At 42.9% G+C, this 57,671-nt stretch carries 54 protein-coding genes, 1 tRNA gene and 1 other annotated feature (1 of these 56 running past the window's edge); of the genes, 29 read left to right on the top strand and 26 right to left on the bottom strand.

Going from position 1 to position 57,671, the window contains the following annotated elements:
• The 6 genes from infB to radA all read right to left on the bottom strand — a co-directional run.
• Positions 1 to 1,026, bottom strand: partial view of a translation initiation factor IF-2 gene (gene infB / locus PN457_RS05190; RefSeq protein WP_271731774.1) — the beginning only. The gene continues 2,139 nt to the left of window position 1, outside the view; the window shows 1,026 of its 3,165 coding nt (coding positions 1-1,026); its start codon is at positions 1,024 to 1,026; the stop codon falls past the left edge of the window.
• 418 nt (positions 1,027 to 1,444) lie between these two features.
• Positions 1,445 to 1,714 (bottom strand): YlxR family protein, encoded by a 270-nt coding sequence (locus PN457_RS05185; RefSeq protein WP_271731773.1) that lies wholly within the window; start codon positions 1,712 to 1,714, stop codon positions 1,445 to 1,447.
• Between the two features lie 150 nt (positions 1,715 to 1,864).
• Positions 1,865 to 3,142, bottom strand: a complete 1,278-nt coding sequence (nusA, locus tag PN457_RS05180; protein ID WP_271731772.1) for a transcription termination factor NusA — start codon at positions 3,140 to 3,142, stop codon at positions 1,865 to 1,867.
• Positions 3,143 to 3,395: 253 nt separating this feature from the next.
• Positions 3,396 to 3,857, bottom strand: coding sequence for a ribosome maturation factor RimP (gene rimP, locus PN457_RS05175; RefSeq protein ID WP_271731771.1), 462 nt, complete (start codon positions 3,855 to 3,857; stop codon positions 3,396 to 3,398).
• A 213-nt stretch (positions 3,858 to 4,070) separates the two neighbouring features.
• On the bottom strand, positions 4,071 to 5,504 hold the full coding sequence (locus PN457_RS05170; RefSeq protein ID WP_271731770.1) for a hypothetical protein: 1,434 nt from the start codon (positions 5,502 to 5,504) through the stop codon (positions 4,071 to 4,073).
• A gap of 202 nt (positions 5,505 to 5,706) precedes the next feature.
• Positions 5,707 to 7,233: a DNA repair protein RadA gene (radA, locus tag PN457_RS05165; protein ID WP_271731769.1), complete on the bottom strand. Its 1,527-nt coding sequence runs from the start codon at positions 7,231 to 7,233 to the stop codon at positions 5,707 to 5,709.
• A 170-nt stretch (positions 7,234 to 7,403) separates the two neighbouring features.
• On the opposite strand from radA, the gene rpaB reads away from it, so the two are divergent.
• The 3 genes from rpaB (at position 7,404) to PN457_RS05150 (ending at position 9,385) form a co-directional block, all read left to right on the top strand.
• The gene (gene rpaB / locus PN457_RS05160; RefSeq protein WP_200989741.1) at positions 7,404 to 8,132 is read left to right on the top strand and encodes a response regulator transcription factor RpaB; all 729 of its coding nucleotides are present in this window, start codon (positions 7,404 to 7,406) and stop codon (positions 8,130 to 8,132) included.
• Positions 8,133 to 8,200: 68 nt separating this feature from the next.
• Positions 8,201 to 8,863: a cofactor assembly of complex C subunit B gene (locus PN457_RS05155; RefSeq protein WP_271731768.1), complete on the top strand. Its 663-nt coding sequence runs from the start codon at positions 8,201 to 8,203 to the stop codon at positions 8,861 to 8,863.
• A 6-nt stretch (positions 8,864 to 8,869) separates the two neighbouring features.
• Positions 8,870 to 9,385 carry a DUF456 domain-containing protein gene (locus tag PN457_RS05150; protein ID WP_271731767.1) on the top strand — a complete coding sequence of 172 codons (516 nt, stop codon included), beginning with the start codon at positions 8,870 to 8,872 and terminating at the stop codon, positions 9,383 to 9,385.
• A 5-nt stretch (positions 9,386 to 9,390) separates the two neighbouring features.
• Here the strand turns inward: PN457_RS05150 and nblB are convergent, their stop codons facing one another.
• From nblB to dpsA, 7 genes are all read right to left on the bottom strand, one after another.
• Positions 9,391 to 10,062, bottom strand: coding sequence for a phycobilisome degradation protein NblB (gene nblB, locus PN457_RS05145; protein ID WP_271731765.1), 672 nt, complete (start codon positions 10,060 to 10,062; stop codon positions 9,391 to 9,393).
• 45 nt (positions 10,063 to 10,107) lie between these two features.
• A complete protein-coding gene (locus PN457_RS05140; RefSeq protein ID WP_271731764.1) occupies positions 10,108 to 10,566 on the bottom strand; it encodes a CBS domain-containing protein in 459 nt (152 codons plus the stop codon).
• A gap of 120 nt (positions 10,567 to 10,686) precedes the next feature.
• Positions 10,687 to 11,109: an 8-oxo-dGTP diphosphatase MutT gene (gene mutT / locus PN457_RS05135; RefSeq protein WP_271731763.1), complete on the bottom strand. Its 423-nt coding sequence runs from the start codon at positions 11,107 to 11,109 to the stop codon at positions 10,687 to 10,689.
• 165 nt (positions 11,110 to 11,274) lie between these two features.
• Positions 11,275 to 11,622, bottom strand: coding sequence for a DUF760 domain-containing protein (locus tag PN457_RS05130; protein WP_271731762.1), 348 nt, complete (start codon positions 11,620 to 11,622; stop codon positions 11,275 to 11,277).
• A gap of 227 nt (positions 11,623 to 11,849) precedes the next feature.
• On the bottom strand, positions 11,850 to 12,806 hold the full coding sequence (locus tag PN457_RS05125) for an RNA polymerase sigma factor, RpoD/SigA family (RefSeq protein ID WP_271731761.1): 957 nt from the start codon (positions 12,804 to 12,806) through the stop codon (positions 11,850 to 11,852).
• 732 nt (positions 12,807 to 13,538) lie between these two features.
• Positions 13,539 to 16,814 carry a carbamoyl-phosphate synthase large subunit gene (carB, locus tag PN457_RS05120; RefSeq protein ID WP_271731760.1) on the bottom strand — a complete coding sequence of 1,092 codons (3,276 nt, stop codon included), beginning with the start codon at positions 16,812 to 16,814 and terminating at the stop codon, positions 13,539 to 13,541.
• A gap of 711 nt (positions 16,815 to 17,525) precedes the next feature.
• Entirely contained in the window at positions 17,526 to 18,080 is a 555-nt protein-coding gene (gene dpsA, locus PN457_RS05115; protein WP_271731759.1) for a DNA starvation/stress protection protein DpsA, read from the bottom strand.
• A 616-nt stretch (positions 18,081 to 18,696) separates the two neighbouring features.
• Here dpsA and PN457_RS05110 point away from each other — a divergent pair.
• The 3 genes from PN457_RS05110 to PN457_RS05100 are packed head-to-tail and all read left to right on the top strand — an operon-like array spanning position 18,697 to position 19,849.
• Positions 18,697 to 18,960, top strand: coding sequence for an Asr1405/Asl0597 family protein (locus tag PN457_RS05110; RefSeq protein WP_271731758.1), 264 nt, complete (start codon positions 18,697 to 18,699; stop codon positions 18,958 to 18,960).
• 56 nt (positions 18,961 to 19,016) lie between these two features.
• Positions 19,017 to 19,673, top strand: coding sequence for a (2Fe-2S) ferredoxin domain-containing protein (locus tag PN457_RS05105; RefSeq protein ID WP_271731757.1), 657 nt, complete (start codon positions 19,017 to 19,019; stop codon positions 19,671 to 19,673).
• A 44-nt stretch (positions 19,674 to 19,717) separates the two neighbouring features.
• Positions 19,718 to 19,849, top strand: coding sequence for a hypothetical protein (locus tag PN457_RS05100; protein ID WP_271731756.1), 132 nt, complete (start codon positions 19,718 to 19,720; stop codon positions 19,847 to 19,849).
• Between the two features lies 1 nt (position 19,850).
• On the opposite strand, the gene PN457_RS05095 is transcribed toward PN457_RS05100, so the two are convergent.
• Complete coding sequence (locus tag PN457_RS05095; protein ID WP_271731755.1) at positions 19,851 to 20,975, bottom strand: Rid family detoxifying hydrolase; 1,125 nt, start codon at positions 20,973 to 20,975, stop codon at positions 19,851 to 19,853.
• Positions 20,976 to 21,051: 76 nt separating this feature from the next.
• Positions 21,052 to 21,489: an NUDIX hydrolase gene (locus PN457_RS05090; RefSeq protein ID WP_271731754.1), complete on the bottom strand. Its 438-nt coding sequence runs from the start codon at positions 21,487 to 21,489 to the stop codon at positions 21,052 to 21,054.
• A 44-nt stretch (positions 21,490 to 21,533) separates the two neighbouring features.
• Between PN457_RS05090 and malQ the strand changes: the two genes are divergently transcribed.
• The gene (malQ, locus tag PN457_RS05085) at positions 21,534 to 23,042 is read left to right on the top strand and encodes a 4-alpha-glucanotransferase (protein WP_271731753.1); all 1,509 of its coding nucleotides are present in this window, start codon (positions 21,534 to 21,536) and stop codon (positions 23,040 to 23,042) included.
• Positions 23,043 to 23,064: 22 nt separating this feature from the next.
• On the opposite strand, the gene PN457_RS05080 is transcribed toward malQ, so the two are convergent.
• Together PN457_RS05080 and PN457_RS05075 are read right to left on the bottom strand one after the other, a co-directional pair.
• Positions 23,065 to 23,871: a helix-turn-helix domain-containing protein gene (locus PN457_RS05080; RefSeq protein ID WP_271731752.1), complete on the bottom strand. Its 807-nt coding sequence runs from the start codon at positions 23,869 to 23,871 to the stop codon at positions 23,065 to 23,067.
• A 26-nt stretch (positions 23,872 to 23,897) separates the two neighbouring features.
• Complete coding sequence (locus PN457_RS05075; RefSeq protein ID WP_271731751.1) at positions 23,898 to 24,662, bottom strand: pseudouridine synthase; 765 nt, start codon at positions 24,660 to 24,662, stop codon at positions 23,898 to 23,900.
• Positions 24,663 to 24,803: 141 nt separating this feature from the next.
• Between PN457_RS05075 and PN457_RS05070 the strand changes: the two genes are divergently transcribed.
• A complete protein-coding gene (locus PN457_RS05070) occupies positions 24,804 to 25,517 on the top strand; it encodes an LmeA family phospholipid-binding protein (protein WP_271731750.1) in 714 nt (237 codons plus the stop codon).
• A 61-nt stretch (positions 25,518 to 25,578) separates the two neighbouring features.
• Here the strand turns inward: PN457_RS05070 and PN457_RS05065 are convergent, their stop codons facing one another.
• Both PN457_RS05065 and cbiT read right to left on the bottom strand, forming a co-directional pair.
• Complete coding sequence (locus PN457_RS05065) at positions 25,579 to 26,484, bottom strand: phosphatidate cytidylyltransferase (protein WP_271731749.1); 906 nt, start codon at positions 26,482 to 26,484, stop codon at positions 25,579 to 25,581.
• Positions 26,485 to 26,590: 106 nt separating this feature from the next.
• Positions 26,591 to 27,193, bottom strand: a complete 603-nt coding sequence (gene cbiT / locus PN457_RS05060; RefSeq protein WP_271731748.1) for a precorrin-6Y C5,15-methyltransferase subunit CbiT — start codon at positions 27,191 to 27,193, stop codon at positions 26,591 to 26,593.
• 94 nt (positions 27,194 to 27,287) lie between these two features.
• On the opposite strand from cbiT, the gene PN457_RS05055 reads away from it, so the two are divergent.
• The gene (locus tag PN457_RS05055) at positions 27,288 to 28,670 is read left to right on the top strand and encodes a serine/threonine protein kinase (protein WP_271731746.1); all 1,383 of its coding nucleotides are present in this window, start codon (positions 27,288 to 27,290) and stop codon (positions 28,668 to 28,670) included.
• 314 nt (positions 28,671 to 28,984) lie between these two features.
• On the top strand, positions 28,985 to 29,149 hold the full coding sequence (gene tatA, locus PN457_RS05050) for a twin-arginine translocase TatA/TatE family subunit (RefSeq protein WP_271731744.1): 165 nt from the start codon (positions 28,985 to 28,987) through the stop codon (positions 29,147 to 29,149).
• 71 nt (positions 29,150 to 29,220) lie between these two features.
• Here the strand turns inward: tatA and cphA are convergent, their stop codons facing one another.
• Genes cphA through PN457_RS05035 form a run of 3 tightly spaced genes read right to left on the bottom strand, consistent with a single transcriptional unit; the run spans position 29,221 to position 32,989 of the window.
• Entirely contained in the window at positions 29,221 to 31,923 is a 2,703-nt protein-coding gene (cphA, locus tag PN457_RS05045; protein WP_271731777.1) for a cyanophycin synthetase, read from the bottom strand.
• Between the two features lie 42 nt (positions 31,924 to 31,965).
• Entirely contained in the window at positions 31,966 to 32,106 is a 141-nt protein-coding gene (locus PN457_RS05040) for a hypothetical protein (protein ID WP_271731743.1), read from the bottom strand.
• Between the two features lie 19 nt (positions 32,107 to 32,125).
• Positions 32,126 to 32,989: a cyanophycinase gene (locus PN457_RS05035; RefSeq protein WP_271731775.1), complete on the bottom strand. Its 864-nt coding sequence runs from the start codon at positions 32,987 to 32,989 to the stop codon at positions 32,126 to 32,128.
• 643 nt (positions 32,990 to 33,632) lie between these two features.
• Between PN457_RS05035 and trmD the strand changes: the two genes are divergently transcribed.
• From trmD to argH, 5 genes are read left to right on the top strand one after another with little or no spacing between them, the layout of a single operon-like run.
• Complete coding sequence (gene trmD, locus PN457_RS05030; protein ID WP_271731741.1) at positions 33,633 to 34,373, top strand: tRNA (guanosine(37)-N1)-methyltransferase TrmD; 741 nt, start codon at positions 33,633 to 33,635, stop codon at positions 34,371 to 34,373.
• Positions 34,374 to 34,381: 8 nt separating this feature from the next.
• Positions 34,382 to 34,864 (top strand): 2-C-methyl-D-erythritol 2,4-cyclodiphosphate synthase, encoded by a 483-nt coding sequence (gene ispF, locus PN457_RS05025; RefSeq protein WP_271731740.1) that lies wholly within the window; start codon positions 34,382 to 34,384, stop codon positions 34,862 to 34,864.
• 36 nt (positions 34,865 to 34,900) lie between these two features.
• On the top strand, positions 34,901 to 36,685 hold the full coding sequence (locus tag PN457_RS05020; protein WP_271731738.1) for an ABC transporter substrate-binding protein: 1,785 nt from the start codon (positions 34,901 to 34,903) through the stop codon (positions 36,683 to 36,685).
• Between the two features lie 28 nt (positions 36,686 to 36,713).
• Complete coding sequence (larB, locus tag PN457_RS05015; RefSeq protein ID WP_271731737.1) at positions 36,714 to 37,490, top strand: nickel pincer cofactor biosynthesis protein LarB; 777 nt, start codon at positions 36,714 to 36,716, stop codon at positions 37,488 to 37,490.
• Between the two features lie 10 nt (positions 37,491 to 37,500).
• Complete coding sequence (gene argH, locus PN457_RS05010; protein ID WP_271731735.1) at positions 37,501 to 38,886, top strand: argininosuccinate lyase; 1,386 nt, start codon at positions 37,501 to 37,503, stop codon at positions 38,884 to 38,886.
• A gap of 144 nt (positions 38,887 to 39,030) precedes the next feature.
• Here the strand turns inward: argH and PN457_RS05005 are convergent, their stop codons facing one another.
• Positions 39,031 to 39,198, bottom strand: coding sequence for a hypothetical protein (locus PN457_RS05005; protein WP_271731734.1), 168 nt, complete (start codon positions 39,196 to 39,198; stop codon positions 39,031 to 39,033).
• A gap of 374 nt (positions 39,199 to 39,572) precedes the next feature.
• On the opposite strand from PN457_RS05005, the gene PN457_RS05000 reads away from it, so the two are divergent.
• Both PN457_RS05000 and PN457_RS04995 read left to right on the top strand, forming a co-directional pair.
• Positions 39,573 to 40,064, top strand: a complete 492-nt coding sequence (locus PN457_RS05000; protein WP_271731733.1) for an NUDIX hydrolase — start codon at positions 39,573 to 39,575, stop codon at positions 40,062 to 40,064.
• Between the two features lie 37 nt (positions 40,065 to 40,101).
• The gene (locus PN457_RS04995; RefSeq protein ID WP_271731732.1) at positions 40,102 to 40,938 is read left to right on the top strand and encodes an alpha/beta fold hydrolase; all 837 of its coding nucleotides are present in this window, start codon (positions 40,102 to 40,104) and stop codon (positions 40,936 to 40,938) included.
• 15 nt (positions 40,939 to 40,953) lie between these two features.
• On the opposite strand, the gene PN457_RS04990 is transcribed toward PN457_RS04995, so the two are convergent.
• Positions 40,954 to 41,760: a pantothenate kinase gene (locus PN457_RS04990; RefSeq protein ID WP_271731731.1), complete on the bottom strand. Its 807-nt coding sequence runs from the start codon at positions 41,758 to 41,760 to the stop codon at positions 40,954 to 40,956.
• 109 nt (positions 41,761 to 41,869) lie between these two features.
• Between PN457_RS04990 and PN457_RS04985 the strand changes: the two genes are divergently transcribed.
• Both PN457_RS04985 and PN457_RS04980 read left to right on the top strand, forming a co-directional pair.
• A complete protein-coding gene (locus PN457_RS04985; RefSeq protein ID WP_271731730.1) occupies positions 41,870 to 43,585 on the top strand; it encodes a diflavin flavoprotein in 1,716 nt (571 codons plus the stop codon).
• A 32-nt stretch (positions 43,586 to 43,617) separates the two neighbouring features.
• Positions 43,618 to 45,351: a diflavin flavoprotein gene (locus PN457_RS04980; RefSeq protein WP_271731729.1), complete on the top strand. Its 1,734-nt coding sequence runs from the start codon at positions 43,618 to 43,620 to the stop codon at positions 45,349 to 45,351.
• Between the two features lie 104 nt (positions 45,352 to 45,455).
• On the opposite strand, the gene PN457_RS04975 is transcribed toward PN457_RS04980, so the two are convergent.
• A complete protein-coding gene (locus PN457_RS04975; RefSeq protein WP_271731728.1) occupies positions 45,456 to 46,004 on the bottom strand; it encodes a phycobiliprotein lyase in 549 nt (182 codons plus the stop codon).
• Between the two features lie 524 nt (positions 46,005 to 46,528).
• Between PN457_RS04975 and PN457_RS04970 the strand changes: the two genes are divergently transcribed.
• The 10 genes from PN457_RS04970 to rplL all read left to right on the top strand — a co-directional run bounded on the left by PN457_RS04970 (position 46,529) and on the right by rplL (position 55,623).
• Entirely contained in the window at positions 46,529 to 47,881 is a 1,353-nt protein-coding gene (locus PN457_RS04970) for an efflux RND transporter periplasmic adaptor subunit (protein WP_271731727.1), read from the top strand.
• Between the two features lie 99 nt (positions 47,882 to 47,980).
• Positions 47,981 to 51,208, top strand: coding sequence for an efflux RND transporter permease subunit (locus PN457_RS04965; RefSeq protein WP_271731725.1), 3,228 nt, complete (start codon positions 47,981 to 47,983; stop codon positions 51,206 to 51,208).
• A 95-nt stretch (positions 51,209 to 51,303) separates the two neighbouring features.
• A complete protein-coding gene (gene rplS, locus PN457_RS04960) occupies positions 51,304 to 51,666 on the top strand; it encodes a 50S ribosomal protein L19 (protein ID WP_271731724.1) in 363 nt (120 codons plus the stop codon).
• A 145-nt stretch (positions 51,667 to 51,811) separates the two neighbouring features.
• Positions 51,812 to 51,884, top strand: a tRNA-Trp gene (locus tag PN457_RS04955).
• A gap of 172 nt (positions 51,885 to 52,056) precedes the next feature.
• A complete protein-coding gene (secE, locus tag PN457_RS04950; protein WP_271731723.1) occupies positions 52,057 to 52,278 on the top strand; it encodes a preprotein translocase subunit SecE in 222 nt (73 codons plus the stop codon).
• Entirely contained in the window at positions 52,278 to 52,910 is a 633-nt protein-coding gene (gene nusG / locus PN457_RS04945; protein ID WP_271731722.1) for a transcription termination/antitermination protein NusG, read from the top strand. Before secE ends, nusG begins: the two co-directional genes overlap by 1 nt.
• 6 nt (positions 52,911 to 52,916) lie before the next feature.
• A complete protein-coding gene (gene rplK, locus PN457_RS04940; RefSeq protein ID WP_271731721.1) occupies positions 52,917 to 53,342 on the top strand; it encodes a 50S ribosomal protein L11 in 426 nt (141 codons plus the stop codon).
• Positions 53,343 to 53,399: 57 nt separating this feature from the next.
• Entirely contained in the window at positions 53,400 to 54,116 is a 717-nt protein-coding gene (gene rplA / locus PN457_RS04935) for a 50S ribosomal protein L1 (RefSeq protein WP_271731720.1), read from the top strand.
• 79 nt (positions 54,117 to 54,195) lie between these two features.
• Positions 54,196 to 54,365, top strand: a sequence feature (ribosomal protein L10 leader region).
• Positions 54,366 to 54,583: 218 nt separating this feature from the next.
• On the top strand, positions 54,584 to 55,135 hold the full coding sequence (rplJ, locus tag PN457_RS04930; RefSeq protein ID WP_271731719.1) for a 50S ribosomal protein L10: 552 nt from the start codon (positions 54,584 to 54,586) through the stop codon (positions 55,133 to 55,135).
• Positions 55,136 to 55,233: 98 nt separating this feature from the next.
• On the top strand, positions 55,234 to 55,623 hold the full coding sequence (rplL, locus tag PN457_RS04925; RefSeq protein ID WP_271731718.1) for a 50S ribosomal protein L7/L12: 390 nt from the start codon (positions 55,234 to 55,236) through the stop codon (positions 55,621 to 55,623).
• 69 nt (positions 55,624 to 55,692) lie between these two features.
• On the opposite strand, the gene PN457_RS04920 is transcribed toward rplL, so the two are convergent.
• Positions 55,693 to 57,375 carry a serine/threonine-protein kinase gene (locus PN457_RS04920; protein ID WP_271731717.1) on the bottom strand — a complete coding sequence of 561 codons (1,683 nt, stop codon included), beginning with the start codon at positions 57,373 to 57,375 and terminating at the stop codon, positions 55,693 to 55,695.
• Positions 57,376 to 57,671 lie beyond the last annotated feature (296 nt).

The raw sequence follows: 57,671 nt of genomic DNA, 5'->3' as shown, positions 1-57,671 counted from the left end.
TTCCGGTGCGATCACATCAGTATCCAGGTCGGGTTTTACCTGTCCCCCTGACATGGGTTTTGGCGGAGTAGCAATTGGCATTGCGGCTACAACTTCTGACGGACGTACTGGACGACTAGGTCTTGTCCCATCTGCCAGTGGTGCACTTCGTAACCGCTGCTCCTGGTGACCTTGTCCGGGCGGCCGATTGCCTTTTTGTTCTGCTTTGACTGGATTTGTGGGAGTAGCACGATGCTGTTTTGCCGCTGGGGCTTGTGGGCTGTCACTGCTAGTGCCTCGTTGCGGCTTCTGCTTGACTTGATCGCGCTTGAGTACTGGTTTTTCTGTGGAACTCTGGCCGATTCCTACACGGTAATTTCCAGCCACCGGTCTGGCTGGCGGCTCCGCCAGATGGGGTTTTTGCGGTTTTTCCGCTTTTGGTTTAGGGGAAACCCCACTTCGGCTGCGTTCAGTTCCAGCTTTTTCAGGTTTTGCGGCTGCTCTTGTTTCTAGCGCCTGTGTATTAGAAACTGGATCTACTGGTTTGATTGCAGGTTCTGGTGAGGTCTCAGATTGATTCCGGGGTACAGGTCGAATTGGTGCCGTCGGCTTCATGGGTGAGACTGGTGTATCGATTGGCTCTGATTGTGAAGAAGAATGAACTTCTGAGGAAGCAAGTTGGCTATCATTAGCCACTGAAGCTTGGGGGGCGTTTCGGGTATTATTTCTCAATATTTTGGGTTTGCGAATTTCCAAAATTTGTGGTTTGTGAGGTGGTGTAGGTCGATTGCGATTGCCTCCGGCACTGCGCTTTGCGCCATCGCCAGGTTGTGATGTATTTAGTTTACTAGATGTATTGTTGCCTTTCAAATTATTAGCCGTCAGTTTTTCGGCAGCCGTGCGTATACGTTCTGCCTCAGATTCGGAAATAGTGCTGCTATGGCTTTTAACCGCGATTTCGAGCTGATCGCAAATAGCTAATAGCTCTTTGTTATCCAAATTCAATTCCTTTGATAATTCGTAGATTCTAACTTTGCCGTTGTTCATCCACTCTTCCCCTTTAATTTACAGTTTTTTAGCGGATGGTTGCCTGGTTTCGGACATCTCCATCCTTCGATTACTGTTTTAGGTTGCCCTTGGTGATTTTGCCGGTGCCTCCAGTCAGGAAAGAGAGATATTTCGGTTTAACTCTGACATCTCCACCAATAATCATGATGGTTGATGCCCAGCTGCCCCTGATCGCTACCAGGTTGCCATTCTTTAGTTTTTTGTTTTGCTGATTCTGAGTCTTCCACAACACAATCGAGTAAAACTTTTTGGGGGTATTGCCCTGCCACTCGTCTTGTAAAAAAGCCGCTGGTTACTACACCCATTTACTATTTTGGCATTCACCCCATTAATTGCAGAGTCGGCTTTATGCACAAAGACTCTGGGGATTACCGCCTCCAGGTTTTTCCACCCGTTGTTAATTTTGATTTTGGGCATGGGTTTGGCCTAGACGTTGCCACAATGTTTGATACAGTGTTTCAGGCACTGATGCATGTAGCGATCGCCCCAGTCTATTTTTTTTCTGAGCCGCTTGTAGGCAACTCATTTGGGGGCATATATAGGCAGAACGCCCCATCCCCTGATCTAATTGTACCTTTCCGGATGGAAAAACGCGGACAACCCGCCAAAAGTCTTCTTTCAAGCCGACTTGACGGCAACTAATACAACGTCGATAATTCGGTTTCATTGGTCTTATTTGACTACAGGGGAGCAATCTGGTTGTGAAAATAAAGTTGGCTTTACCAATCTTTACTTAATAGTGGCATGATTGATTCTGTGGTAATCATTAAGACTAGTAATCTTGTCAATAGTATAATAACTGCATCAGAGTCATAAGTTAATCTTGATCACTGATCTCAAAAATTTCTTCCTCCTGTTCTAGTTCCTCTTGGTTTTCATAATCTAGCTCCTCCAATTCCAGATCATCTGCCTCTGGTTTATATTGGGCTCGTGCAGCCGCGAACTTAGTATCCTCTCCCGTATAATCGTACTTAGCTTTGTCTTTGATGTCGATTTTCCAACCAGTGAGACGGGCTGCTAAACGAACATTTTGTCCTTCCTTACCAATAGCTAAACTCAGTTGATCTTCAGCTACAAGTACGTGAGTTTGGCGGGTTTCAGGATCCATGAGACGGACTTCATCCACCCGGGCTGGACTCAAAGCGTTAGCAATATATGTAGATGGATCTGGAGACCAACGAATCACATCTATTTTTTCCCCACGTAATTCGTTGACTACTACTTGAATGCGTGACCCCCGTGCACCAATACAAGCGCCAACTGGGTCTACATCCCGCTCAAGGGTATCTACTGCAATTTTAGTCCGAGGACCAACATAACGGGAAGGCGGATTAGCTTCTCGTGCTACGGCAACAATTCTGACTACCTCATCTTCAATTTCTGGGACTTCGTTAGCAAACAGATAAACAACCAAACCAGCATCAGCACGGGATACTAGCAACTGAGGACCCCGTTGTTGCCCTTGGGAAACCTTTTTGAGATACACCTTAAAAGTAGCATTAGCCCGATAATTATCATTGGGGAGTTGTTCTCGCTTTGGTAATTCAGCTTCCACTTCCGGCTGACCAAAGCCACTGGCCACTGCCAAAATCACCGATTGTCTTTCAAACCGTAAAACTCTAGCTTGTAGGACAGTTCCTTCTAAGTCTTGGAATTCTTCTTGCACCATTTGGCGTTGCTGATCCCGGAGTTTCTGAGCCAGCACTTGCTTGGTTTGCATGGCTGCCATGCGACCAAATTCTCGCTGATCTGGGGTGACATCCAGCACTACAGAGTCTCCCAATTGTGCTTCAGGAGCGACCTGTTGCACTTCATCGAGGGATATCTGATGGTCGGAGTTCTCCACTGATTGCACAATGCTTTTCGTAGAAAGAACGCGAAATCCTTCTCCTTCGATGTCAAGTTCTACCTCGAAATTCTCAAAATACTCTTCATCAAATTGTCTTCGTTCTAAGTTTTGGGCGCGACGATAACGTTCGTAGCCTTTAAGCAATGCTTCTCTAATAGCTGACTGAACTGCTAGACGTGGCAAATTGCGCTCACGACTGATACTTTCAATTAATTCTTTTAATCCTGGTAAACTAACCATTGACATAAGTAATCTCCTTTAAAATCGAGTCTAAAAAAAATAGGGATAAGGAAAATTAGAGGCGCAATTAATCAACCCGCGCCCTGTCAACTTTCCCAAGTTAGAGATAATTCATCAATTACCCCTAATAAACTCTCCTCTATACAAAGGGGTGGAGAGTGAGAAACTACACATTAGAGGCTTGGGATTAGAGAAAAGTTTGACTCTACTCCCTAGCCTTTTACTTCCAGTTACTGTTGTCTAGCTCTGAGTTCCTCACCTATGGGTGCTCATCTAGTTGCACCCTAGTAATCAGAGTGCGGGGAATTTCGATCACACGACCTTTTTGGTTTAAGTAAACAGTGACTTCATCCCGGCGAATCAACTGACCAATCCACTCTTGTTGTCCATCGTAGGGTTGGGAAGTGGAGATAATCACAGGAAATCCCTTAAAGGAAATAAATTCCCTGTCTGTAATTAATTGTCGTGAAATTCCAGGACTGGACACTTCCAAGACATAAGCATCTGGAATGATCTCCGCCGCATCTAAGGAAGCTTCTAAAGCCCGACTCATAAGCTCACAATCATTCAGTCCAGTGTCTTTTTGAGGGTTGCGGATATCTACCCTTAATACTGGAGGACGCTGGTTAGTCTGAAAAACTATGCCAACGAGTTCCAAGCCCAGTTCTGCTGCTACTGGTATTGCCAAATCGATAATTTGTGAAACTAAAGGATGAGTCATGCGAAATTTCAATAAAAAAAGTGGGCATCGACCCACTTCCTGCGATAGGGATATCTTCCAAGAAGTCTTGTGACGAATCAATAATGGTTCGTCTCTCTTCCGAGTTTAGCGCATTTCTTTAAGAGTCTATAGTAAATAGTCATTGGTCACTGGTTATTAGTCAATCTCTTGTGCCCTTATCCTCCTTATTCCACTGATATCCATCATTTTGAGCTAATTTTGGTTCTTAACCGGGAGAATGTTATTGTTATCTACTGATGCTTGTATTTTTAGCTGTCTGGTTTGTTCCATAATCTGGTCTATGTCTTCTTGGGATAACCGCTGGACATAGTTGAGCTTAAGTTCTTCGAGGTAGTCAGACATTAAGCTTTGAATTTCCGCAATTACGTGTTTTTGCTGTACTTCTTCGGAGAATATTTTGCTAAAGCTTTGCGCTAGTTGAATAGAAAGTTTGCCTCCTACAGGGTCTTTCATAGCTGTAGTGACCGCGCTGTAAAGGTTTCTGGTAAGTTGAGTTGCTAGTTGCTCACTGAGTTGGGCTTGTATATTACCTAATCCCCAAGGTACAAGGTGGCGATAAAGAGGGACTTGATTAATGGTGGTGGCAATATTGTGACGTAAAATGGCAATGATTTCTGGTTGAACTTTCGGCAGTACTTGATAGACTACAGTTTGCACTAAAATATTCGTGATCGCTTCTATTTCATTGATGTTGTTAATATTTATATAGGGACTCGCATTTTGTTTTTGCGTCAGCCATCTGGTGAAATCGCCGCTGCGAATTGAACCTTGAAGCTGGTTAATGACTCTGACTACCACTATTTCTGTGAGGTCTTCGGCAAAATTCGCTAATATTGATTGGTTTATTTGCTGCTGCAAGGGCTGAAGATTTAATAACCTGGCTTGGTGTAGGCGCACTGTTACCGGTATTACCCGTAACCAACGCCAAAAAGGCAATACTAAGAACAAGTCATACCAGCGCCACAATATAGCATTTACCCAGGTAAAATTGGGATGACGACTGCGCAAATAAAAGGAGCACCCCAATAATTCTATGCCAAATAGCAAGATAAAGGGTAAATCAATCTGCCAAAAGTTATCAAGCAATTCCCCATTTTCCCCGATGCGGCGGAAATAGTTGCTGGCTATTAAAGGTCGGATTTGTCTGTTAAAAAAGTTAATCTCTTGGTTCCATCCTTGTGTCGATAAATACTCTCGACTCCAGAAGGTATTAAAAGACTGTTTTGCAGATTCTTGACCGATGCGATCGCGCATCCGATTTTTAGCTTTTTCAAAATTACCACCTTTATTCACTGCTGCAAAGGGGTTACCGTCCACCATCTCATTACTGAGACGACCAAGTTCTTCTAACTTAATTTTGGCTTCTGGGGAAGTTAGCCCCGTTTGACTCACCTGGTCTTGGAGTGCGTCTACTTTATTTAAATAATTTCTCGTTTCTCTATGGTCTTCAATACCCTTAACAGGGTCATAAACTCGGGTAATTTGGGGTAAATTCCGTAAATAGAAATCCCGCCACGGTATGTAAGTTAAGTTAAAAAATACTAAACATAAATTAACCGTGGCCATGATTGCCATGACCCTTTCAAAAAGCAGGTTTGATGATTTTAAAGGCTTTTGTTTACTCATTGACTGTGATTATTTGCTCACTGGTTGGGCTTGTGCGGATATAATACGGATATATATACAGCACCTCTCCAGTCAATGAACTACACAGATATTAATATAGTAAATCTCATGGGACGGGCAGGCAAGCCCGTCTTCTAAGCAGATGAGATATGCTGTATATTTAGGGTGCTGGTTTCCGGAAAAACTTGTCAATGAGTTACCCCTACTGTGAGGTGTATTCCTCCTCCTCCAGTTCTAAATCGCTGTCCTCTAGGGTTTGGTGGGGAATGGCGGCAATAATTGCATCTATCACTTTAGATACTGCTAATATCTCGATGTTAAAATCGGGGTATTTTTGCCCTTTAGGAACGATTGCTCGTTTAAATCCCAGTTTAGCAGCTTCTTTTAATCGTAGTTCCATTTGAGACACAGATCGCACTTGTCCCCCTAATCCCACTTCACCAATTAATATTGTACCCGGCTCAACTATGCGATCGCGGAAACTGGCAACAATAGCGACGGCTATTCCTAAATCCACCGCTGGTTCCTCCACATTTAAACCACCCGCTGAGGCCACGTAAGAATCTAATTTTGACATGGGAATCCCGACCCGCTTCTCTAAAACAGCCAGAATCTGCACCAGACGGTTATAGTCTATCCCTGTACCTGCACGCCGGGGAGAAGGGTAACTAGTAGGACTGACCAAAGCCTGTAATTCTACTACAATGGGGCGAGTACCCTCACAAGCTACCACAAGAGCTGTTCCCGGTGCTGGGTCATCACGGTTACCTAAAAATAACTCTGAAGGATTAGGCACTTCTCGCAGTCCGTTCTGCACCATTTCAAAAATACCAATTTCGTGAGTGGCACCGAAACGATTCTTGACAGTTCTTAATAACCTGTGGGAGGCAAAGCGATCGCCCTCAAAATATAATACTGTATCTACTAAATGTTCTAAAACCTTCGGTCCGGCGATGGCTCCTTCCTTAGTGACGTGTCCGACAATTAACATCGTAATATCTTCATGTTTTGCCACCTTCATCAAAGCTGCTGTACACTCCCTCACCTGGGCCACAGAACCGGGTGCTGAGGTCAGCGCCGGAAAAAATATTGTTTGAATACTGTCAATTACCGCCAGATTCGGCCTTAGTGAGTCCATCTCCTTTAATATTTCTTCTAAGTCTGTTTCTGGTAATACATATAAATCAGCATTTATACCCTCTTCTCCTACCTCGTTTGCTGTGGCTTCTGATTGCTCACTGGTGAGATGCTGGGTTTTTGCTACTCCCAAGCGAGAGGCTCGCAATTTTACCTGTTGTCCTGATTCTTCTCCTGTGACGTAGAGAATGCGGTATTTTTGCGCTAACTGGTTTGATACTTGTAGTAGTAAAGTAGATTTACCAATTCCCGGATCACCACCAATTAGCACCATGGAACCAGGGACAACACCACCACCTAGCACGCGATCAAGTTCACCATACCCAGATTCCCAACGGGCGATTTGGCGATCGCTAATTTGATCAAATGTCAGGGAAGCTCTAGGTTTTGCTGGTTTAACCGTAGATTTACCAGGATTGTGACTTCCTTGCCAACCAGTTATCCCACCCCTAGTCAGCACATCTACTGATGATTGAATCGTAATTTGCTCTTCTAAAGAATTATATGTACCACAAGCTGGACACTTACCAAACCACTGGGGAGATTCTGCTCCACACTCGTTACAAATGTAAAAGGTTTTAGGCTTTGCCATTATTTAAAGTTGTTCAAAAATCTTAATGTTTTCTTAATTGTTGGTCAAAACTAAAATCAAATAAGAATAAGAGTTAGAGCTTTTTCCCAATCAATTGATGGAATGATATCTTAATATTATGGTATTAAAAATTAATCATGTTAAATTTTAGTTAAGGAGCATAGAGAAACTTGGAAAGCCATAAAGAAAAAATCTTGGTGGTAGACGACGAAGCCAGTATTCGCCGGATTTTGGAAACGCGCCTTTCCATGATTGGCTACGATGTGGTCACTGCGGGAGATGGAGAAGAAGCTTTAGAAACCTTTCGCAAATCAGAACCTGACCTAGTAGTGCTAGATGTGATGATGCCAAAGCTGGATGGCTACGGCGTATGTCAAGAATTGCGTAAAGAATCCGATGTTCCCATTATCATGCTAACAGCCTTGGGGGACGTTGCCGATCGCATCACCGGTCTAGAATTAGGTGCTGATGACTATGTTGTCAAACCATTTTCCCCCAAAGAGCTAGAAGCTCGCATTCGCTCAGTACTCAGACGAGTAGACAAAACAGGGGCTTCTGGTATTCCTAGCTCCGGGGTGATTCATGTTGGTAACATTAGAATAGACACCAACAAACGCCAAGTCTACAAAGGGGATGAGCGCATTCGGTTGACAGGTATGGAATTTAGTCTCCTAGAGCTACTAGTTAGCCGTTCGGGAGAAGCATTTTCTCGCTCAGAAATCTTACAGGAAGTATGGGGTTACACACCAGAACGCCATGTAGATACCCGTGTCGTAGACGTACATATTTCCCGTTTGCGGGCTAAATTAGAAGATGATCCTAGTAATCCAGAATTAATTCTCACAGCTAGAGGTACTGGTTATTTGTTTCAGAGGATAATTGAACCAGGCGAGGAATAAGCACAGTTGTAAAAAGTCAATAGTTGTATTCTCGCAACTAATGACTAATCACTAATGACTAACCACTAATGGCCAAATCTGACCCCAATAAAATTTTACGCCGTTTACCCCTAGCTGTGGGTGGGTTAGGCGCTGTACTTTTGCTAATTAACCGGTTGCTGACTCCAGAACTAACAGAGTCCCAAGCACGTGGGGATGTAGTGGGCGTAATTTTGAGTGCAGTTTTGATTCTCACAGGTTTAATATGGCAGCAAGTACAGCCGCGATCGCCTGATTCTGTAGAATTAATTGGGGAAGAAGGTTTTGTACTTGCACCAGACTTACCAGAGACCGTCAAAACCGAACTAGCGTGGGCATCTCGTTTATTATTAACTAATACAGTCACCCGCTCACTGGTAGTAGTGTATAAAAACCAGGTTCTCCTGCGTCGTGGTATTCTGGGTGCTAAATCGAAAGTAATACCAGGTCCCATCCTCAAACGAGTATTGGAAACACAAAAGCCAATTTATCTCGTAGCTTTGAAAGTATACCCCGGGAGAATTGAATTTGATTACTTACCAGAAAACACACAAGGTGTAATTTGTCAACCAATTGGTCAGGAAGGAGTGATGATTTTAGGAGCCAATGCACCCCGCAGCTACACCAAACAAGATGAACAATGGATTGCGGGAATTGCTGATAAATTAGCAGTAACCTTGCATTCCTCCTTGCTAGCTAATATGGAGATTTAAAACCTTATGCTTACTTATTGGCTACTAATTACCCTCATGGTAGTGGGGGTAATTGGTTCGGTGGTTCCCGGTATACCCGGAAGCAGTTTAATTCTAACTTCTATGATTATTTGGGGTATACTGGGTAGTTCCTTTGCAGCCATCAAAATACCACTGGTTGTCACAATTGTAGTTTTAATTCTCAGCATCGCCGTAGATTTTCTAGCTGGCTACTTAGGAGCAAAAAAAGCCGGTGCTAGTAAGTGGGGACAAATCGGCGCTATCCTAGGATTGATATTAGGCTTTTTTGGCTTACTACCAACCTTACCCTTCGGCGGACCTCTGTTAGGAATTTTATTAGGTCCGCTACTAGGCGCAATTATTGCTGAGTTTATTTACCGACGCGAACTATGGCCAGCAGTTAAGGCTGGTGTAGGCATTATAGTGGGTTCGGTAATTGGAAACTTAATTCAAGGAGTTTTAGCGATCGCCGCAGTTGTAGTTTTTATAGTCACAACTTGGCCTCAAGTATATGGAAGTTGAGAGAATCAAGCCAAATTTAAAGATTTTTTAGCTTCATTAGCTACCGCTTCCACTTCGTCATCAGTAAGAGTTTCTAAAAGCAAGTGAGCATCAGTACCACCTAAACGACTCAAAGCTTGAACAACCCTATAACGGATTTGCCAGTCGGAGCTAGTAATAAAGGGAGCTAAAAGGGGAACTGCTTCCATATCTCCCAACTCACCCAACGAACTAATCGCAGCTGTTTGGACTAATTCATTTTTTGATGATAGTGCTTCTTTGAGTAGTTCAAAGCCCCGTGGATCACCCAACTCTCCCAATGTCGCAATAACACTAAACTGCACCAGCCATTCAGGGCTTGTATTGTAAAGTTGCTGTAAATCTTCAAAAGCATCTTCGAGTTTTAACGCCCCCAAACAATCAGCCGCAGCAGCTTGTACATCAGGTTCAGGGTCATTGAGCATACCGCGCAATACATCCAAAGACAACTCTAAATTTTGCCTTCCCAGAGTATCCATCTGACTTACTGCTGAGTATCTTACTCGCGAATTACGGTCACCCATAGCAACTTGAATCAGTTCAAAAGCCGTTGCTGGTTCCAGTTCACGAACTTGATTAACACCACGCAAGCGATCGCCCAGATTTTCCGAACTCAGCAACTGCCGGACAGACTCAGAAGTAATATTAGTAATATTCATTTATTTGTCCTAAATTTTGTAAATTTTTTTAAAAAGCCTTGAATATTAACTACTTGCCATAGCCCGAACAATATCACCACGGGTAAGGATACCAACCACCTGACTCTCGCCGTCAATCACTGGTAGGCGGTGAACATTCCGTTCATGCATCAATTGTGCTGCTGCTTTGACAGTTTTATCCGGTGAAATACTTACAGCATTGGGACTCATTACCTCCCCAACAGTTTGTCCCAATACCTTGTGTATTTCCCTTTCATAAGTAGCGGGGTTTTGTAAATAGATGACGCTGTCTAGAAACATGATGTAAGCCGGAGGAGTCACACCAGTTTCTTGCCACATCAAGTCTGTTTCTGAAATAATACCCACCAGCTTACCAGCGTTATCCACCACTGGTAAACCACTAATGCGTTTTTCTGCCATAATTTGAATGGCCTCCTGAAGTGGAGTTTCCTTTCCCACAACAATTGGGTCACAGGTCATAACATCACTAACGGTCTTAGGCATTTGCTTACTGATACCCATGCAGTTAATGAAATATTATATCATCCCCCCGGCAACAGGATCACTACTTAGATAATGCAACAGGCTCCAGTACACCAAAAAGTCTTTTATTCAAAAATAATATCAATTTCTAACTTCCCGCCTTAACGCTGCGATAATTTGACTATTAGCCTCGGGAAAGGTAAATTTTTCCAGATCATCCAAATCCACCCAGCAAATTTCATCGCACCCTATGGTTTGAGGAATACCCATAATTAGACGACAATGATACACCATCAGAGTAACCCGCAAATGAGTATAAGTATGATCAATAGTAATTAAATGCTCTCCCACCGCGATTTCTATGGCTAGTTCTTCTTTAATTTCTCGTTTAATACATTCTTCGATGGTTTCACCAGGCTCAATTTTGCCTCCGGGAAACTCCCATAAACCACCCATCACACCTTGGGGAAGACGACGATCAATTAAAATTTGCTGATGCTGGTTCCAAATTACCGCCACACCGATAATTTTGTGAGGTTGGCAAGAAGAACTAGTTGTACTCATATATTATCGGGGGGTGGAGACTCCGCTAAAGTAAAAAAGTTAAGGGGATTATTGGTGAGTCCGTCCTCCCCGGAGACTAAATGCCCTGCACGCACACCCATTGCCTGAAGGCGTTTGATGTAAGATTTAGGTAACAGTATTGACTTTTTTAGGGAAAATTAGAAATCATGAGTCAACTGCGTGATGATTCTCTTCGGTTCCTTGTAAAACAGTTTCAAAATGCATTCTCTGTTCAGCGTTCCGGAGAAAATAACCGCTAATCATTGCCGAAGCCAGTAGCTGACCAAGACTTTCCCGACTGGTGGTGATTGTAATGTCGAAGTGTTCTGAAGGTAGGTTGCCTAATAATCCAATGATATTACGCTCCATTACCTGAATAACTTCAGAGGAAGTTGGCTTTGATAGTTGGGTAACTGTGTCCGGAGTCAGAGATTTAACGTATTGCCACAGTAAGTTAGTAGTTTCTGAATCACCGTTAAAAAATTCTGAGACCTTCTTGGATTGGTTACTCATCTTGTACCTCCTGTACTCACACTACTAACTGTAGTGTGGTGTTTGCAACTTGAATAATAATTTAGTTATTTGAACAGCCGATAAACTGTTCCTATCAATCTAATTTAACAGTCTAAGTCCATGCTTAAAGTCGATGTAACCGTACCTCCAGTAGCGTACTTTCTCATCTTAACCTAAACTCTGCTCACAAGTATTCCTGAGAAAGACGCGATCACTCGCGTCTGTACTCAACTTGCTAAATATTCGTTCATGTTAGCTTTAGATTTACGAAGTTTACTTAAGGCTTCTCGTTCGATTTGCCGGACTCGTTCACGACTAATCTGGAGAAGATCACCTATTTTCGCTAAAGTTAGAGCCTGTCCATCTAGTAAGCCAAAGCGCAATTTAATTACCTCCTTTTGTTGCGGGGTAAGTTCATCCATGAGGCGCTCTAAGTCAGAAGATAGAGAAGACTGCATGACAAACTCTTCTGGAGAAGCTCCGGGATCTTCTAACATTTCCCCCAGTTCGGTGTCGTAGTTATCACCCAACCGCAAATCTAAAGATAAAGGTAACCGCGCCTTTTCCAGATACTCCCGTACCTGTTTGGGTGTTAAATCTAACTCTAGAGCCAGTTCAGCAGCTGACGGTGCGCGTCCCAGTTGTTGCGATAATTGCCGTTGTGCCTTTTTGATTTTATTGAGTTTTTCAGTAATGTGAATTGGTAATCGGATAGTCCGAGCCTTTTCAGCGATCGCCCTGGTGATGGCTTGACGTATCCACCAATAAGCATAGGTAGAAAATCTGTACCCCTTGGTGGGGTCAAACTTTTCTACACCCCGCTGCATCCCAATACTACCTTCTTGAATCAAATCTAATAGATCAACGTTACGCTTAATGTACTTTTTGGCAACTGATACTACCAGACGCAAATTGGCTTCTACCATCTTGCGTTTAGCGATTTCACCCTGGGCGATCGCATCTTCCAACTCTGTTACTTCTAGATTTGCAGCTTTCGCCCACTCTTCTAGACTAGGTTGACGACCCTTCTGGTTAACCAGAGAATCCCTGACATCGTGCAAAATACGAGAAAATTGCACCTGTTTACCGTAGAAAATTTCCTCCTCGTGGGTTAAGAGTGGCACACGGCCAATCTCACGCAGGTAAGTCCGCACGAGGTCTGTGGCTGTCTGAGCGGTCTTCATGGCGCTACTCTTTGGTAATTAATGATGGATGTAACGGTAGGGTAATTAACTGATCTTTGTTGTTGTGGGATATAACCCACTGAGAATAATAACTGTTGCTCAGGTTACTACTTTATACATTCCGATGTGATCATCGGCTACTTTGTTCCCTGGCTTAGGGCTTGGCGGCTAGACTCTATAATTTATGTCTCATTTTCCACATCTGTCTTAGGTTAGATAAAACTTAATAAATCAAACATTTCTTGTATCTATATTAAAAACTGTAACATTTATGATAAAAGATGCCAATACCTGTAGACGCTGATTTTTGTGACATTTGCTAATGGATATCATTATCTTTAGCAATGGTTAGAAACACTACCAGTGGACATAATTGGCGAAATCCACAGGTTTAATCACCACAAGTGTTGTATTTTGCCCTTTTCCTCCTGTTTTAATCTATGCGTCTTGCCAGAGCCACAATTTATAGAGTTCGATCACATTTGTATCCTCTTGATTACGAATGACCTTAACCCCGCACCATAGCTGTGCTAAGAGCGTATCCAGACTTATCCCATTACGAAATACTAATCGTATTCGCTCATATTTCTTAACATATCTCAATATAAATAATAATTATGGTTCTATAATAATTACTTAATTTTTCCTGTAAATACTGCTGAGTGGACATTACCCAAAAAAGCAAAGTGGTCAACTTTGCCTGACCACTTTGTTCGTATAAGCCCGAAATTCTCAGGTGCTAGCCCCTAATTCACCCACCTTGCAGTAATCTTGGATCACCTTGACATCTAAAGTAGTATTTTGCAGCGAACGAATAGCTGCCACAGTAGCTCTAGCGCCAGCAATAGTAGTCACAATGGGGATTTTGTAGGCTAAGGCTGTACGCCGGATTAACCTAGCATCAGTTTGGGCTTCTTCCCCAGAAGGTGTATTAATAATCAATTGAATTTTCTGATTTTTAATTGCATCCAGCACGTGGGGACGACCTTCATGGAGTTTCAGGACTAACTCAACATCTAGCCCGTGTTCCTGGAGGACACGGCGTGTACCTAATGTAGCCATGACAGTAAAGCCCAATTGCATCAGTTCCTTCACCACATTCGCCGCGTCAGATTTATCGCGATCGCTCATGGAGACAAACACAGTACCCTTAAGGGGTAAAAACTCGCCAGCAGCTAATTCTGCCTTAGCAAAAGCCCGCCCAAAGTCGGTGTCAATCCCCATTACCTCACCAGTCGAGCGCATTTCTGGACCTAATATAGTGTCAGTTCCCGGAAATTTATTAAACGGTAATACTGCTTCCTTCACAGCGATATGAGATGGAATCACTTCCTGAGTTAAGTTGAGTTCTGCTAAAGTTTTCCCCGACATAATTAAAGATGCCAGTTTTGCTAAAGGTACACCCGTAGCTTTAGATACAAATGGCACAGTACGCGAAGCCCGGGGGTTAGCCTCTAGAATATAAACTTGGGGAGAATACCCTTGCGCGCCCACAACAGCAAACTGAATATTCATCAATCCGACCACAGACAATGCTTGAGCTAATTGCACCGTCCAAGTGCGGATTTGTTGCAGAACTGCTGGAGACAGGGAAATGGATGGTAGAGAACAGGCAGAATCCCCTGAGTGAATACCCGCCTGCTCAATGTGTTCCATAATGCCACCAATCACCACATTCCCCGTGTGGTCAGCGATGGCATCCACATCGACTTCAATGGCATTTTCGAGAAACTTATCAATTAAAATAGGATGATCTGGTTCTACCTGAACGGCAAAGGTCATGTAACGTTCTAATTCTGTATCAGAATAGACAATTTCCATGGCTCGTCCTCCCAAGACGTAACTAGGGCGCACTACCACTGGATAACCAATGCGTTGAGCGACAATCAGCGCATCTTCGTAACTGCGAGCAATACCATTAGGGGGTTGAGAAATATTCAACTGATTAAGAATCTTCTCGAAACGTTCTCGATCTTCCGCCATGTCAATGGAATCCGGCGATGTTCCCCAAATTTTCGTGGGGAGATCGGTGTTCTGGTTAAGAAATTCCTGTAAAGGAACCGCCAATTTTAGGGGTGTTTGTCCCCCAAACTGAATAATTATACCTACGGGATTTTCAGCTTCGATAATGTTGATCACATCTTCTTTGGTTAACGGCTCAAAGTACAGGCGATCGCTCGTGTCATAATCTGTAGAAACCGTTTCAGGATTAGAATTAACCATAATTGTCTCAAATCCCGCTTTCTTCAAAGCATAGGCCGCGTGACAACAACAATAGTCAAACTCAATTCCCTGGCCGATGCGGTTAGGACCACCGCCCAAAATCATCACTTTCGGCTTAGTGGTGGGTAAAACCTCGGTTTCTGCTTCGTAGGTAGAGTAATAGTAAGGAGTGAAAGCTTCAAACTCAGCCGCACAGGTATCTACAGTTTTATAAACCGGAATTACTCCCAATTGTTTACGGTAATTGCGGACTTCATCCTCACTCGTCTTAGTAGCAAAGGCAATCTGGCGATCGCTAAAGCCATCCCGTTTAATTGCATATAAATGCTCTTTTGTCAACTGGTGTAAAGGTGTGCGCTTCAGGAACTTTTCCACATCCAGCAGTTGCTGCATTTTATCCAAGAACCACGGATCAATGGCCGTAAGTTCGTAGATTTCCTCGCTACTTAACCCCAATTGTAAAGCATGGCGCACCGCAAAAATGCGATCGGGATGAGGGGTTCGCAATTGAGCGCGAATTTGTTCACCACTTGGCAACTTTTCCGATTGGTCACAACCCCAGCCAGCCCGTCCAGTTTCTAGAGAACGGAAAGCCTTTTGGAAAGACTCATTAAATGTCCGCCCAATGGCCATGGCTTCACCCACTGACTTCATTTGAGTTGTCAGCACAGGGTCAGAACCAGGAAACTTTTCAAAAGCGAAGCGGGGAATTTTAGTAACTACATAGTCAATAGTCGGTTCAAAGGATGCGGGGGTTTGCTTAGTGATATCATTTTTAATTTCATCCAGGGTGTATCCCACAGCTAGCTTGGCCGCAATTTTGGCAATGGGGAAACCCGTAGCTTTGGAAGCTAGGGCGGAACTGCGGGAAACACGAGGGTTCATTTCAATCACCACCACATCACCAGTCACGGGATTAACCGCAAATTGGATATTAGAGCCGCCGGTTTCTACGCCAATCTCCCGGATAATTTTAATTGCCATATCCCGGAGCCTCTGATATTCCTTATCAGTCAGCGTTTGGGCAGGGGCAACAGTAATGGAATCACCCGTGTGAATCCCCATCGGGTCTAGGTTTTCAATCGAACAGATAATCACTACATTATCTGCCAAATCCCGCATGACTTCCAACTCGTATTCTTTCCAACCGAGTAGGGATTGGTCTATGAGAATTTGCGACACTGGGCTAGCATCTATACCTACCTGTGCCATTTCTTCAAATTCTTCTTGATTATAGGCAATACCGCCACCAGTCCCCCCCATTGTAAAGGCAGGACGTATAATTAGGGGATAACTGCCAATGCGATCGGCGATTTCTTTGGCCGCTGATAAAGATGAAGCCGTACCACTAGGACAAACAGCCACCCCGATTTTTTCCATAGCTTCATTAAACAGTTTGCGGTCTTCCGCTTTCTCGATGGCTGGTAATTTAGCGCCGATTAGTTCAACGTTATACTTATCCAATGCGCCATTTTTCGCTAGGGCTACGGCAAGATTGAGTGCTGTTTGTCCTCCCATGGTAGGTAGGAGGGCATCAGGGCGTTCTTTGGCGATAACCTTTTCGACCATATCCGGTGTTAGTGGCTCAATATAGGTGCGATCCGCTGTTTCTGGATCAGTCATAATTGTTGCCGGGTTAGAATTAACTAAGACTACTTCATAGCCTTCTTCTCGCAGTGCTTTACAGGCTTGAGTACCGGAGTAGTCGAATTCACAGGCTTGACCGATGACGATAGGACCAGAGCCTAACAGTAGTATTTTCCGGATGTCTTGACGGCGGGGCATAGTTGTTGCGTTGGAGTAAGAGAATACAAATCCTGATTATTTTAAAGGTCTTTCGCCTTTGTCAGATTATTTATTATTAAGTTTTCCAGGTTGGATAGCGCATAGGGACTGGGGGGCGCTTACCTAATACGCCAGCCATTGTATCAAGGAAACTACTATAGCCTACCTTTTTGTGGATGTACTGTCCTTGTGCAGTATGGCTGATTACAAAATATATGAATCCTCCATAAGTTCCACTGCTTTTCCCACCATCAAGCAATTTTTGAGGTAAAGGTCTAATTTTCTTCCCATGTCCCGTCACATTTTTATTAAGATATGTAAGTTTTCTAGTAATAGAATAAATTATCAATAACAGAAATTGGACTATTAGTAAATATCTTCAATTGCAACTAATACTTTTTAGAATATATCTGAGAACTTTATCTAATTTGAGTGATTGGAAATCATATCTACTACGACAAAAGCCACGAACCCGGGCTTAAAAGCCTTGGTATAGTAGCGAATTATTTTCGCCAAAAACTTTTCATATATCCTCCAAGTTTCATGGTCAGTTTATGTTCTAACTAGCTTGAACATTATTGCCATACATTAAAAAAGCAGGTGTTTCAACCCTTGGGAGTTAAAACACCTGGCTTTTGTATATCTTCTTAATGTTTAAGTCTGTCAACTACTATCTGAGAGCAGACTTGACGCGAATCCAATTATCAAACTCTAATTTTCAGCAGTTTGGACAAATCCTAAAGTTAAGCTATCTTTACCCAGGAAATGAGCTAAATGGTAAGCCCTTTCCTCAGTTTTTAACAGAATTTGTTCATAGAGATAGCGGGTACCACGGTCGCCTAAACTCTCTGCCTGAGAAGCTTGACGACGAATAACCTTAATAATGGCTTGTTCTGCTGCTAAATCATTTTCTATCATTTGGCGGCAAGAATATACACCGTCGGGTTCTGGCTCAAAACAGGTAAGTTCCGCTAACTTACTAAAACTAGCCGCTGGTACACCACCCAGCCCGTTTAGGCGCTCGCCAATTTCATGGACATGACTTTGTACTTGTTCGTAGTTGTCGCTAAAGAACTCATGCAGTGAGTAAAATTCTGAACCTTCTACTACAAAATGATGCTTTTGATATTGTAAATATAGTGCTTGGAAGCTAGCTAACACAACGTTGAAACCTTCTGTTACCGGAGCAGTAACACTATGATCTAGCAGTACAGGATTGTCATAAACCTGACCAAAATTTTGTACTAAAGTTTGTGTATCAGACATTGTTCTCCTCGCTTTTTCACAGTTATGGCTTTTAACTGCTTATCTTTTATATATTAACATTTTTAGAAGAAATCAACAGCGATTAATAACAAAAAAATTAGATTTTTATTTCTGTAAATATGGTTTTTTATGAGAACTGGAATGATGCCAGGGATCTCATCACAGTTATGATTAATCAACTAATAACAGTATCTAGCAATTATTTTCTAAACATAACCAATCTCATCCCTTCCAACTTTCAGGTTTTTCATCAGCAAAGGAGATGATCTTTACGTTTCCACCCGCCAAACAACCCAGGTAATTAGGGGAATTAGTAAAATTTTAACCTTCTAGGGGATGAAGTTTAACAATTTCAGTCATTTTCCCGCTCAAACATGGGAGATTTCCAGTCATTGGTCGCAATGAGTCACAACTCAATCGCCTATTCCTCCCACACTCACCACTACCCACTTCCTAATTCATAACCGGAAAGTATGAGAAATTTGTGATCTTTTTTTGATTCAATTGAGAAAACTTTTCATTTAAGGTATGCTGATATTAAAGAGGCATTATTCCCCAAGATTTTTCAGTTCAGGGGCTTAAAGCACTAATGGGTTGCAAGTTGAGGGCTAGTCTGTTGAAACGGTTACGTTCACAAATCGAGAAAAATTTTATTGTAGGCGTAGAGGTGGACTGGGCAGACCGATGGCAAGTGTATAAACGCTTACATGAATTAGATATCCCCTGTTCCTGTGAGACTAACCAACCATTGAGGGTTGAGATTAACACCCCTTTAGCAATGGTTCAAGTCTGGTCTGTAATACAGCAGTTAACAGCATCTCGACAGGATTTGATTTGGAGTCTGGAATGCTGCTGGAAAAGTCGTTACCGAAATTTCTGAAGTTTTGACACACAACACCTATTTAGGCTGAGTTAGTTAAGGAGAGATTAAGCAAAATGAGTGCATCTTACAGTAGAGAAATATCGGAATTTCGCCTAGAAGGAAAATTCATAGATTTTGTCATTAAAGATGGCTACAACCTCAAGGGCTTGTTATTAGACACTGCTGAGGGTGAATGCTATGTTAAACTTGCTAAACATTTACGCGCGGCTTTTGACTTGCGTTTAGCGCCTGGTAGTTGGCTGCAAGTTGTTGGTTCTCAAAAGCATGATATAAAAAAAGATAAAGTTATATTGAAAGCGGAGCGTGTGATGGCAGTACGTTCTCATATCGAGACGGTTGCAACGGTTACCTCAGTCATAGAACCCCCGGACATCAAAAACACGCAGGAAAAAATAAGTAAAAATAAAGACACTATTTTGGTGTGTCACAAGTCTGATTGTATGAAGCGTGGCGGTAAAGCAGTTTGTCAAGCGTTGGAGGCTGCTTTAAGTCATCGTGGGTTGGAAGATCAAGTGAGTATTAAAGGTACTGGCTGTATGAAAAAATGCAAGGCTGGCCCTAATATAGTGATGCCAGACAAAACCCGTTATAGTCGTATTCCATATACACAAGTTCCGGCAATTATGGATAAGCATTTTGCTCATTGCAAGAAGCAACAGCAGTCACATAATTGCCCACAGGGAGTCATACATCATCGGGAAATTGGTTGAAACCGCTGGTAAGCTTGTGATCCTTCCATAAAACATTCTTTGTCTTGCCTGTTGTTTGGCAATGGGTATTGGCAATTATTATTAATAATAATTTTCGGCTGAAGTTGAAGGCGATCGCCCTAGGATTGACTGTACAATCTAGGCGATCGCCTAATATTTTCCTGTGGCAAAAATAGGCTAAACAACCGCAATACAATCGATTTCTACCAAAACATTCTTTGGTAGACGAGAAACCTGGACACAAGCACGGGCTGGGGCTGTAGCTTCAGGAAAATATTGAGCATAAACCGCATTGACTACGGCAAAATCATTCATATCAGCTAAAAATACTGTAGTTTTGACCACACTTTCAAATGTGGCACCAGAGGCTGTCAGAATAGCTTCTAGATTAGCCATAACTTGCTCAGTTTGCTTTTTAACATCATCTGTGTAGATGACATCACCCAGTCGGGGGTCAATGGCAATTTGTCCAGCCACAAAGATCATTTGACCGTTAGCGGCGATGGCTTGATTATAGGGTCCCACCGGAGCCGGTGCTTTATCAGTACGAATTACTTGACGATTCATAGATATCATGTTTTCTAATAATGTTTCCCCTGTGCCAATTTCTCCGTCACAGGTGTTTGGCTGTTGGTACACTTCCCCATCAGGCATTATTGCACCAGTGAGGTCAGCATTGTCAAAGCTCGCCCCATAAATATTGGCTCCGGTTAAAATTGCCCGTTGTAAATTTGCACCATCGAAATTTGCTAGCATTAAATTTGCATCTGTCAGACAGACTCTTTCCAAATTAGCCCCTTGCAAACAGGCCCCCTTGAGGTTTGCTTGTTCTAGAGAAGCCCCAACTAAATTCGCCTGAGCTAAATTCACCCCTGACAAATTAGATTTATCTAACCGGACTCCCCGAAGTTGGGCTTTGTGCAGATTGCAGTTTTCCCATAATGCTTTCATCAGATTAGTATGGATTAGGTTAGCTTGGGTGAAATTTGCGCCAGAAAGATTCGCCTCTTCCAAATTTGCAAAACTTAAATCAACACCAGTCAGGTCAGCCCAACTTAAATTAAGCCGATAGCCCCTAATTTGAGTCAAATTTGTACATTTTAAAGCAGCCCTAGACAGATTTGCTTCCCAGAGATTAGCTTTTTTTAATTTAGCTTCACTTAAATCTACTCCACTTAAATCTGTTTTGTGTAAATCTATATCATTTAACTGTGCCCCTCTCAAGTCTACACCGCTAAAATTGGCGTTTTGAAATTGCCGTTCTCCTGCGGCATATTGCTCTAACAATTCCTCAACATTCATAATGCACCCTCAAGTACTACCAACACATTATAGAGTAATAATTTATTCATTTTATTCTATGTACATCTGTGGTTAATTAATCAAAACCCAACTGGGGACGTAGCCCATAATGGCGATAATGCCAATAATCCCGGAGAATGCGATCATGGTCAAAACATAAATTACTCGGTACACGCCAAGACTCAAAAATGCCTATATTTTTGGCATCATCACCTGCCATTGGTTCCCCCGTGGCTGTTGCTAAAAACACAATGCTGATGGTATGCTGACGGCGATCGCGACTAGGGTCAGAATATACCAAGAATTGTGTAATTAACTCGACTTTCAAACCCGTTTCTTCCTGTGCTTCTCGTCGCGCCGCCACCTCTACAGGTTCACCATAATCAACAAAACCACCGGGAATAGCCCAACCAAAAGGTAAATTCTGTCGCTCAATTAATACTATTGGTCGATGTGGACGGTCTACCAATTCAATAATGATGTCAACGGTGGGTGCGGGGTTTCTGTAAGTCATGATAGATTTGATGGGATAACTTCTTGTTATATTTGAACTTAAATATGCCTTTTCCTAGATCCAGTGGTATTTTATTGCATCCTACATCCTTCCCCAGCCGATTTGGTATTGGAGATTTAGGCTTAGAAGCCTATAAATTTATTGATTTCCTCAGAGAGAGTTACCAGCAATATTGGCAAGTTTTACCTTTAGGACCAACGGGATACGGTAATTCTCCTTATGCTGCATATTCAGCCATGGCGGGAAACCCTATGCTCATCAGTCCAGAACAGCTGCAAGAGCAAGGTTTACTAACTGAAGAGGACTTTGCTAATTTACCAGTATTTAACGACTCTCAGATAGACTATGAGGGAGTCAAGTCTCTCAAGACTGCTTTGCTACAAAAAGCTTGTAATCATTTTCAAGTTAAGGCCACACCTTTACAACAAAAGGAATTTGCTGGTTTTTGTGACAGCAAAGCCTATTGGTTAGATGATTACGCCTTATTTATGGCGCTCAAAGACACTCATAATAATACCAGTTGGCATACTTGGGAGGCGGAACTGGTCAAGCGTGAACCAGCAGCAATAGATAAAGCTAGGGAAAAATTAAAATCGGAAATCTTCTATTATAAGTTTGTCCAATTTGAATTTTTCCGCCAGTGGTCTGAACTTAAATCCTATGCCAATATGAGCGGCATTTACATTATTGGCGATATTCCCATTTATGTAGCCCAAGATAGTGCTGATGTGTGGGCGCACCCCGAGATATTTTGTCTTGATGAAGAAACCAGAGAACCAGCTTTAATGGCGGGAGTTCCACCGGATTACTTTAGTGAAACTGGTCAATTATGGGGTAATCCTGTTTATAATTGGCAAGAATTACAAAAGCAAGATTTTAAATGGTGGGTGGGTCGCTTTGAAGCGATGCTCGATTATATAGATGTGATTCGCATTGACCATTTCCGCGGATTTGAAGCCTACTGGGCTGTGGAAAGGGGAGAAGAGACAGCCATGAATGGAGAGTGGTTGAAAGCTCCAGGAGATGAGTTATTTGATGCGATTAAAGCGAAACTAGGTACACTACCAGTTTTAGCGGAAGATTTGGGGGTAATTACCCCAGAAGTAGAAGCATTACGGGACAAGTATGAATTTCCTGGGATGAAAGTTTTGCAGTTTGCTTTTGGTTCTGATCCCGGTAATCCTTTTTTACCTTTTAACCATACACGTAATGCTGTAGTTTATACGGGTACTCACGATAATGACACAACTGTAGGCTGGTTTAATCAAGCTAACGATTGGGAAAAGCGCAATTTATTACTTTATTTAGGTTGCATTAGTCCAGAAGGTGTCCACTGGGATGTAATTCGACTGGCTTTGAGTTCCATCGCTAATCAAGCAATTATTCCTTTGCAGGATATTTTAGGTTTAGCAAGCGAGGCGCGAATGAACTTTCCCAGCACTGCTGAGGGTAACTGGGGTTGGCGTTACCAGTCCTCATTGTTAACAAGAGAACTAGGAGAGCGTCTGAAAAATCTGACTCAACTTTATGGACGCGCACCCCAGGAGAAGTGAGGAATAAACAGCTGTTTATTCCTCAGGACTTTGGTCTAGCAGCAATCTTGATTTCTCTCTCTTTCCCCGGTTCTCCCATTTGTTTAGCTTCTTGCTGATTGACACTGATTAATACGCTACCCGCATTATTGGTTTTCACCGTTAGTTGCTGTTGGGCTTTCCAACTGCGCTGACTTCCTTCTGGGAGAACGCCTTCAAACTCAATTTTGCCATCAGCTATAATACGAATCCATGATGATGCTTTTAATGTCACACCAATATGCAGTGAGTCACTGTTATTGATGCGATTCAATCTACCGCTAACACTTTGGAACTGGTTTGATGCTTGGGAATTTACTTGATTGTGCTGTGGTTTTAACACAGTTTCTTGTTTTGGCTGTTGATTGCTATCGCTCAGAGTAGTATTATTTAGCAGGCGAGATAAGCTACTTACAGAGCATACAATGACAAGTATGTAAAGTAAGTAAAGATGAACAGGACGTAGTAGACCACTTAAATGAACTTTCCCAGTAGGTGCTAAACTCACGGGTGGAAAACCCAGAGGAAAAGTATTGGACAATTCTACTCCATTTAAGCCTAATGCTTCGGCAAATTGTCTGATTAAAGCTCTAATATAAACTGGTTCTGGCAGATCATCTAATTTACCTTGTTCAATGGAATCTAAGAGTTTCTGGGGAATTTTGGTTAAAATTACTATGTCTTCTTGTGATAAACTTCTTTCTTGACGGACAGCCAACAGGTAAGCTCCCAGTTCTGCCAATTTTTCCGATTGTTGTTGTTTTAATGAAACTCTAATTTCGGGTTTATCTTTACTTTTGAGCCACTTCATGCTTTCGTTCCATTCCTGATCTCATCTCAATCTTTAACGGGTAGATGCTTAATTTGTTTTTGCAAAAAGCGAACTTCAGCATCATTAAGTGAACGATATTTACCCTCATGTAATAAGGGCAAATTTGGCCTTTTTAATTGAATCGGACCTATGGCAGTACGATGTAGCTTAATTACTGGATATCCCAACTGTTCAGCTACACGGCGAATCTGTCGGTTTCTCCCCTCTTTTAAAACTATTTCTAAATGGCTATTTTTGGCAATAGTTCCTATAAAATTTACTGTAGCAGGAAGTGTTTTTTTTCCCCCCAAGACAACCCCTTCACGCCACATTTCTAGCACCGCTTCCGGGGGATGTCCCTTTACTAGTACCCGATAAGTCTTAGGAATCCTGTGACGTGGATGGGTGAGTCCAAATGTGAGATTTCCATCATTTGTCAGGATTAATGCTCCTGTTGATTGTGCATCTAAACGACCAACTGGGTGCAAACCTGAACCCTGGCGTAACTCGGGTGCGAGTAAATCCAAAACTGTTTTTCTTCCTTGGGGGTCGTCACAAGTAGAAACTACTCCCGCAGGTTTGTGTAGTAATAAATATATCAAGGGTGGACGCCGTTGGGCAGAAACTGGCTGACCATCTACGGCAATTTTATCTTTTTCTGGATCAAGTTTTTGACCTAAATGTGCTGTGACACCATTGATCCGCACTCGCGATCGCCGAATCATTTCTTCAGCTTCACGACGTGAGGCAATCCCCCACTGAGCTAGAATCTTTTGTACCCGTTCCTCCATAATGAAATTATTGTGTATAGTCTTTTCGATTTAAATAATCATATGATTTAAATTTTGTGCAGAATAGAGATAAATGTTACATTTAAGGCTAATTTCGCCTCACTTAGTTACTGAGCGAGTACCCATCAACCTAGTTGTTCCATGTCCGAGAAAAATTCCCTAAGCAAAAATCCACCTAAAATCCGGATCATCACACATACACTGACAACAGCCCTCAAACTGTGGTTAAAATCACAGGTCAGCCAAGTATCGCAGTTAGATGTAGAAATTAAAGCGAGCGATCGCCAAATTCTCTCTGGTTGTGTTCCTTGGGTATCTATTTTTGCGACTAATGCAGTGTATCAAGGTATTCATCTCACACAAATTCAACTGTTAGCAGAAAATATTCAGGTAAATATCGCCTCAATACTCAAGGGACAGGCACTACGACTATTAAAAATAGTACCTGTTTCTGTTCAATTAATGGTAGAAGAGAAAGACCTGAATAGTTCGCTCTCATCTGAATTATTCTCTACTGGTTTAAATGATCTATTGTTGAAAATATTACCAGAAATTGGTTTGAGAGCCAAGCCAATTTCCTGGCAAAGAATAATACTTGATAATAATAAAATTCTCCTCAGGTGTATTATATCATATGCAAGTGAAGCCACGCATCTGGAAATTAATTTCAATTGCTCCTTAATTGGCGGTCATGAGTTGAAGCTAGACAATATCCAAGTCATGCAAAACGAAGCATCTCTGTTAAAGGATGAGCGCAGTTACAATCTGAATCTTGGCTCAGATGTCGATATTCAAGAAATGAGTGTGATCCCTGGTCAGATGATTTGCCAAGGAATGATTAAGATTAATCCTTGAGGAGAGATGAAACCTGGATCCGGGGTAAATGGTTTAGCCTACAGTCCCCATTCTCCACAGGTCAGAGATTTGCAATCAATGGTAATAAAAGCGTCACAAAATAGTAAACCAACGGGGCTGTAAAAATATAACTATCAGTGCGGTCTAAAATACCACCATGACCGGGGATCAACTGGCCTGAATCCTTCACGCCAGCGTCACGCTTGAGCATAGACTCAGTGAGGTCACCTAACAGACTAGCAATACCAATCAGTAAACCCAATCCTACACCAGTGAAGAGGAATTTTGGCAAGTGCAGATAATAGGCTCCTACCAAGGCTACAGCGACGCTGGCTATAATTCCAAATACCGCCCCTTCAACGGTTTTTTTGGGACTGATATCAGACAAACGGGTTTTACCGAAGAATTTGCCAATAACATACGCACCAATGTCAGCAGCCCAAATACAAAAGAAAGTCAACACTGTTAAAGTTAAGCCTGGAGGTAAGGATGCTAAACTTTCTTCCTGGAAGTTGCCAATATTGGGCCAGTAACTACCGTTAGCTTGCGTGGCGTAGCCATAGGGCATATTGCTGTAGGCTAAACTATCAAGATTACGCAATCTTACCCAGTAACTTGATAAGTAGCCAACATAAAATAGTCCCATAATCGAGGCGGAAATATCGGCGATTGTAGCCATTTTTGGTTGAAACAATAAATAAAAACAAATTAATGTCCCTGCTATTGGCATCACAGCATCAGCCAAACTTTCATTAAAGTTACAAATCACTAGTAAAGCTAGGCTGACAAACATGGTAGTTTTAGCAGCCGGTAAAATACCTCTAGCTCTTACCAAATTAAAATATTCTTCTTGACCTAAAAGAACCACCACCGCAATGGCGATAGTAAAGTACCAACCACCTAAAAGGGTAGCCGCTAGAGCCAGGGCGATCGCCACAATTCCACTAATAATCCGAGACCAAGGCATAGAAATGAGTATGAAGTATAAAGATAAAGTCTAATAGCGTAGCGTGGACTAAGCCATAGTAGAAGCTCTAATTTATCCTGGATGCCTCAGTTTTGATCCTCCTAAACTAGTCTAGTTTCTCACCACTCAGGATAAAGATGGGATCAACAGCCACAAAGGTTTGAGAAAAGCCCCGCGTCTCCAAACGGTTGACAGCAGACTGGACAACTTCAATATTTCTAGCTCGCAACAGTGAGAAGCTTTGAGAAATAGCATATAGTCCTTCTAGATTAGTAGCTGTGGCCACAACCCTCCCTGATGCGGGCAAATAATGCCATACGGCTGGTAAAATATCCTCTATGGGTTTTCCACCCTCAATGCAGACGCGATCAGGGGATAGCTTCAGCTGATGCAAACAGTCTGGGGCGCTACCTTCAATTATTTGCACATTCTTGACTTCAAAGCGATCGCAGTTGCGCTTAATTAAGTTGGCTACATCTTCATCCCGTTCCACTGCTATAATGTGTCCGTTAGGACATAGTAGTCCAGCTTCTACAGGAATTGTCCCTGTTCCCGCGCCAATATCCCATAATACTGAATCAGATTTGAGCCGCAGTTGGGAAATTAATAATAGTCTCAGTTCTCGCTGACTGAAGGGAATACCCGGTAAATGCTCAAATAATTCATCGGGAATACCAGGAGTAGTATAAGGCCAAAGTTGGGAAGGCATAGAAAAACACAATTATACTAAATGTATCAGCTTGCCCAATTTGACAAGCCATAAGCCAAAAAAGCTTGAGAACTTAGCGTTATTAGCAATCATAATGATCAGCGAAATCTTAGGCGATCGCTACGAAGTCCAGCAGCTATTAGGAAAGAAATCAGGGCGACGGACGTTCTTAGCCAGGGATAAAACCACAGGGGAGTTAGTAGTCGTCAAGTTACTTTCTTTTAGCAGTGACTTTGAATGGGATGATCTCAAGCTATTTGAGCGCGAAGCCAAAATTTTAAAATCTTTGTCCCATCCCGCTATCCCCAGTTATCTAGACTATTTTGAAGTAAATTTACCCAAGCTTAAAGGATTTGCTCTAGTACAGAGCTATATTTCAGGTCAAACTTTAGAACAATACATCAAAGTTGGACGGACTTTTACAGAATCTGAAATCAAACAGGTAGCCACAGAGCTTTTAGAAATTCTCATCTACCTACATGGGATGCATCCACCTGTGATTCACCGTGATATTAAGCCTAGCAATATTTTATTGGGTGAGCGCTCCGCTCATCATGTCGGTCAAGTTTACCTAGTAGATTTCGGTTCTGTGCAAAATGTACTTGATACAGAAGCCGGGACTAGAACTGTAGTCGGAACATATGGCTATATGCCTCCAGAGCAATTTGGGGGGCGTACTGTTCCAACTTCTGACCTTTATAGTTTAGGCGCAACATTAATTTATTTAGTCAGCGGTAATCATCCTGCCGATTTACCCCAAAAAGATTTTCGCATTCAGTTTGAACAAGTAACTCACCTGAGTCCAGGGTTGACTCGCTGGTTAAGGTGGATGACTGAACCAACCCTAGAACGGCGACCAAGTTCGGCTTTAGAAGCCCTGAAAGCTTTGAATGAGTCGGACTTGAAAAGCCCCCTCCCTTTAAATATGGTTAAACCTGTGGGGAGTAAAATTCAACTTTCCCAGGATTGGGATCATCTGGAAATTCTCATCCCATCGGCTGGTTGGAAGTTTTCGATGTTATTCAGTGGTTTGTTTGGTATGTTTTTGTTCTTTGGTGGCTTCGTGGGGACAATTGGGGGGCTATTTACCATCAATTTTTTCGTTGCCTTACAGGGATTGATGCTGTGGGGTATGGGTTATTTCATATTGTATTATTGTTTATTTGACTCTCTATTTAGACGCACCCGCCTGCGTTTCGATGAGCAGCAAATGACCTTTACTGATGAATTATTCGGATTTAAATGGCATCGTTTCCTCCCGGCGCCTCGGGAAAATATTACTAAGATCGCTTATATTCCTCGATACGTCGAAGATGCTATGGGTGATATTCTCCACCCAGCAAAGTTAGAAATTTGGGTGGGAGTGACAAAATACCCTCTGAGTGTTAATCATGGTGCTATTCAATCTGAAGCGGAACTGGAATGGCTAGCTCATGAATTAAGTCATTGGTTAAATATCCCCATTGAGAAAGCATAGAATTACCAAACCAAAAACAATTTAAAAGTCAGCCCAATTGCAATTTGAAAAATAGTTGTCTTGAGCGTCTAGGGTCTTTTGCTTTCCCAGTACTGTTAAAGGTTGGTTTCTAGCCCCTGTCTTTAAACCTGGTGAGTGTCAAATTCAAAGTAAAACTGAGAAAAGATTCTAAAATTTTTACTGCCTTGGTCTCACCTGGGAGATACTCTAAAATAAACCCAAATATTGCTCATCTATTTAGATAAACTTGGCACTAGAGAATTTTATGATCTAAAGTTGTGTCTTTAATTATACTTGAATAAAGGATAACCATAATGTTTGGACTAGGATGGCCGGAAGTAGTCATAATTGCCATTGTAGCTATCGTAATTTTTGGCCCTAAAAAAATTCCTGAATTGGGAAATGCATTGGGTAAAACCTTACGGGGGTTCAAGGAAGAATTGAACTCTCAGGATGATGACGCCCAGGGTGATAGCTAAGGAGGGGTAGCCATAGGAGAACAGCAATATTTAGAAGTAGAGACGCCATAGATTCGTCTCTACAACCCCAACTAAGGTAAAGTCTTGATCACAGAAGATGTCATCCCATTTTGAGTATCTATGATTGTGGTGGAGGTATTTTGTGGCTGTACCTCCTCTGTTACTAAACCCCGCAGCTTGATTAACTTGATGGCTCGACTCACACTTTCTGGTAAAATTACTACTAGACTGTTATCGGGAGCCATATCTAAGGCTTTATTAATTGCCGTAGTTTCATCCAAAACTGACTCATAAGGACAATTTGGATTAACTTGGGTAATACCGTTAGTAATCAAATCCGCCGCTGACCCACGTAATCGCCCCCTGGTGTCATCATCTTCTTTGACAATAATATAGTCAAAAATTTCTGCCGACAATTTCCCCAAGGTGACAAAATCTTCATCCCGGCGATCGCCTGGACCACCGACAACGCCAATGCGCTCTCCCGTAGTCCAATTTCGCACAAAAGAACCTAAAGCCTCATAACTGGCGGGATTGTGAGCGTAATCTACCAAAGCATGATACTTACCCAAATTAAATAAATTCATTCTTCCGGGGGTTTGACTCACCGAGGCCCGGAAAGTCTTCAACCCGGCGCGAATCTGTTCTATGGTCACATCCTGGACAAAAGCCGCCAAACTAGCCGCCAAAGCATTAGCAATCATAAAACCGGCTCGTCCGCCCATGGTCAAGGGAATATTTTCGGCTCTTTCTATGCGGTGTGTCCAATCGCCCTTAACAATAGACAGATAGCCATTCTCATAAACCGCCGCGACACCCCCCTGCTGTACATGCTGACGCACCAACTCAGCATCAGGATTCATAGTAAAATAGGCAATATTAGCTTTAGTTTTCTGGGCCATAGCTGCTACCCGATGGTCATCGGCATTTAGCACAGCGTAACCGTCAGGAAATACGGCTTCTGCTACTACACTCTTTAAATTAGCCAACTGCTCAATGGTATCTATATCACCTATACCCAAATGGTCAGCGGATACATTCAATACTACACCGACATTAGCCAGATCAAAACCTAGACCGGAGCGTAGGATTCCACCGCGAGCAGTTTCCAGCACTGCCACCTCCACAGTGGGATCTTCCAAAATCACATGGGCGCTTTGGGGTCCAGTATTATCTCCTGACTCCACTAAGTATTCACCGATATACGTCCCATCTGTAGTTGTATATCCTATGACCTTGCCTGTCTGCTTATAAATATGTGCCAACAGTCGAGTAGTGGTTGTTTTACCATTAGTACCTGTGACACTCAAAATCGGAATCCGACCTGACTGTTCATGGGGAAACAGCATATCCATAACCGCCCCAGCAACATTCCGGGGTATACCTTGACTGGGAGCTACATGCATCCGGAATCCTGGCGCTGCATTCACCTCCACAATTACCCCATCTACCTCGCGCAAAGGACGGCTAATATCTGTAGTGACAATATCTAAGCCGGCTATATCCAAACCAATAATTTTCACCACCCTTTGAGCCAACCAGACATTTTCCGGGTGGATTTCATCCGTGCGGTCTATGGCACTTCCCCCAGTACTCAAATTAGCTGTTGCCCGTAAATAACAAATTGTCCCTTTAGGTGGTACACTCTTAAGGGTTAAGCCTTGCCTTTCTAATAATTGGTAGCTGCTACGGTCTAATTCAATCTTGGTGAGGATATTATCATGTCCTTCACCACGATTAGGGTCTTGGTTGGTTTCCTCGATCAGTTGAGCAATGGTAGACCGACCATCGCCGACAACATGAGCCGGAACCCGTTCCGCTACGGCTACCACTTTGCCATTTACAACCAGCACCCGATGGTCTCGCCCGGCGTAATAGCGCTCAACAATAATAGAGCGAGAAATTAATCGGGCTGCTTCATAAGCCGCTTCGGCTTCATCCCACTCTCTAATATCAATGGTAATTCCACGCCCGTGGTTACCATCAGATGGTTTGATGACAATAGGATAGCCACCCACATATTCAATGGCTTCTTCCAAATCATCAAAAAAGTTGATCACTGTACCTTTGGGTACTGGGGCTCCAGATGCTGCCAGAATGCGTTTGGTAGCTTCCTTATCGCAAGCTAATTCGACTCCCAAAATTCCGGTATTACCAGTCATAGTTGCTTGCATCCGCTTCTGATTCACGCCGTAACCCAATTGAATCAAAAACCGGGCACTCAACTGTGTCCAGGGAATACCTCTTCTTTCAGCTTCTTTGACAATTGCTTCAGTCGAAGGACCTAAAGAGGATTCACGCCATAAATCTTGTAGGTCTAAAATATCTTGATCGAGTTCTGCTTTTGGATAACGACCTCTATCAACGATACTTTGGCAAAGCCGCACAGCTGCTCTCGCCGAGTAGCGTCCTGCTTCCTCATTCAGATACTCGATCACCACCTGGAAAATCCCAGGTGTGGCAGTTTCGCGGGTGCGCCCAAAGCCGACATGCATTCCGGCTAATTCCTGCAGTTCTAAGGCTACGTGTTCCACGATGTGGCCCATCATAGTGCCTTCCTTAACCCGCATCAGAAAACCGCCGCGACAGCCAGGGGAGCAGTAATGACCTTCCAGACTTGGCAGAGCCTCTACTAATCCTTCGTAAAAGCCAGGGATTTGATTCGAGGGCGTCTCGGCAAGGTTCTCTAAATCGAGTCGCATAACGATTAGCTTGTGGCGTCGAATGCTCCAGTAATTTGGGCCACGTAAGGTCTGGATCTTGAGGATTCTCATGGGAATAGGTAGATGGAGATTCGGAACCAAAATTCTAGTTTCTTACTGAAATTGACCGCTAAACTGTTTATGGTGAACAGTTTTTGTGTTAGTGTTAGCGGGGCTAGCAACAAAACAGGGTACTTGGTCATTGGGGGAGTCTAGTTTTTTGGGAATTTGATAGGGTAGCGTGGCGTAAGCCATATTTTTCCTCCCCCTTGTTTTAGCGGTCGATCCGGTGTACAGCAGGTAATACAGTCCGCTGATATAGGTGAAAGCGATCGCCATAGCTGAGGATGTGCAATCGTAAATTATGCACGGTGAGAGGTTCATTAGCGCCCACATGAGGCTCGTTGGTGTGGCTCACTTCTGTGGGATCGACAATAGTGACACTTCCTTTACCGACAACTTGTAGCCAACCATCACGTTCAAATACAGCACAAGTATCTTCATCAATTCCAATCCCTAGGCGGTCGGGATGAGCGGCGATCGCACTAATCAACCGACCCATGCGATTACGATTGTGAAAATGCTGGTCAACAATCACCTCCGGAATAAAACCCAAACCCGTTGCCATATCGACCAGGGAACGATTTGGAGTTTCACCACTACCACCACCAGCAATCATATGATGCCCCATCACTGCGGCTCCAGCACTAGTACCGGCCAGTGTCAGTTGTCCGTCCCGTACCCGTTGGCGGATAATTTCCATAGCTGGCGTATCTGAGAGTACGCCACAAAGACGCAATTGGTCGCCTCCAGTGAGAAATACACCACTACAGGATTCCAAGGACTCTTTGACAAGGCTGGTTTCACACTGTTCGCGTTCGCGTATGTCTAAAATCTCGACTTTGTCTGCACCCATTTCTTCAAATAGGCGAATATATCTACCACCGATGATAGCTGGTTCGCGAGAAGCCGATGGAATAATTGTAATATAGGCCTTACTAGCACCAGCACGGCCAAAAAAAGTTCTGAGGATATCGCGTCCATGAACTTTATCTTCTGCGCCTCCGATAACCAGAACGGCGGTTTTAGTTGCTTGGGGTGTCCTCATTTCCAGCGATTTAGCTTTTAATTGCGGCATTGTGTTTCTCCTGTCAACAACTTCAGGTGAATAGAACAAGGTATGGCTATGGACACTCAGGGGAATGGCTAACACCAAGGAAGCGATTGCACTTCGCTTTTTGGGGGAGAAACTTGTCCTAAACTTAGCATCGGGGTAACTTGCCGATTTAACTTCTGGACTGATCCACATGTTCCCGTAGCGTCTCCGTTAGGATAAGCCTTAATATTCATGTGTTGTTTACTGTTCCTCAAAGCCGGTGCCTTGTTGTTCACCTGTACACTTTTTCCAGACTGGCAAAATAATGCTGGGGAGACTGGAGATGACACTTGTGTTCGGTGGGTTTCCCCCCTTTGACGAAATGTCCTTTTCCCCTCTGGTATTGCGGTCTATCAGGTTTTAACACGCTTTTCTTGAGGCTGGGCCTATGCAGCCACTGAAGTTGTTAACTTGCTCAGATTATTAATTTAAATGTACTTGTGACAATATTTAAACACAAATTAAGTAATTAGAAAAACTTTTGATCCTACTAAAATCAAGAGATTTTCTGAGATCGTTCATAAAATCCTCTTGATTAAACTTGTCTGTAGTTCTATCCTACATTGAGCGATTGTGTTTGCTAGACATTCAAATTTAAGATTAGTGTTCTCCAATACGAATTACTGTGCGCTTTGATATAGTTACACTTTTTCCTGACTGTTTTACCTCACTTTTAAGTTCCGGTCTGCTAGCCAAAGCCTTAGCTAAACGGATTGCTCAAGTAAATCTGCTTAACCCCAGGGATTTTACCACCGATAAGCACCATAAGGCTGACGATGAACCCTATGGCGGTGGCGTAGGGATGCTGATGAAGCCAGAACCAATCTTTGCTGCTGTGGAATCGTTGCCAAGTCTACCACGCAGAGAGATTATTTTTATGAGCCCCCAGGGTCAAACCATGAATCAACCCCTATTGAAGGAATTGGCTACGAATTATGACCAGCTAGTAGTCATCTGCGGCCATTACGAAGGAGTAGATGAGAGGGTACTCCATTTAGTCAATCGGGAGGTATCTTTAGGAGATTTTATTCTCACCGGGGGAGAAATTCCGGCTATGGCATTGCTCAATGGTGTAGTCAGGCTTTTACCAGGTACTGTAGGTAAAGTCGAGTCCCTGAAGGCAGAAAGTTTTGAGGAGGGATTGCTAGATTACCCCCAGTACACTCGCCCGGCTGATTTTCGCGGTTGGAAAGTTCCCGATGTCTTACTATCTGGAAATCATGCGGAAATAGCTCGATGGCGATATCAGCAACAACTCAAAAGAACGGCTGATCGCCGTCCCGATTTGCTGCAAAAATGGCAACAGGAGAAGCAGCAATTGGGGGAAAAGACATTCCCCAATGACCCATCACGACAAAATAACTAATCATAACCATGAATATTCGCATTGGCAACGGCTACGATATCCACAAATTAGTCAGCGATCGCCCTTTAATTCTGGGAGGAATCCCAATTCCTCACGAATTTGGTTTATTAGGGCATAGTGACGCTGATGTCCTCATTCACGCCATCATGGATGCTATGTTAGGGGCCTTATCCTTGGGGGATATTGGTCATTATTTTCCTCCCACTGATCCCCAATGGGCTGGGGCTGATAGTGTAGTTCTATTAACTCAAGTACATCAACTCATCAAGGAACAAGGTTGGCAAATAGGTAATATTGACTCGGTAGTAGTAGCAGAACGTCCCAAATTAAAGCCGCATATTGAAAAAATGCGTGCTAATTTAGCCTCTGTTTTAGAGTTAGTACCCAATCAAATCGGCATCAAAGCCACGACTAATGAAAAATTAGGCCCCGTTGGTCGCGAAGAAGGTATATGTGCTTATGCAATAGTTTTATTATCAGCTAAAAACTGATTAGTCAATTTATTTAATAAAACTAAACGATAAATTATGATATTCAGTAACAAAATATCTAAACCAATAAAAGGTTTTTGGTTATTCATATGTTTAGTGGCTTTTACAGCTATGACAATTATAGCCTGTAACCCATCTAAATTCCCAACTAAATCCGCAGAATTACCGCAATTAATCAACAGCATTCTCAGTGATCCGAAAACCTTTAATTATGCGCTGAGTTCCGAATCTCCTAATATTTTCGGTTTAACTTACGAGGGATTAACTACCCAGAATCCCATCACAGGGGAAATTGAGCCAGTGTTAGCAGAATCATGGTCAGTTACCGATGATAAATTAGGGTTTATTTTTACCCTCAGAGAGGGTTTAAAATGGTCAGATGGGCAACCACTAACAGTAGACGATGTTGTTTTCACTTATAACGACATCTACCTCAACGAAGAAATTCCCACAGATACTAGAGATATTCTCAGAGTAGGTGACAGCCGCGCATTACCTAAAGTAGAAAAAATTGATACCCGGCGGGTTAAATTCACTACTCCAGAACCATTTGCGCCCTTTTTGGGAACATTAGGAATCCCAATTTTACCCGCCCATGTCTTGGAAAAATCCATCACAACAAAAGACCGAGAAGGTAAGCCTATATTTCTCTCCAAGTGGGGCGTTGATACTCCTGTCGATGAAATCATCGTCAATGGCCCATACAAATTAGAGCGTTATGATACAAGTCAGCGTGTAATTTTCCAGCGTAACCCCTATTATTGGCGTAAAGGCCCACAAGGAAAATCTCAACCTTATATTGAACGGATAGTATGGCCAATTGTCGAATCTACAGATACTTCAATGCTGCAATTTCGTTCTGGTGGTTTAGATGCTGTGGGAGTGACACCAGATTACTTTTCTTTGCTCAAAAAGCAAGAAAAACAGGGTAATTTCACCATCTATAACGGCGGTCCAGCGACTGGAACCTCCTTTGTTGTGTTTAATCTCAACAAAGGTAGAAGAGATGGTAAACCTCTGGTAGACCCGATAAAGTCTCGTTGGTTTAATACAGTTGAATTTCGGCAAGCAGTAGCTTATGCTATTGACCGCCAAACCATGATTAATAATACTTTCCGCGGCTTGGGTCAAACTCAAGACTCACCCATTACCATCCAGAGTCCTTTTTATATGTCTCCGGAACAGGGACTAAAAACCTACGATTACAATCCTGAAAAAGCCAAAGAATTGCTCAAAAAGGCTGGTTTTAAATATAATACCCAAGGTCAACTATTAGATTACCAAGGTAATCGGGTTCGTTTCACCTTACTAACAAATGCAGGAAACAGAATCCGCGAAGCAATGGGGGCACAAATTAGACAAGATTTAGGCAAAATTGGGATCCAGGTTGATTTCACACCCTTGGCATGGAATACTTACACAGATAAGCTAGCTAATACTCTAGATTGGGATGCTTCTTTACTAGGTTTGACTGGTGGGCTAGAACCCAATAATGGCGCTAATGTCTGGTCACCTGAAGGGGGATTACATATGTTTAATCAAAAACCCCAGGCGGGACAAAAGCCAATAGAAGGCTGGGAGGTGTCTCCTTGGGAGGCGAGAATTGCTGAACTTTACATTCAAGCGGCCAGGGAATTAGACGAGGCCAAACGTAAAGAAATTTATGCGGAAACTCAGAAGATTAGCCAAGAATATTTACCGTTTATTTATTTGGTTAATCCTTACTCATTGTCAGCAGTGCGAAATAAATTTGAAAATATTCAGTATTCAGCTTTAGGTGGCGCATTCTGGAATATTTATGAAATCAAAATGACCTCCTAATTTTCCTATTCCCTCATTGAAAATTACCGTGAATCAACCCGAAAGTTTGCGATCGCTCTTAGAAGCGGTTGCTAATGGTCAAGTTACCCCAGATATAGCGTTAGACTCTCTAAAAAGTTGGTCGTATGAATCTGTGGGTGAGTTTGCCAAAATTGATCATCATCGCCAACTGAGAACTGGTTTCCCTGAAGTCATTTGGGGACCTGGTAAGACTCCAGAGCAGATTGTACAAATTATGCAGGTGATGCGCCACCGTAACCCGGTAGTGATGGCAACCCGCATTGAACCAGAAGTTTATACCGCACTGCAACCCAAGATTAGGGATTTACGATATTACGAATTGGCGAGAATTTGCGCCATTAGTCCCCCCATCATTGACCCAAAGATTGGCGGTTTAATTAGTATTCTTTCGGCCGGGACTGCTGACTTACCGGTGGCTGAAGAGGCGGCTGTAACAGCAGAACTTTCTGGTTTGCGTGTACAGCGTCTTTGGGATGTGGGTGTGGCGGGAATTCACCGTTTACTTAGTAATCGCCATTTGATTCAAGCCTCATCAGTTCTCATTGTTGTGGCGGGAATGGAGGGCGCTTTGCCTAGTGTTGTGGCAGGTTTAGCAGATTGTCCAGTGATTGCTGTTCCTACTAGCATTGGTTATGGTGCCAGTTTTGGCGGTTTAGCCCCCCTATTGACAATGCTCAACTCCTGTGCAGCAGGTGTGGGGGTGGTGAATATTGATAATGGTTTTGGTGCTGCTGTGCTCGCCGGGCAAATTTTGCGAACAGCTGAGAAAATCAATTCAAAATAAAAGATTATCTATGACGAAAGAACAAACGTGGAGTCAACGATTTGAATCCGCATTACATCCAGCCATCGCTCGTTTTAATGCCAGTATAGGTTTCGATATCGAATTAATCGAATATGACCTGACTGGTTCTCAAGCTCATGCTAAAATGCTGGCTCATACGGGTATTATTTCCTCTGTAGAGGGGGATCAACTCGTGGCTGGTTTAGAACAGATTCGCCAAGAATACCGCCAAGGAAAATTTCAGCCGGGTATTGATGCAGAGGATGTGCATTTTGCTGTGGAACGCCGACTAACGGAAATTGTCGGCGATATAGGTAAAAAGCTGCACACGGCGCGATCGCGTAATGATCAAGTTGGTACCGACACTAGACTTTATCTGCGGGAGCAGATTCAAGCAATCCGCAGCCAACTAAGAGAATTTCAACGTGTATTACTAGATATAGCCGAAGACCACGTTGAAACTTTGATTCCTGGATATACGCACCTTCAACGTGCCCAACCCGTGAGTTTAGCTCATCACCTCCTGGCGTATTTCCAAATGGCACAACGCGACTGGGAACGCCTAGGAGATGTTGCTCGCCGGGTGAATATTTCCCCCCTCGGCTGTGGTGCATTGGCGGGGACGACTTTCCCTATTGACAGACATTACACAGCTAAACTATTGCATTTTGACACAATTTATGATAATAGCTTGGACGGAGTTAGCGATCGCGACTTTGTGATTGAATTTCTCTGTGCGGCCAGCTTAATCATGGTTCACCTCAGCCGTCTTTCTGAGGAAATTATCCTCTGGTCATCGCAAGAATTTGGTTTTGTCACCCTCAAAGATAGCTGTGCTACTGGTTCTAGCATTATGCCCCAAAAGAAAAACCCCGATGTACCCGAATTGGTGCGCGGAAAAACTGGCAGGGTATTTGGTCATCTCCAAGCAATGCTAGTAATTATGAAAGGCCTACCCCTGGCATATAATAAAGACCTGCAAGAAGATAAAGAAGGTTTATTTGACAGCGTTAACACCATCAAAGCGTCTCTAGAAGCCATGACAATATTGTTGCAAGCTGGGTTGGAATTTTGTCCACAGCGTTTAGCAGCAGCCGTTAGCGAAGACTTCTCTAACGCTACAGATGTGGCAGATTATCTGGCGGCTAGGGGTGTTCCTTTCCGAGAAGCCTATAACCTTGTTGGTCAGGTGGTGAAAACCACTATTGCCGCCGGTAAACTCTTAAAAGATTTAACATTAGAAGAGTGGCAACAACTCCATCCAGCATTTGCCACAGATATTTATCAAGCAATCTCCCCCCGTCAAGTCGTAGCAGCACGCAATAGCCACGGTGGCACAGGTTTTACACAAGTAAATCAGGCAATTACTACAGCCCGCACTCAAATTGGTGAATAACAGAAGTATAGCGTGGGCAATGGGCAGATATTTCTAGTCTAGCTTATTCCCAATGCGCAATGCCAATTAACAAATCAGGGGGTACATATAATATGTACCCCCTGAAAATCCAAAAACTCAAATAATTAAAAGATGTCAACAGAATTAGGACTCAGCGTCAGTTGCGGCTGCGCCCTCTTCTTCCTCACTCTTAGGAGGTCTTTGTTGGAACCTTCTCTGCATTCTTCCTGTAGTAGTCCGTTTACGAAACTTTCTGGCATACGCCTGGTTACGTAGCGCCTTTTCTTTTTTCGGGTTACGGCGCTTGGCCATGTTCACCTCATTTAATAAACAACAAAAAATCCCAACTAGGCATTACATAAGGAACATCAGCTACTTATGTCATTGATATATCTTTGGCCTAGATTAGTCATTATATAGTTTTAACAGCATACTAGTCTATCGTATTTCATTTATTTATGTCAATACTACCGAGAACTGCTTCTCCAGTGCCAAGGTGTTGATTATTGTGGATCAAGTTGTATTTAAGCCATAGCTAACCCAAAAAGTCAATTACTTACGTGAATAATGTATAAATACACACTAATGTTTTTTTTGGCAATCAATAAGAACATTGATATACTGTACAAAGTCTTGAGAAAAAACTGATTTCTGCCATTCAAACTCAATAAATAACTTAAGATTGAATGTTATTGCTTTTTTTTGCAACATTTGCCCAGTCGAGAAGTAATTTATGGCGCTTAGTACAAACGGTACTAGGTCTGATTTTCCGTCATCCTATTACTGGTGCTAGTATCATCCCAATATTGCCAGATGGTCGAATTGTCCTGATTAAAAGGCGCGATGACGGCTGCTGGGCGTTACCAGGGGGTATGGTGGATTGGGGAGAGGATATTCCTCAAACAGTCAAACGAGAATTGAGAGAAGAAACCGGACTGGAGTTGGTAAAAATTACCCGTTTAGTAGGAGTTTACTCAGCACCTGACCGTGATCCTCGCATTCATTCAATTTGTATTCTGGTTGAAGCTGAAGTTCAAGGAGAAATGGAGATTCAAGATACTTTGGAAGCTTTGGAAATCGAGGCTTTTCAACCTGATTCTTTACCTCTAGGAAAAATGTCTCATGACCACACGCGCCAGTTAGAAGATTATTTGAACGGCTTGACAACACTAGCATAAACGGTATTGTTGATTAGAGATTTAACCTTAGATTAAAGTGCATACACTATTCCGTAACTCCCGGAGACAACTTACTCAAGGGCTTTTGTTTTGGCGTGAAGCTGGTGAAGGGACTCCTGTAATTTTCTTACATGGTGCTTGGAACAATAGCAGTCAATGGGTATCAGTAGTTGAGTCACTATCTGATAATTTTCATTGCTTTGCACCAGATTTATTGGGGTTTGGTGAGTCAGAAAACCCTAATGTTCATTACTCGATTGATTTAGAGGTAGAGTGTATTGCCGAATTTGTTCAAGCTCTGAGATTGGAAAAAGTATACTTGATAGGGTATTCTCTTGGCGGTTGGATTGCTGCTAGCTATGCTTTGAAGTATCCAGATCAAGTATATGGTTTAGTATTGCTAGCACCAGAAGGTGTAGCTGTACAAGGACAGGAAAGATATTTTCGGAAAATGCGAAAATTTGTTAAAAGTACACCAATCTTATTGAAGATATTAAAATTCTGTCGGGGATTAAATAAAATTCCGGTTTGGAAAGAAAAAATTGACAAAAATTTTAGTTGGCGTCGGACTTTGTTAGAATATCCTGCAGCGTGTCAGATGTTGTTCCAAAGGCGAGATTCAGAAATTGAAGCAGAATTAGTTGATAAAAGATTGCACTTGATGAAAGTTCCAGTGCTCATTTTACAAGGTGGTCAAGATTCTTTAGATGCAGTAGTTAAAACTCAAACTTACACTCGCCTGCTGCCTCAAGTAGAGTTGAAAATAATTGATCATGCCGGAAATGATTTGCCTGGTTATTGTAGCGGAATTGTCATTCGATATATTCAGAACTTTATCGAGAGTAATTCCAACAATTCCCACTTTTACTACTAATTCGGTAAAGCCTAATTAAAAGAATCTGACTATTTCTAGCATTCCCCAAAAAATTAAATTTGCTTCGACAATTAAACGCGCTGCAATATCTGGAAATTTAAATTGCAGATATTTTAATAATAAAAGTCTATCGCCTCCTTTGATGACTATTTTAGCATCAGGAAATAGCCGCCACCACGACACGCAAAAATCTTGAATCCCAGCTAGTAAAGTGTAAATAATCCCACTTTGAATCGCCTCTGGTGTATTTAAGGCAAACCTTGGAGGTAAATAGATAATTTCTATTTCTAGATCTGGTAATTGTGCGGTTTTTTGCCTTAAAGTAGTAAACTGTAAAGCCAGTCCTGGTAGAATTGCGCCTCCTAGCAAAGACTCATTAGCATCCGCACCCGTAAAAGTTAGTGCGGTTCCAGCGTCAATTACTAGTATGGGAAAACCAAATTTTTTTCCTGCCCCCCACAAGGCCAGCGCCCGGTCAATTCCCAAAGTGGGATACATATTTAAAAGAGGAATTTGCTCTAACGTGATCACACGCACATGAGGGTGATTTTGCCAAATTGCGGTTTGATCGGGGACGACAGAAGCTAAGAATATAGGAGGATGGGGAGTTTTCTCAGGGGCTATTTGCCTATTCCTGACATGGCCAGGCAAAATTTCTGGTGGGACATCATCGAGTGTTTGACATTGAGCTAGTTTTTGTATTATGGACTCCGAAATATGTTCAGTGTCCCAGGTGTGGGTCAGAGTTTCACCTGTGAACAGTCCCCAGTGTAGGCGGGAATTGCCAATTTCCAAAGCTAACCAAAGATTCTGTGGTTTCACACTTTTAATTTTTTTAACTCTGTCATAGTTTTTTCAATCAAGCTGAACAATCAAGGCGTGTCACAATACAAATAGGGGAAAAATACTCATTGCGTCAAGGAGGACAATTATGGTATCCACAACTCAAAAACGTCTCACTATAGAAACTGTGGCAATTGCTCAAGAAACCATAGCAATCCGCTCTTTAGACTGGGACCGCGATCGCTTCGATATTGAGTTTGGTCTGCAAAACGGTACCACTTATAACTCGTTTCTCATCCGAGGTGAGCAGACTGCCTTGGTTGACACTTCTCACCAAAAGTTTCGCCAGTTATATTTTGATATACTCACGGGATTAATCAATCCCACAGAAATTAATTATCTAATTGTCAGCCACACGGAACCAGATCATAGCGGCTTAGTGAAAGATTTGTTGCAAATGGCTCCAGAAATTACCGTTGTGGCTTCTAAGGTAGCAATCCAGTTTCTAGAAAACTTAGTACATCAACCATTTAAACGCCAAATTGTCAAAAATGGCGATCGCTTAGATTTAGGCAATGGTCATGAATTAGAATTTGTCATTGCCCCCAACTTACACTGGCCGGATACCATATTCAGCTTCGATCACAAAACCAAAGTTCTCTACACCTGTGATGCTTTTGGGCTGCATTATTGCTCAGATAGCACCTTTGACGACAACTTAGCAGCCATTGAGGCAGATTTTAAATATTACTACGAATGCTTAATGGGGCCTAATGCGCGCTCAGTGCTATCTGCCCTCAAACGCATGGCGGAACTAAAAACCATTGATATGATTGGCACTGGTCACGGGCCGTTATTATCTCACAATGTGGCCGAACTCATAGGGCGCTACCGTACTTGGAGCCAAAACCAAAGCAAAGCGGAAACAGCAGTGGGGATATTTTACGTCTCTGAATATGGTTACGGCGATCGCCTTGTCCAAGCCATTACCAAGGGTATTAGTAAAACCGATGTGGCGGTGGAAGTCGTAGATTTGGGGTCAGGGGTAGATTTACAGGAACTGAGGGAATTAGTTGGACGGTGTACAGGAATAGTAGTGGGTACACCAAACGCGGGAAGCAATGCCAATATCCAAGCAGCACTCAGTACCATTTTAGGCTCTGCGAAAGAAAAACAAGCCATAGGCATATTTGAAACCGGCGGCGGAGACGATGAACCTGTAGATCCTTTACTAAATAAATTCCGTAACTTGGGATTAACAACAGTTTTCCCGCCAATTCGCATTAAGGATACCCCCACCGAAAACACTTACCAACTGTGTGAAGAGGCGGGTACAGACTTGGGACAGTGGGTAACACGCGATCGCAGCATCAAAGCTATGAAATCCCTGGATACAGACCTAGATAAAGCACTAGGTAGAATCAGTGGCGGACTATATATAATTACTGCCAAAAAAGGCAACATATCCAGCGCCATGTTAGCTTCCTGGGTTGCGCAAGCCAGCTTCAAACCCCTGGGATTATCCATTGCAGTCGCTAAAGACCGGGCGATTGAATCACTTATGCAAGTAGGCGATCGCTTTGTCCTCAATGTCTTAGAGGAAGGTAATTACCAAAAACTCATGAGGCACTTCTTAAAACGGTTCGCCCCAGGTGCTGACCGCTTTGCAGGTGTGAGAACTCAGCCTGCCCAAAACGGCGCACCCATCCTCGCCGACGCTTTAGCCTACATGGAGTGTGAAGTTGTGAGTAGGATGGACTGCGGTGACCACTGGGCGGTATATAGCCACATCTACGAAGGAAGAGTATCCAAACCAGAAGCATTAACGGCTGTCCATCATCGGAAAGTCGGTAACCATTACTAAAAAGATGATTGATGACTGGTGATCCGTTAAAAATGAGTTTTAAAGCTATGACTTTCTCTGTAGACAAACCCCGTGACGTTCAAGCCCTTCCCATTGGGACAGATACTACAATACTGCGATCGCGCAGTTGGTCAAGACTGAGATTTGAAATTGAATATGCTCTTGCTAAAGGAACAACTGCCAATTCTTATATAATTCAGGGGCAAAAAATTGCTGTGATTGACCCTCCAGGGGAAACATTTACGCAAATTTACTTAGAAGATTTACGGCGAAGGGTTGATTTAAAAACTATTGATTATGTCATTCTCGGTCATATCAATCCTAATCGGGCCTCTACTCTCAAGGCATTATGGGAAGTTGCACCCCAGATCACCTTTGTCTGTTCTAACCCTGGGGCTAAAAATTTACGCAGTACTTTAGACAATCAAGATTTACCAATTAAAGTTATGCGGGGGGATGAAACCCTCAACTTGGGTAAAGGTCATGATTTACAATTCATTCCCACCCCTAACCCACGTTATGCAGATCAGCTTTGCACCTACGACCCACAAACAGAAATCCTATACTCAGATAAGCTATTTGGGGCGCATATTTGTGGCGATCAGGTATTTGATGAGGGCTGGGAAGCAATCAACGAAGACCGACGCTATTACTTTGATTGTCTGATGGCTCCTCACCCTCGGCAAGTAGAAACAGCATTAGATAAACTTGCTGATGTACCCATCAGAATGTATGCTCCTGGACATGGCCCCATAGTGCGTTATGGCTTAATCGAACTGACTAAAGCCTATCGCCAATGGATTCAACAACAAGCCTCATCCGACTTGACAGTGGCACTGATTTATGCATCAGCCTATGGTAATACCGCCACCTTGGCCCAGGCGATCGCTCGTGGTATTACTAAGGCTGGCGTGGGGGTAGAATCCATTAACTGTGAATTTACAGAACCAGAAGAAATTCGGCTGGCGGTGGAAAAGTCTGCTGGTTTTGTCATCGGTTCACCTACCCTTGGCGGTCATGCACCTACTCCGGTGCAAACAGCTTTAGGAATTGTCCTTTCTACGGCTACTAATGATAAACTATTCGGGGTTTTTGGTTCCTTTGGCTGGAGTGGTGAAGCGGTTGATTTAATTGAAAATAAACTCAAAGACGCTGGATTTCGGTTTGGTTTTGATACTATCCGGGTGAAGTTTAAACCCGATGATACTACATTACAATTATGCGAACAGGCCGGTACTGACTTTGCTCAAGGACTGAAAAAGGCTAAAAAGGTGCGTGTTCCCACCCAACCAGCCACAAATGTAGAACAAGCAGTTGGCAGGATTGTGGGTTCTCTTTGTATTGTGACAGCCAAGGAAGGCGATATATCCAGCGCCATGTTAGCCTCCTGGGTTTCTCAAGCTAGTTTTAATCCTCCTGGTTTAACCGTCGCCGTGGCTAAAGACCGAGCGTTAGAAACGTTGATGCACTCAGGTAATAAATTTGTCCTTAATATCCTCCCGGAGGGTAAGCATATAGGTTTGATGAAACACTTTCTCAAACCTTTTGCTCCCGGACAGAACCGATTTGCTGGTGTTCCATCTGACGAGTCTGAAAGTGGTTCTCCCATTCTCACTGAATCCTTAGCATATTTGGAATGCTCCGTACAAAGTCGATTGGAATCAGGTGACCATTGGCTGGTTTATGCCACGGTAGATAATGGCAAGGTCTTAAATAAAGATGGTGTCACCGCTGTGCATCAACGCAAAACCGGAAGTCATTATTAGCTATGGCTACGCCACGCTATCACTATCAACAAAGGGTGACTTTGTGATTCTTTGCCATAGACAGGCCAGATGTATGGCTTACTCTATGATCCCCACTTACCATCCTAGAGTAAACCGTCCATTCTCTTTTCCAAATATTGACCAATCATCAATTCCTCTCCAGCACGGGAAATGATTGTCTGTCTGGTGCGGTATTTACTACCCACTAGTTTTAACTCCTCTTCAAACACTGACCCGTTGTACTCAGTTCTCAAACTGAGTGTTTTCGGGTTGGAGAAGTAATATTGAGCTGTGATTGGTTTGACTGTAGCAAAACCGCGATTGCGATACAAGGTATTTCCCAAAACTCCAAATAATGTGGAACCTTGAGATTCTTTTTCGGATCTGAGGACATCTGTAGTTTCCCAGGTAACTTGAGCGCCACAAATTAAACTCACCGAACCCGCTAAATTGTGGATATGACCCAGGTTTTGTAATTCATCACATCCTGATTCTAAAAACCGGATGGTGATTAAACTTTGTATTTCCTTGGTTTTACCTTCCGGTAAGGTATAGTAGCGTCTTTCAGAGCGCCACTGACCAACTGATTCTCGAAAAAACTCTGCAATCTGGTACTCGTCAGCGGTTTGTGCAAGTTTGAGGGGTGATGTCACTGTTAATTATCCTCGCCTATGGCTACGCGACGCAAGCTATCGCAAAAACTTATGTCATTTATATTATAAGAGTACAAAAGGCAATATTTCGTTAAGAAAATTAATATAAATTCAGAAATATTAGTTAATTTGCTAAAAAATGTATGTTTGTGTAAAATAAGTTTCATAGTTTTCTAGGTTAGAATCACCACTAAAAATTCCTAAAAGTCCTAATAGGAGAGGTGAATCTCAGCTATAATTGGCGATTTGAGATGGAAAAACCCGGAAAGAATCATCAGTAATGCAGTAACACTCTATACTGTAAATATCAGATTACCAAGTACAAAAAAATATTTACGCTTGTACTGGCAAGATAATGGTAAATACTTTATTAACTGCGATAGCGCAGTGTGGCGTAAGCCATAAGTAAAAAATAAAACTAAACAAGCTGTCAGAGTCGCCGTATAGATTCGTGCAAATATGCATGAGTCAGTAGAAATATACAGTCCCTTTCCACAAAAAACTGTCTTTATTGAGCAAATATCATGATTTTGGCGGTAAAAATCTGTTTTAAACCCACCTATAACGCCTCCTTAAACCAATTAATTCATCCCCAATTGTCAAAACCTTCTCTTCCTGCTCCCTTCTGGTTTGCATTACTACTAGGTGTGGGATTATTAACGGCTAGTTGTGGGGAGGTACCCAAAGAATCTGCTCACGCTCAATCTCAGCAACGTCGTGAAAGACAAAGCAGTAACAATCCTACACCTGTAGATGTAGCGATCGCCCGTACTGATTCATTAAAGGTTCAACCAACTTACACAGGGAATACCACACCATTTCAGACAGTATCATTGCGATCGCAAGTAGAAGGAAGACTATTGGCTTTGAACTTAGACGTAGGCGATCGAGTAGAAAAAGGCGCTAAGGTGGGACTCTTAGATGATACCTTGCTCTTAATAGCGTTAAGACAAGCAGAAGCGGAACTAGCGTCCCTAAAATCAGAAGTAACCAAGGCAGAAACTCAAGTAAGTAATGTCCGAGCCGAAGTTGAAAGAATGCGGTTAGAATTATCACAAGCTGAGGCTGACTCCCAACGACAACAGGAACTCTTTCAAGCGGGGGCGATCTCCGAACAAGCTGCGGAACAATCACGCACCAGATATCTCACCGCAGCCCAGTTATTAAGAGCATCGGAAGAGCGGGTACGTACAGAACAGCAATCCGTCACCACAGCCCAAGGTAGAGTAACTGTGCAACAAGCCGTAGTCGCTCAATTTCAGGAACGTAGATCCTACTCTCGCTTAATCTCCCCCATCACCGGTGTGATTACACAAAGAGTCACAGAACCAGGTAATCTTCTCCAACCAGGTAATGAAGTTGTACAGATAGCTGACTTTAGCCGTGTAAAAATCATAGTCCAAGTTTCCGAATTAGAACTATTTCAAATTGAAGTAGGACAGTCAGCACAAGTCAGTTTAGATGCTTTCCCCAATGCAACCCTAATAGGTAGAGTCACACGAATCTCTCCAGCGGCTGATACAACAGCTCGCTTGATACCAGTAGAGGTAGTGATTCCGAATAACGACAACAAAATTGGTAGTGGACTCTTAGCAAGAGTCAAATTTGAACCCCAGTCATCACAGCGAGTAGTGGTGTCTCAATCAGCTATTCAAAAAGACTCAGACGAGAGCAACAGTCAAGTATTTATAATTACAGAAACAGAAGGTAAAACCAAGGTAACAGCCCGTGCGGTTACTTTAGGTAACAAAGCCGATGGTAAAGTAGAAATTCTATCTGGCTTGCAACCAGGTGATCCCTATGTTGTTCGAGCTGCTCGGCCTTTAAAAGATGGTCAAGCTGTAGTTCTTTCAGTTTTGTCAGAAACAGCTAATTAAAATTGTGACACAAAATTAAGCAATAATACTTACACAGATGTCATCGGAAATTTTGGACTAGGAATTGATGAAGCTTCTTTTATCGGAGATGAGCAATAGATGCAAGAAATACAGAAAGGTGGATTTAGTATCAGTAGTATTTCTATCCGGCGACACATTGCCACACTGATGTTAGCTCTAGCTGTGTTCGTATTAGGAGTATTCTTTATTATAAAATTACCCGTAGATTTACTACCATCAATTACCTATCCCCGAATTGGTGTGAGAATAGAAGCACCGGGAATCTCTCCAGAGGTAGCAATTGATGAAATTACAAGACCGTTAGAATCAGCCTTTTCTGCAACAGAAGGTGTACTCCAGATTTTTTCTCAAACTCGTGAAGGAAGGGTAAGTTTAGACCTGTATTTTCAACCAGGGGGCAATATTGATCAAGCCCTAAACGATGCTACAGCCTCCTTAAATAGAGCTAGAGGGAGATTACCAGAGAGCATTGAAACACCGCGTTTATTCAAATTCGATCCTTCCCAGTTACCAGTTTATGAGTTTGCGTTAACCTCACCCTCTCTACAAAGCCTAGATTTGCGGGTTTTTGCCGAGGAAGAACTAGCGCGTGAACTCGGTGTTGTCCCCGGAGTCGCAGGGGTAGAGGTATCGGGAGGGGTGAAAGAAGAAGTCAGAGTCAATCTTGATTTAGACCGTTTACAAGCTTTGGGTGTGGGTTTGACAGATGTCCTGGATGAACTGAGAAACCGCAATCAAGATGTTGCTGGGGGTCGGCTTTTAGGGTCAAATTCTGAGCCATTGACTCGGACTGTGGGGCGGTTTCAAAATGCTGATGAAATTAGAAATTTGTCTTTTGAAGTCCGTTCGGTACTAGATGATAATAGCCAGACGCTCTTATCTGATCGTCGTGTTTATTTGCGAGATTTTGCTCAAGTTATTGATGGTTCTGAACAGCAGCGCATCTACGTTTTACTGAATGGGGAACCAGCTGTTAAACTTAGTATTCAAAAACAACCGGATGCTAATACTGTTAATGTTGTTGATGCTGTCACAAAACGTTTAGAACAACTGGAAGCATCGGGTGTATTTCCTGAAGGGACAATACTCACATCTACCTTGGATGAGTCAAAGTTTATCCGCAATTCCATTTCTAATGTCGTTACGGCCGGGTTGATGGGTACAGCGCTAGCTGCTACCGCAGTTTTGCTATTTTTGGGTTCCCTGCGACAAACTTTTATTATTGTCATTGCTATTCCTTTAGCTAGTTTAGCCGCCATTATCTTAATGGGAATATTTGGGTTATCCCTCAACGTTTTTAGTTTGGGTGGTTTAGCTTTGGGGGTGGGAATTGTGGTGGATAACTCCATTGTCATGTTGGAGAATATTGCTCAGGGTGCAGGTATGACTCCCGGTAAGGATAGTAAAACCCGCCTGAATTCCCATGAACTTATTCAACAAGCTCAACACAGCAGTCAGGAAGTAGAGTCGGCTTTAATTGCTTCTACCAGTACAAACTTAGTGGCGGTGATGCCGTTTTTGCTCATTGGCGGCTTTATATCACTACTATTCAATGAGTTAATTCTCACTATCAGCTTTTCTGTGGCGGCTTCCATTTTGATTGCGGTAACTATTATACCTATGCTCACTTCACGGACTTTGGCATGGCGATTTTCCAGTGGGTTGAGTAAGTTTTGGTTACTACAAGCATTTAACCGCCGCTTTTATGCAGCGACAAATGCATATAGGCGATTTTTGTCTGAAGTATTGCGCTGGCGATTTTTAACAGTTGCGATCGCTATTGTAGTTTTTGGGGGTGCTAGTTTGTGGATGGCTCCGCAAATTCCCCAAGAAATCCTCCCGCGCATTAGTACAGGACAAGTCAGATTAAATGCTCAGTTTCCATCTGGTACGACTCTAGAAACCAACCGCAAGGTTATGGCTATGGTGGATGAAATTCTCCTCCAGCAACCGGAAACTGAATATGTCTTCTCTACCGCTGGTGGTGCGCTTTTCGGCACAAATGTCAATGCTAATCCCCTCAGAGGTACTAGCACTATTACCCTCAAAGCGGGTAGTAATGCTGAAGCCTACATAGAAAGAGTTACCCAAAAAATTAACCAGATCAACTTAGTAGGAATTCGCCTCCGCCTTTCCCCTGGTCAGGTGCGGGGCTTAATTCTCAGTAATTCTCCAGCACGTGGTGCTGATATTGATGTTATTCTTCAGGGTAACGATACACAGAAACTCGAACAAGCTGGTGGAGAGGTACTAGCTGCTCTAGAACAGCAAGCTACTTTAGTGAGATTTCGTCCCGAAATCGATGACCGTCAACCAGAACTGCAAATTCTTCCTGACTGGGAAAGAGTTGCAAACTTGGGCTTAACCACTATCAAGATTGGCGATACAATTCAGACGGCTATTTCCGGTAGTGTTCCTACCCGACTCCAACGCGGTAACCGTTTAGTGGATGTGAGGGTACAGTTAAATGAAGCATCCATCCAAGAGGTGTCTCAATTGGAAAGATTACCTTTGTTCGTGAATAATAACCGTCAGGTGCGACTGATGGATATAGCTACAATTACTAAAGCCGAAGCTCCTGCGGAGATTCAGAGAATTAATCAGCGTCAGGTAGTGATAATTGCCGGTAATTTGACTGAGGGCGCTAATCTCAGTGATGCTTTTACCCAGGTAGATAGCATATTGGGTGATATAAGTTTACCTGACGGTGTGAGCATTTTACCCAGTTCTGCGGCTGCATCTAATCAGGAACTACAGAACTCACTGCAACTATTAGGTGGATTAGCTAGTTTTCTCGTTTTTGTCGTCATGGCAGTGCAATACAATTCACTCATTGACCCCCTGGTAATTATGTTAACAATTCCTCTGGCTTTGGCTGGAGGCATTTTTGGTCTTTACATTACCAATACAGCCATTGGTGCCACTGTCATAGTCGGGGCGGTATTATTGGTGGGTATTGTTGTTAACAATGCCATCATCATGGTAGAACTAGCGAACCAAATTCGCCAAAGAGATCAAGTTGGTAGGAAAACAGCAATTTTACAAGCTGCTCCTCAACGCTTACGTCCAATATTAATGACTACTATTACTACGGTTTTAGGGATGTTTCCCTTGGCGCTGGGAATCGGTGAAGGTTCAGAATTTCTTCAACCATTGGGTGTGGTTGTGTTTTCTGGTCTGTCTTTGGCTACATTACTCACTCTGCTGATAATTCCTTGTTTTTACAGTATTGCCGAAGATTTATGCAATTGGCGGCACGGAAAGCCAATTTTTATCCATATGGGCGGACGGAAGAAAAAGTTCTGATGTTGAATTAATCAAGATTTTGCTCTAAATAAGTAGACTGAAAGAGGATGATCGCTTTATGATTAGTGATTGTGAGTTTTTAAAGCAGAAACACTATGAACGCTCAAGAAATTATCCGCTCCATTGAGGCGGAACAACTGAAGTCGGATTTGCCCATCATCTATGTGGGCGATACTGTAAAAGTCGGTGTAAAGATTCAGGAAGGACAAAAGTTTCGCGTACAACCCTACGAAGGCGTGGTGATTGCTAAACGTAATGGTGGTATTAACGAAACTATTACAGTCCGCCGCGTGTTTCAAGGTATTGGTGTAGAGCGGGTATTTTTGTTACATTCTCCCCGCATCGACAACATTAAAATCATCCGTCGAGGTAAAGTCCGCCGTGCTAAACTTTATTATTTACGTCAACGTGTAGGCAAAGCTACCAGAATCAAACAACGGTTTGACCGTGCCTTGTAGATTTCGGCTAAAGTATGGCAGAAAATTCGACAATCAAGCGGCATTCGCCGCTAATTTTCCCCGACAAAAAAAAAGGTGACATAATGGAGAAAATGCGCTATACTAAAAAAGGTTCAGCGCAATGACTGAATCCAAGCCACTTTGTGCGCTCTTAGTTCAGTTGGTAGAACGCAGGTCTCCAAAACCTGATGTCGGGGGTTCAAGTCCTCCAGGGCGCGCTTGAAAGGAAAAAAACACACCCCGGAAAAACAGCATTCCTGCTAAAATGGCAGATGGATCTAGTTATTTCGGGTGTAATTATTTTTTATTTACAGCTTTTTTGCTTCCAGTAAGATGGAATGAAAATGAGCAGGGTGTACCTTATATTGACAAAACGGGGGTAAAACGACAGTGGCCAAAAAAAATGAGGCAGAAATGCCAGGAAACACCAATGGCTTCAGTTTAGCCAACTTCTTTCAGGGTACGAAGGAAGAACTGGAAAAAGTGGTTTGGCCAAGTCGAAAGCAACTAGTGAGCGAATCAGCAGGTGTACTCTTAATGGTCACACTATCTGCATCTTTGATATACTTGGTCGATGGATTGTTCGGTTGGGTCGCACAACAGGTATTCTGATGACTTCTGCAACAGACGAACCATATAACTCAGCTTTACATTCTGAGGAAACAGCAGAAACGGCGCTTAATGAAGCACGTTGGTATGCAGTACAAGTAGCCTCAGGCTGTGAAAAACGCGTCAAGACAAATTTGGAGCAACGTATCCACACTTTTGATGTATCTGACAAAATTATCCAAGTGGAAATTCCCCACACGCCAGCGGTAAAAATCCGCAAGGATGGTAGTCGTCAGCAAACAGAGGAAAAGGTTTTTCCTGGTTATGTGCTAGTGCGAATGGTAATGGAAGATGACACTTGGCAGGTGGTACGAAATACCTCTCATGTAATTAATTTCGTGGGAGCAGAACAAAAGCGTGGCGGTAGCAGAAGCCGCGGTCACGTGAAACCAGTACCTTTAGGTGCATCAGAAGTAGAAAGGATCTTCAAACAAACTAGTGAACAGGAGCCGATTGTTAAAATTGACATGGTCACTGGTGATAAGATAGTCGTGCTTTCAGGTCCTTTTAAAGACTTTGAAGGTGAGGTGATTGAAGTCAGTCCGGAGCGTAGCAAATTAAAAGCCCTGCTCTCGATTTTTGGGCGAGATACACCAGTAGAATTGGAATTTAATCAGGTAGAAAAACAGAGCTAAACACAAATGGCGAAGAAAGTAGTAGCGGTCATTAAACTGGCCCTGAATGCTGGAAAAGCCAACCCAGCACCACCAGTGGGTCCCGCATTGGGTCAACACGGTGTGAACATTATGATGTTCTGCAAGGAGTACAATGCCAAAACAGCAGACCAAGCTGGAATGGTAATTCCTGTAGAAATTTCGGTGTTTGAAGACCGGAGTTTTACATTTGTACTCAAAACACCACCAGCATCAGTACTGATTCGCAAGGCAGCGAAAATTGAAAGAGGCTCTAATGAACCCAACAAAAAGAAAGTTGGGTCAATTACAAAAGCTCAACTGCAAGAAATTGCTCAAACGAAATTGCCTGATCTCAACGCCAATGATATAGAAGCGGCGATGAAGATTGTGGCAGGTACTGCGAAGAATATGGGCGTGACCATCGCCGAGTAAATAAAAAAACTTATCGGGGGAGAGATTTAATCTCGCAAATTACCCCAGGAGATAAAAATGGGAAAAAAAATATCGCGCCGTTTGCAGGCGCTGCTAGAAAAAGTAGAAGATAGGGAGTATGCGCCATTAGAAGCTTTGAGTCTGCTCAAAGAAACGGCAACAGCTAAGTTTCCTGAAGCAGCAGAAGCGCATATCCGCCTGGGCATTGACCCCAAGTATACAGACCAACAACTGCGGACAACGGTAACACTGCCCAAAGGTACTGGACAAACTGTGCGGGTGGCGGTAATTACTCGAGGTGAAAAAGTTGCAGAAGCTAGCAATGCTGGTGCGGATCTAGTCGGCTCTGATGAGCTGATTAACGAAATTCAACAAGGTATGATGGATTTCGATAAACTAATCGCTACTCCAGATGTGATGCCACAGGTGGCAAAACTGGGTAAGTTACTTGGTCCGCGGGGTTTGATGCCATCTCCTAAGGGGGGAACGGTAACATTTGACTTAGCAAGTGCGATCGCAGAATTCAAAGCGGGTAAATTAGAATTCCGAGCTGATCGAACTGGTATTGTCCATGTTATGTTTGGTAAGGTGTCTTTCTCGCCGGAAGATTTGTTGGTAAACTTAAAGGCGTTGCAAGAGACTATCGACCGTAACCGTCCTTCGGGAGCTAAAGGTCGTTATTGGCGAACAATTTATGTAGCTTCCACCATGGGGCCATCAATTAAAGTCGATATCAATGCTCTACGGGATTTAAAAGTCGCTGAAGTAGCTTAAAGGGTATTAGAGACTAGAGAAGAGAAAAGATAGTTGAAATCATCCATTTCTCCACCTGAGTCAGGACTGTACTCCTCCCAAAACTAAATAAGCCAAGCCGGAGACAGCAGGAGCCATTGGCTCAAATATCCTGCCGAGGTTAAAGCTCTAATTACCACGAATTACTACCCATTAAGGTGTAGATATCGAGGTATTAAGAGTTTTCCTGTCAAACCCCGGCTAGTATAGCTGGGGTTAATTGTTTTGACTGGCTGATAGTAAAAGCAAAAAATACCCGGACGGGAAGAAACAAAGAAATTCGGCGCACAAAGAAATGGTATTAACATTTTTGAATTGGCTGCTCTCGAATTCACACCTGTGAACAAAAACCCGCAGGAGGTAAAACCGAGTTTAGTCTCCATAACTAGATTTAAACAAGTTTTACTTAGTCGAAAATTAAGATTTTGCCCTTGGAGGTAAAACTAAGCATGGGTAGAACGCTAGAAAATAAAAAAGAGATAGTAGCTGATCTCAAAGAAACTTTGAGTGAGTCAACTTTGGCACTGGTAATTGATTACCAGGGGTTAACAGTTGCTCAGATTACCGACCTAAGGCGGCGCTTACGTCCAAGTGGCGCTGTTTGTAAGGTAACAAAAAACACCTTTATGGGCATTGCCATTGAGGGTGACGAGAATTGGCAACCACTTTCGGGATTGCTTCAAGGTTCTTCTGCCTTTTTGTTGGTTAAAGAAGATTTTTCATCCGCAATTAAGGCTTATCAAGACTTTCAGAAAGCCACCAAGAAGACAGAACTTCGTGGCGGGGTTATGGAAGGTCGCCTGCTCAAGGAAGCTGATGTCAAGGCTTTAGGAGACTTGCCATCCAAGGAGCAACTCATGGCACAAATTGCCGGAGCTATCAACGGATTGGCTACCAAACTGGCTGTGGGTATCAACGAAGTTCCCAGTTCTTTGGCTCGTGCGTTGCAAGCTGTGGCTGACAAAGACCAAGGTGACAGCGCTGAAAGTGCGGCTGAATAAAATTCGTCCATAGCGGAGCGTGGCGTAAGCTGCATTACACCAAATTTTGCCTTCATTCACTAGGCAAAAACACAATTTAGATTACAGGAGTTATATCAATGTCTGCTACAACTGATCAAATTCTCGAACAATTGAAAACTCTAACTCTGCTGGAAGCATCTGAGTTAGTTAAGCAAATTGAAGAAGCCTTCGGCGTGAGTGCTGCTGCACCTGCTGGCGGGATGATGATGATGGCTCCTGGTGCTGCTGTTGCTGCTGAACCAGTGGAAGAAAAAACCGAGTTTGATGTGGTACTAGATTCCGTTCCTGCTGACAAGAAGATTGCTGTACTCAAGATTGTCCGCGAATTGACTGGTTTAGGTCTCAAAGAAGCAAAAGATCTGGTGGAATCAGCACCCAAAGCCGTCAAAGAAGGCATTGCTAAGGATGCGGCTGAAGATGCTAAGAAGCGCATCGAAGAAGCCGGCGGTAAGGTAACTGTTAAGTAATCAAGACTGTCTTCTAAAACTTGTAGTTTAGGGACTCTCAGAAAAAGCCTGCTTGTGCAGGCTTTTTTTTTAATGCAAATCAGCATCCCAAACACCAATGTAAATCCTATCCTGCTGGTTGCGTTCAATTACACCTTTTAATTCCCCAACCTTAAAAGAATATCGCTGAGTTTGTCGATCGCGTACTTTTTGCAGTCCTTGCTTGATATCACTATTGGCATTACCATTGAGCATTCCCTGTAATGTTTTTTGCATTACTTCTGAGTTGATAGATTGGGGAAAAGTTGCTTCAGTTTGGCGCAAGACTCCGGTTTTCTGGTCAAATAAATAACCAAGATCAACATTATCTTCTAACCGATAAACAAAGGCTCGAGTATTCCATAACCCTCTGGAATTTCTACTGGGCTGACCTAAAACTGCTTTAACAGTCTGTTGAGAAGTTCCTGTAGGAAATGCTGGTACTCTGGAAATTTTGCTGTTGCTAGGAGCCCCATCTTGGTTTTGCTGTGGGGGTGGTGGTGGGGTTTCTGGAGTGAGTTTAAATCTGGCAGTTACTTGGGGCTGTGATTGTACAGGTACTACCGGCTCTACAGGAGGTTGCAGAGTAGATGCTGTGTCAGCAGGTTCCTTAGGTAAGGAGTTTGGTAAAGAAGTCGGATTGATGTCAGTTGATTCGGAAAATGGTCTGGGTGGTGATGATGTCGTCAGAGATACTTGAGGTTGTTGTTCACGGGTAAGGCTAGAAATTGCCACCCCACCTATGACGCTACCCAACAATAAACTAGCAATAATTAAAACAGGTTTTTGCCAGATGCTGGTAGGAATAGTTGGCAAAGAAGATATTGCCTGGGTTTGGTGAGTTGATAATATTTTTTTAGGACTAATATGTACTGTGGCGGTAGTCATAGAAGACTGTTGGGCGGTATCACGAGCAGATTTTAAAGCATAGAGCATTTTACTAGCGGTGCTATAGCGATCGCTCACATGGGGCTGAATTGACTGATTAATTACCTGTGCTAAATGTGGCGAGACGTTGGGGGCTAAATCCACCCAGAGAATTTCCCCAGTTTGCGGGTGTGTTGCTAATTCTGAGGGGTGTTTCCCAGTCAATAAATAAACCGCGGTCAAGCCTAGGCTGTAGATATCACTGGCGTAAACAGGTCGTCCTATAGCTTGTTCAGTGGGCATATATCCAGGGGTACCAATTACCATGGAACGACTCCCTGGATGGGGAGAACTGGCCACAGAACGGACGGTTTCTTTAACTGCTCCAAAATCAATTAAAACTGGCTTGTTATCCCTCGAACGCAGGATAATATTATCTGGCTTGATATCCCGGTGAATAATACCTTGACTGTGAACATAAATTAGTATCGATAGCAAACTCAAAAGAATTTCCCGCACATTGCTTTCAGTTTGACAACCCTGAGTTTCCACAATGTCAATCAAAGTTTGTCCCTGAATCCATTCTTGCACCAAGTAAAATTCTCCATGCTCACTAAAGTAAGCATATAGTTCCGGTATTTGGTCGCTACCCCTCCCTAGGACTTCTAAAGTTGCTGCTTCCCTCTCAAACCTTTGTGTAATCATTTTATGATTGTAGGGATTATTGACTATGGGTTTGAGTTGCTTAATTACACAGCGACGACGAGAAGGCATATGGGTATCTTCAGCTAAGGAAGTTTCTCCAAATCCACCAGCACCCAAAACTTGAATAACTTGATAGCGATTATTGAGTAGCGCTATTGTCATAAATATTTACAAAATATCTTTCCTTCCCAATGTATATCAGATAGGATAGAAATCTGGCTATGAAACCACCCATTTCCTGTTTTACCCCCTTAATCTCCCCAGATCAAGGGGGAAAACAGAAAGTCTAGTTACCTCTTAAATACAGGTAACCGGGTGGTCTACAATAATTTAATGAATTTATAGTCATTTATGTACATTTGTAGTATAATATTATGAATGTACGATCATTAAATGAATGAAACTATCTGATTATGCAAAAAAGGTAGGGATAAGTTATAGAACTGCGTGGCGTTGGT

This window comes from Anabaenopsis arnoldii (assembly GCF_028331025.1).
Classification (GTDB): domain Bacteria; phylum Cyanobacteriota; class Cyanobacteriia; order Cyanobacteriales; family Nostocaceae; genus Anabaenopsis; species Anabaenopsis arnoldii.
Note: the sequence above shows the minus strand (reverse complement) of the source record. Positions and strands in the feature narration are given on the sequence as shown.

Bases quoted from the DNA above. Each gene is read 5' to 3' on its own strand.
- PN457_RS05185 (WP_271731773.1), bottom strand. From the start codon at position 1,714: ATGAAACCGAATTATCGACGTTGTATTAGTTGCCGTCAAGTCGGCTTG.
- nusA (WP_271731772.1), bottom strand. From the start codon at position 3,142: ATGTCAATGGTTAGTTTACCAGGATTAAAAGAATTAATTGAAAGTATC.
- rimP (WP_271731771.1), bottom strand. From the start codon at position 3,857: ATGACTCATCCTTTAGTTTCACAAATTATCGATTTGGCAATACCAGTA.
- PN457_RS05170 (WP_271731770.1), bottom strand. From the start codon at position 5,504: ATGAGTAAACAAAAGCCTTTAAAATCATCAAACCTGCTTTTTGAAAGG.
- radA (WP_271731769.1), bottom strand. From the start codon at position 7,233: ATGGCAAAGCCTAAAACCTTTTACATTTGTAACGAGTGTGGAGCAGAA.
- PN457_RS05155 (WP_271731768.1), top strand. From the start codon at position 8,201: ATGGCCAAATCTGACCCCAATAAAATTTTACGCCGTTTACCCCTAGCT.
- PN457_RS05150 (WP_271731767.1), top strand. From the start codon at position 8,870: ATGCTTACTTATTGGCTACTAATTACCCTCATGGTAGTGGGGGTAATT.
- nblB (WP_271731765.1), bottom strand. From the start codon at position 10,062: ATGAATATTACTAATATTACTTCTGAGTCTGTCCGGCAGTTGCTGAGT.
- PN457_RS05140 (WP_271731764.1), bottom strand. From the start codon at position 10,566: ATGCCTAAGACCGTTAGTGATGTTATGACCTGTGACCCAATTGTTGTG.
- mutT (WP_271731763.1), bottom strand. From the start codon at position 11,109: ATGAGTACAACTAGTTCTTCTTGCCAACCTCACAAAATTATCGGTGTG.
- PN457_RS05130 (WP_271731762.1), bottom strand. From the start codon at position 11,622: ATGAGTAACCAATCCAAGAAGGTCTCAGAATTTTTTAACGGTGATTCA.
- PN457_RS05125 (WP_271731761.1), bottom strand. From the start codon at position 12,806: ATGAAGACCGCTCAGACAGCCACAGACCTCGTGCGGACTTACCTGCGT.
- carB (WP_271731760.1), bottom strand. From the start codon at position 16,814: ATGCCCCGCCGTCAAGACATCCGGAAAATACTACTGTTAGGCTCTGGT.
- dpsA (WP_271731759.1), bottom strand. From the start codon at position 18,080: ATGTCTGATACACAAACTTTAGTACAAAATTTTGGTCAGGTTTATGAC.
- PN457_RS05105 (WP_271731757.1), top strand. From the start codon at position 19,017: ATGAGTGCATCTTACAGTAGAGAAATATCGGAATTTCGCCTAGAAGGA.
- PN457_RS05095 (WP_271731755.1), bottom strand. From the start codon at position 20,975: ATGAATGTTGAGGAATTGTTAGAGCAATATGCCGCAGGAGAACGGCAA.
- PN457_RS05090 (WP_271731754.1), bottom strand. From the start codon at position 21,489: ATGACTTACAGAAACCCCGCACCCACCGTTGACATCATTATTGAATTG.
- malQ (WP_271731753.1), top strand. From the start codon at position 21,534: ATGCCTTTTCCTAGATCCAGTGGTATTTTATTGCATCCTACATCCTTC.
- PN457_RS05080 (WP_271731752.1), bottom strand. From the start codon at position 23,871: ATGAAGTGGCTCAAAAGTAAAGATAAACCCGAAATTAGAGTTTCATTA.
- PN457_RS05075 (WP_271731751.1), bottom strand. From the start codon at position 24,662: ATGGAGGAACGGGTACAAAAGATTCTAGCTCAGTGGGGGATTGCCTCA.
- PN457_RS05070 (WP_271731750.1), top strand. From the start codon at position 24,804: ATGTCCGAGAAAAATTCCCTAAGCAAAAATCCACCTAAAATCCGGATC.
- PN457_RS05065 (WP_271731749.1), bottom strand. From the start codon at position 26,484: ATGCCTTGGTCTCGGATTATTAGTGGAATTGTGGCGATCGCCCTGGCT.
- cbiT (WP_271731748.1), bottom strand. From the start codon at position 27,193: ATGCCTTCCCAACTTTGGCCTTATACTACTCCTGGTATTCCCGATGAA.
- PN457_RS05055 (WP_271731746.1), top strand. From the start codon at position 27,288: ATGATCAGCGAAATCTTAGGCGATCGCTACGAAGTCCAGCAGCTATTA.
- tatA (WP_271731744.1), top strand. From the start codon at position 28,985: ATGTTTGGACTAGGATGGCCGGAAGTAGTCATAATTGCCATTGTAGCT.
- cphA (WP_271731777.1), bottom strand. From the start codon at position 31,923: ATGAGAATCCTCAAGATCCAGACCTTACGTGGCCCAAATTACTGGAGC.
- PN457_RS05040 (WP_271731743.1), bottom strand. From the start codon at position 32,106: ATGGCTTACGCCACGCTACCCTATCAAATTCCCAAAAAACTAGACTCC.
- PN457_RS05035 (WP_271731775.1), bottom strand. From the start codon at position 32,989: ATGCCGCAATTAAAAGCTAAATCGCTGGAAATGAGGACACCCCAAGCA.
- ispF (WP_271731740.1), top strand. From the start codon at position 34,382: ATGAATATTCGCATTGGCAACGGCTACGATATCCACAAATTAGTCAGC.
- PN457_RS05020 (WP_271731738.1), top strand. From the start codon at position 34,901: ATGATATTCAGTAACAAAATATCTAAACCAATAAAAGGTTTTTGGTTA.
- argH (WP_271731735.1), top strand. From the start codon at position 37,501: ATGACGAAAGAACAAACGTGGAGTCAACGATTTGAATCCGCATTACAT.
- PN457_RS05005 (WP_271731734.1), bottom strand. From the start codon at position 39,198: ATGGCCAAGCGCCGTAACCCGAAAAAAGAAAAGGCGCTACGTAACCAG.
- PN457_RS05000 (WP_271731733.1), top strand. From the start codon at position 39,573: ATGTTATTGCTTTTTTTTGCAACATTTGCCCAGTCGAGAAGTAATTTA.
- PN457_RS04985 (WP_271731730.1), top strand. From the start codon at position 41,870: ATGGTATCCACAACTCAAAAACGTCTCACTATAGAAACTGTGGCAATT.
- PN457_RS04980 (WP_271731729.1), top strand. From the start codon at position 43,618: ATGAGTTTTAAAGCTATGACTTTCTCTGTAGACAAACCCCGTGACGTT.
- PN457_RS04970 (WP_271731727.1), top strand. From the start codon at position 46,529: ATGATTTTGGCGGTAAAAATCTGTTTTAAACCCACCTATAACGCCTCC.
- PN457_RS04965 (WP_271731725.1), top strand. From the start codon at position 47,981: ATGCAAGAAATACAGAAAGGTGGATTTAGTATCAGTAGTATTTCTATC.
- rplS (WP_271731724.1), top strand. From the start codon at position 51,304: ATGAACGCTCAAGAAATTATCCGCTCCATTGAGGCGGAACAACTGAAG.
- nusG (WP_271731722.1), top strand. From the start codon at position 52,278: ATGACTTCTGCAACAGACGAACCATATAACTCAGCTTTACATTCTGAG.
- rplK (WP_271731721.1), top strand. From the start codon at position 52,917: ATGGCGAAGAAAGTAGTAGCGGTCATTAAACTGGCCCTGAATGCTGGA.
- rplA (WP_271731720.1), top strand. From the start codon at position 53,400: ATGGGAAAAAAAATATCGCGCCGTTTGCAGGCGCTGCTAGAAAAAGTA.
- rplJ (WP_271731719.1), top strand. From the start codon at position 54,584: ATGGGTAGAACGCTAGAAAATAAAAAAGAGATAGTAGCTGATCTCAAA.
- rplL (WP_271731718.1), top strand. From the start codon at position 55,234: ATGTCTGCTACAACTGATCAAATTCTCGAACAATTGAAAACTCTAACT.
- PN457_RS04920 (WP_271731717.1), bottom strand. From the start codon at position 57,375: ATGACAATAGCGCTACTCAATAATCGCTATCAAGTTATTCAAGTTTTG.